This window comes from Flavobacterium sp. 38-13, from assembly GCF_001899155.1.
GTDB classification, from domain to species: Bacteria; Bacteroidota; Bacteroidia; order Flavobacteriales; family Flavobacteriaceae; genus Flavobacterium; species Flavobacterium lindanitolerans.
Genome location: NZ_MKVG01000007.1, coordinates 57,672 through 115,342, shown reverse-complemented (window position 1 = coordinate 115,342; position 57,671 = coordinate 57,672). Strand labels below are relative to the sequence as shown.

General features: G+C 38.2%; 53 protein-coding genes and 1 tRNA gene (2 of these 54 cut by a window edge). 14 read left to right on the top strand and 40 right to left on the bottom strand.

Annotation, left to right across the window (positions count from 1 at the left end; all coding sequences use genetic code 11):
• From tamL to BGO88_RS03340, 7 genes are all read right to left on the bottom strand, one after another.
• Positions 1–1,476 carry the 5' portion of a translocation and assembly module lipoprotein TamL gene (gene tamL / locus BGO88_RS03370; protein ID WP_286705972.1) on the bottom strand. The gene continues 834 nt to the left of window position 1, outside the view, so the window shows 1,476 of its 2,310 coding nt (coding positions 1–1,476); it begins with the start codon at positions 1,474–1,476; its stop codon lies off the left edge, out of view.
• Positions 1,466–6,547: a translocation/assembly module TamB domain-containing protein gene (locus BGO88_RS03365; RefSeq protein ID WP_286705971.1), complete on the bottom strand. Its 5,082-nt coding sequence runs from the start codon at positions 6,545–6,547 to the stop codon at positions 1,466–1,468. Before BGO88_RS03365 ends, tamL begins: the two co-directional genes overlap by 11 nt.
• Positions 6,548–6,674: 127 nt before the next feature.
• A complete protein-coding gene (gene ligD / locus BGO88_RS03360; RefSeq protein WP_286705970.1) occupies positions 6,675–9,284 on the bottom strand; it encodes a DNA ligase D in 2,610 nt (869 codons plus the stop codon).
• Positions 9,285–9,326: 42 nt separating this feature from the next.
• Entirely contained in the window at positions 9,327–10,118 is a 792-nt protein-coding gene (gene ku, locus BGO88_RS03355; protein WP_056071085.1) for a non-homologous end joining protein Ku, read from the bottom strand.
• A gap of 130 nt (positions 10,119–10,248) precedes the next feature.
• Complete coding sequence (locus BGO88_RS03350; protein WP_286705969.1) at positions 10,249–10,551, bottom strand: hypothetical protein; 303 nt, start codon at positions 10,549–10,551, stop codon at positions 10,249–10,251.
• Between the two features lie 15 nt (positions 10,552–10,566).
• Positions 10,567–11,202 (bottom strand): YciE/YciF ferroxidase family protein, encoded by a 636-nt coding sequence (locus tag BGO88_RS03345; protein ID WP_286705968.1) that lies wholly within the window; start codon positions 11,200–11,202, stop codon positions 10,567–10,569.
• Positions 11,203–11,370: 168 nt separating this feature from the next.
• A complete protein-coding gene (locus BGO88_RS03340) occupies positions 11,371–11,889 on the bottom strand; it encodes a lipocalin family protein (RefSeq protein WP_286705967.1) in 519 nt (172 codons plus the stop codon).
• A 299-nt stretch (positions 11,890–12,188) separates the two neighbouring features.
• On the opposite strand from BGO88_RS03340, the gene BGO88_RS03335 reads away from it, so the two are divergent.
• Together BGO88_RS03335 and BGO88_RS03330 are read left to right on the top strand one after the other, a co-directional pair.
• On the top strand, positions 12,189–12,863 hold the full coding sequence (locus BGO88_RS03335) for an SRPBCC family protein (protein ID WP_286705966.1): 675 nt from the start codon (positions 12,189–12,191) through the stop codon (positions 12,861–12,863).
• A gap of 297 nt (positions 12,864–13,160) precedes the next feature.
• A complete protein-coding gene (locus BGO88_RS03330; protein ID WP_101471898.1) occupies positions 13,161–13,604 on the top strand; it encodes a hypothetical protein in 444 nt (147 codons plus the stop codon).
• Between the two features lie 738 nt (positions 13,605–14,342).
• On the opposite strand, the gene BGO88_RS03325 is transcribed toward BGO88_RS03330, so the two are convergent.
• The 4 genes from BGO88_RS03325 to BGO88_RS03310 are packed head-to-tail and all read right to left on the bottom strand — an operon-like array spanning position 14,343 to position 16,125.
• The gene (locus BGO88_RS03325) at positions 14,343–14,747 is read right to left on the bottom strand and encodes a VOC family protein (protein WP_286705965.1); all 405 of its coding nucleotides are present in this window, start codon (positions 14,745–14,747) and stop codon (positions 14,343–14,345) included.
• Positions 14,748–14,758: 11 nt separating this feature from the next.
• Positions 14,759–15,178 (bottom strand): VOC family protein, encoded by a 420-nt coding sequence (locus tag BGO88_RS03320; RefSeq protein WP_056071103.1) that lies wholly within the window; start codon positions 15,176–15,178, stop codon positions 14,759–14,761.
• Positions 15,179–15,219: 41 nt separating this feature from the next.
• The gene (locus tag BGO88_RS03315; protein WP_286705964.1) at positions 15,220–15,603 is read right to left on the bottom strand and encodes a VOC family protein; all 384 of its coding nucleotides are present in this window, start codon (positions 15,601–15,603) and stop codon (positions 15,220–15,222) included.
• An 18-nt stretch (positions 15,604–15,621) separates the two neighbouring features.
• Positions 15,622–16,125, bottom strand: a complete 504-nt coding sequence (locus BGO88_RS03310; protein WP_286705963.1) for a DinB family protein — start codon at positions 16,123–16,125, stop codon at positions 15,622–15,624.
• Between the two features lie 160 nt (positions 16,126–16,285).
• Here BGO88_RS03310 and BGO88_RS03305 point away from each other — a divergent pair, with 160 nt between their 5' ends.
• The gene (locus BGO88_RS03305) at positions 16,286–17,248 is read left to right on the top strand and encodes a GlxA family transcriptional regulator (RefSeq protein WP_286705962.1); all 963 of its coding nucleotides are present in this window, start codon (positions 16,286–16,288) and stop codon (positions 17,246–17,248) included.
• On the opposite strand, the gene BGO88_RS03300 is transcribed toward BGO88_RS03305, so the two are convergent.
• Positions 17,249–19,246, bottom strand: coding sequence for an ATP-binding protein (locus BGO88_RS03300; protein ID WP_286705961.1), 1,998 nt, complete (start codon positions 19,244–19,246; stop codon positions 17,249–17,251).
• A gap of 141 nt (positions 19,247–19,387) precedes the next feature.
• Here BGO88_RS03300 and BGO88_RS03295 point away from each other — a divergent pair, with 141 nt between their 5' ends.
• On the top strand, positions 19,388–20,290 hold the full coding sequence (locus BGO88_RS03295) for a magnesium transporter CorA family protein (RefSeq protein WP_286705960.1): 903 nt from the start codon (positions 19,388–19,390) through the stop codon (positions 20,288–20,290).
• A gap of 47 nt (positions 20,291–20,337) precedes the next feature.
• Here the strand turns inward: BGO88_RS03295 and BGO88_RS03290 are convergent, their stop codons facing one another.
• The 10 genes from BGO88_RS03290 to BGO88_RS03245 all read right to left on the bottom strand — a co-directional run bounded on the left by BGO88_RS03290 (position 20,338) and on the right by BGO88_RS03245 (position 30,004).
• Positions 20,338–20,529 carry a hypothetical protein gene (locus BGO88_RS03290; RefSeq protein ID WP_056071122.1) on the bottom strand — a complete coding sequence of 64 codons (192 nt, stop codon included), beginning with the start codon at positions 20,527–20,529 and terminating at the stop codon, positions 20,338–20,340.
• An 89-nt stretch (positions 20,530–20,618) separates the two neighbouring features.
• Positions 20,619–21,647 carry a serine hydrolase domain-containing protein gene (locus tag BGO88_RS03285; protein WP_286705959.1) on the bottom strand — a complete coding sequence of 343 codons (1,029 nt, stop codon included), beginning with the start codon at positions 21,645–21,647 and terminating at the stop codon, positions 20,619–20,621.
• Positions 21,648–21,805: 158 nt separating this feature from the next.
• Entirely contained in the window at positions 21,806–22,765 is a 960-nt protein-coding gene (locus BGO88_RS03280) for a DUF6624 domain-containing protein (protein ID WP_286705958.1), read from the bottom strand.
• A 113-nt stretch (positions 22,766–22,878) separates the two neighbouring features.
• Positions 22,879–23,532, bottom strand: a complete 654-nt coding sequence (locus BGO88_RS03275; protein ID WP_286705957.1) for a DUF6624 domain-containing protein — start codon at positions 23,530–23,532, stop codon at positions 22,879–22,881.
• 76 nt (positions 23,533–23,608) lie between these two features.
• Positions 23,609–25,441 (bottom strand): DUF8693 domain-containing protein, encoded by a 1,833-nt coding sequence (locus tag BGO88_RS03270; protein ID WP_286705956.1) that lies wholly within the window; start codon positions 25,439–25,441, stop codon positions 23,609–23,611.
• Positions 25,442–25,457: 16 nt separating this feature from the next.
• On the bottom strand, positions 25,458–26,975 hold the full coding sequence (locus tag BGO88_RS03265) for a phage tail-like protein (RefSeq protein ID WP_286705955.1): 1,518 nt from the start codon (positions 26,973–26,975) through the stop codon (positions 25,458–25,460).
• A gap of 226 nt (positions 26,976–27,201) precedes the next feature.
• Positions 27,202–28,302 (bottom strand): DNA alkylation repair protein, encoded by a 1,101-nt coding sequence (locus BGO88_RS03260; protein WP_056071135.1) that lies wholly within the window; start codon positions 28,300–28,302, stop codon positions 27,202–27,204.
• A 14-nt stretch (positions 28,303–28,316) separates the two neighbouring features.
• Complete coding sequence (locus BGO88_RS03255) at positions 28,317–28,841, bottom strand: anthrone oxygenase family protein (RefSeq protein WP_286705954.1); 525 nt, start codon at positions 28,839–28,841, stop codon at positions 28,317–28,319.
• An 11-nt stretch (positions 28,842–28,852) separates the two neighbouring features.
• Positions 28,853–29,146, bottom strand: a complete 294-nt coding sequence (locus tag BGO88_RS03250) for a c-type cytochrome (RefSeq protein WP_286705953.1) — start codon at positions 29,144–29,146, stop codon at positions 28,853–28,855.
• Positions 29,147–29,191: 45 nt separating this feature from the next.
• Positions 29,192–30,004 (bottom strand): response regulator transcription factor, encoded by an 813-nt coding sequence (locus tag BGO88_RS03245; RefSeq protein WP_286705952.1) that lies wholly within the window; start codon positions 30,002–30,004, stop codon positions 29,192–29,194.
• A 221-nt stretch (positions 30,005–30,225) separates the two neighbouring features.
• Between BGO88_RS03245 and BGO88_RS03240 the strand changes: the two genes are divergently transcribed.
• Positions 30,226–31,863, top strand: coding sequence for an NADP-dependent glyceraldehyde-3-phosphate dehydrogenase (locus tag BGO88_RS03240; RefSeq protein WP_286705951.1), 1,638 nt, complete (start codon positions 30,226–30,228; stop codon positions 31,861–31,863).
• A 108-nt stretch (positions 31,864–31,971) separates the two neighbouring features.
• On the opposite strand, the gene BGO88_RS03235 is transcribed toward BGO88_RS03240, so the two are convergent.
• Complete coding sequence (locus tag BGO88_RS03235; protein WP_056071146.1) at positions 31,972–33,000, bottom strand: cytochrome d ubiquinol oxidase subunit II; 1,029 nt, start codon at positions 32,998–33,000, stop codon at positions 31,972–31,974.
• A 5-nt stretch (positions 33,001–33,005) separates the two neighbouring features.
• Positions 33,006–34,307, bottom strand: a complete 1,302-nt coding sequence (locus tag BGO88_RS03230) for a cytochrome ubiquinol oxidase subunit I (protein WP_286705950.1) — start codon at positions 34,305–34,307, stop codon at positions 33,006–33,008.
• A gap of 322 nt (positions 34,308–34,629) precedes the next feature.
• Between BGO88_RS03230 and BGO88_RS03225 the strand changes: the two genes are divergently transcribed.
• Positions 34,630–36,120, top strand: a complete 1,491-nt coding sequence (locus BGO88_RS03225; RefSeq protein ID WP_101471912.1) for an aminotransferase class V-fold PLP-dependent enzyme — start codon at positions 34,630–34,632, stop codon at positions 36,118–36,120.
• Here BGO88_RS03225 and BGO88_RS03220 read toward each other — a convergent pair.
• Positions 36,113–36,994, bottom strand: a complete 882-nt coding sequence (locus tag BGO88_RS03220; protein WP_101471913.1) for a lysophospholipid acyltransferase family protein — start codon at positions 36,992–36,994, stop codon at positions 36,113–36,115. The genes BGO88_RS03225 and BGO88_RS03220 overlap by 8 nt on opposite strands.
• Before the next feature lie 105 nt (positions 36,995–37,099).
• On the opposite strand from BGO88_RS03220, the gene BGO88_RS03215 reads away from it, so the two are divergent.
• Together BGO88_RS03215 and BGO88_RS03210 are read left to right on the top strand one after the other, a co-directional pair.
• Positions 37,100–37,723, top strand: coding sequence for a rhomboid family intramembrane serine protease (locus BGO88_RS03215; RefSeq protein ID WP_286705949.1), 624 nt, complete (start codon positions 37,100–37,102; stop codon positions 37,721–37,723).
• 203 nt (positions 37,724–37,926) lie between these two features.
• A complete protein-coding gene (locus BGO88_RS03210; RefSeq protein WP_056071473.1) occupies positions 37,927–38,613 on the top strand; it encodes an SIMPL domain-containing protein in 687 nt (228 codons plus the stop codon).
• Between the two features lie 81 nt (positions 38,614–38,694).
• On the opposite strand, the gene BGO88_RS03205 is transcribed toward BGO88_RS03210, so the two are convergent.
• From BGO88_RS03205 to BGO88_RS03175, 7 genes are all read right to left on the bottom strand, one after another.
• Positions 38,695–39,321 (bottom strand): DUF6705 family protein, encoded by a 627-nt coding sequence (locus BGO88_RS03205; RefSeq protein ID WP_056071160.1) that lies wholly within the window; start codon positions 39,319–39,321, stop codon positions 38,695–38,697.
• 6 nt (positions 39,322–39,327) lie between these two features.
• The gene (locus BGO88_RS03200) at positions 39,328–39,696 is read right to left on the bottom strand and encodes a hypothetical protein (RefSeq protein ID WP_286705948.1); all 369 of its coding nucleotides are present in this window, start codon (positions 39,694–39,696) and stop codon (positions 39,328–39,330) included.
• A 32-nt stretch (positions 39,697–39,728) separates the two neighbouring features.
• Complete coding sequence (locus tag BGO88_RS03195; protein WP_286705947.1) at positions 39,729–40,835, bottom strand: hypothetical protein; 1,107 nt, start codon at positions 40,833–40,835, stop codon at positions 39,729–39,731.
• 368 nt (positions 40,836–41,203) lie between these two features.
• Positions 41,204–41,284, bottom strand: a tRNA-Tyr gene (locus BGO88_RS03190).
• 154 nt (positions 41,285–41,438) lie between these two features.
• Positions 41,439–42,587, bottom strand: a complete 1,149-nt coding sequence (locus BGO88_RS03185; RefSeq protein ID WP_277016022.1) for a TlpA disulfide reductase family protein — start codon at positions 42,585–42,587, stop codon at positions 41,439–41,441.
• Between the two features lie 82 nt (positions 42,588–42,669).
• Entirely contained in the window at positions 42,670–44,082 is a 1,413-nt protein-coding gene (locus BGO88_RS03180) for an MBL fold metallo-hydrolase (protein ID WP_286705946.1), read from the bottom strand.
• Between the two features lie 20 nt (positions 44,083–44,102).
• Complete coding sequence (locus tag BGO88_RS03175) at positions 44,103–44,888, bottom strand: sulfite exporter TauE/SafE family protein (protein WP_286705945.1); 786 nt, start codon at positions 44,886–44,888, stop codon at positions 44,103–44,105.
• A 169-nt stretch (positions 44,889–45,057) separates the two neighbouring features.
• Here BGO88_RS03175 and BGO88_RS03170 point away from each other — a divergent pair, with 169 nt between their 5' ends.
• Entirely contained in the window at positions 45,058–47,025 is a 1,968-nt protein-coding gene (locus BGO88_RS03170; protein WP_286705944.1) for an endonuclease, read from the top strand.
• Between the two features lie 41 nt (positions 47,026–47,066).
• On the opposite strand, the gene BGO88_RS03165 is transcribed toward BGO88_RS03170, so the two are convergent.
• The 6 genes from BGO88_RS03165 to BGO88_RS03140 all read right to left on the bottom strand — a co-directional run bounded on the left by BGO88_RS03165 (position 47,067) and on the right by BGO88_RS03140 (position 52,602).
• Positions 47,067–47,456, bottom strand: a complete 390-nt coding sequence (locus BGO88_RS03165; RefSeq protein WP_101471920.1) for a response regulator — start codon at positions 47,454–47,456, stop codon at positions 47,067–47,069.
• Positions 47,453–50,290, bottom strand: a complete 2,838-nt coding sequence (locus BGO88_RS03160) for a PAS domain S-box protein (RefSeq protein WP_286705943.1) — start codon at positions 50,288–50,290, stop codon at positions 47,453–47,455. Before BGO88_RS03160 ends, BGO88_RS03165 begins: the two co-directional genes overlap by 4 nt.
• Before the next feature lie 145 nt (positions 50,291–50,435).
• Positions 50,436–50,819, bottom strand: coding sequence for a DUF3037 domain-containing protein (locus BGO88_RS03155; protein WP_101471922.1), 384 nt, complete (start codon positions 50,817–50,819; stop codon positions 50,436–50,438).
• Complete coding sequence (locus BGO88_RS03150) at positions 50,797–51,591, bottom strand: HipA family kinase (RefSeq protein ID WP_286705942.1); 795 nt, start codon at positions 51,589–51,591, stop codon at positions 50,797–50,799. The genes BGO88_RS03155 and BGO88_RS03150 overlap by 23 nt, the downstream gene beginning before the upstream one ends.
• A 97-nt stretch (positions 51,592–51,688) precedes the next feature.
• A complete protein-coding gene (locus BGO88_RS03145) occupies positions 51,689–52,057 on the bottom strand; it encodes a DoxX family protein (RefSeq protein WP_286705941.1) in 369 nt (122 codons plus the stop codon).
• 23 nt (positions 52,058–52,080) lie between these two features.
• A complete protein-coding gene (locus BGO88_RS03140) occupies positions 52,081–52,602 on the bottom strand; it encodes a DinB family protein (RefSeq protein ID WP_286705940.1) in 522 nt (173 codons plus the stop codon).
• Positions 52,603–52,749: 147 nt separating this feature from the next.
• On the opposite strand from BGO88_RS03140, the gene BGO88_RS03135 reads away from it, so the two are divergent.
• From BGO88_RS03135 to BGO88_RS03125, 3 genes are read left to right on the top strand one after another with little or no spacing between them, the layout of a single operon-like run.
• The gene (locus BGO88_RS03135; RefSeq protein ID WP_286705939.1) at positions 52,750–52,914 is read left to right on the top strand and encodes a hypothetical protein; all 165 of its coding nucleotides are present in this window, start codon (positions 52,750–52,752) and stop codon (positions 52,912–52,914) included.
• Positions 52,904–53,122: a hypothetical protein gene (locus BGO88_RS03130; protein ID WP_286705938.1), complete on the top strand. Its 219-nt coding sequence runs from the start codon at positions 52,904–52,906 to the stop codon at positions 53,120–53,122. Before BGO88_RS03135 ends, BGO88_RS03130 begins: the two co-directional genes overlap by 11 nt.
• Positions 53,112–53,495 (top strand): YchJ family protein, encoded by a 384-nt coding sequence (locus BGO88_RS03125; RefSeq protein WP_286705937.1) that lies wholly within the window; start codon positions 53,112–53,114, stop codon positions 53,493–53,495. The genes BGO88_RS03130 and BGO88_RS03125 overlap by 11 nt, the downstream gene beginning before the upstream one ends.
• Before the next feature lie 301 nt (positions 53,496–53,796).
• Here BGO88_RS03125 and BGO88_RS03120 read toward each other — a convergent pair whose 3' ends face one another.
• Positions 53,797–54,225: a hypothetical protein gene (locus BGO88_RS03120; protein WP_286705936.1), complete on the bottom strand. Its 429-nt coding sequence runs from the start codon at positions 54,223–54,225 to the stop codon at positions 53,797–53,799.
• A gap of 165 nt (positions 54,226–54,390) precedes the next feature.
• On the opposite strand from BGO88_RS03120, the gene BGO88_RS03115 reads away from it, so the two are divergent.
• Together BGO88_RS03115 and BGO88_RS03110 are read left to right on the top strand one after the other, a co-directional pair.
• On the top strand, positions 54,391–56,394 hold the full coding sequence (locus BGO88_RS03115) for a sensor histidine kinase (RefSeq protein WP_286705935.1): 2,004 nt from the start codon (positions 54,391–54,393) through the stop codon (positions 56,392–56,394).
• A 6-nt stretch (positions 56,395–56,400) separates the two neighbouring features.
• On the top strand, positions 56,401–57,036 hold the full coding sequence (locus tag BGO88_RS03110; protein ID WP_286705934.1) for a response regulator transcription factor: 636 nt from the start codon (positions 56,401–56,403) through the stop codon (positions 57,034–57,036).
• An 85-nt stretch (positions 57,037–57,121) separates the two neighbouring features.
• Here the strand turns inward: BGO88_RS03110 and BGO88_RS03105 are convergent, their stop codons facing one another.
• Positions 57,122–57,671, bottom strand: the 3' portion of a protein-coding gene (locus BGO88_RS03105) for a ligand-gated ion channel (RefSeq protein ID WP_286705933.1). The gene runs 467 nt beyond the window's last position; 550 of the gene's 1,017 nt are visible here — the last part of the coding sequence; the start codon falls outside the window, past its right edge; it ends in the stop codon at positions 57,122–57,124.

The window sequence follows — 57,671 nt, the reverse complement described above, 5'->3', positions numbered from 1 at the left end:
TGAAACATTACCGGAACTTACATAGGTAACTTCCGTAAGATTCAGCTGGTGTTCCTTTCGGGCATTTTCTTTCCATAAATAACCAAAAGAACCTTTAAAAGTATTTAGAGTATAAAGACGTTGGCGTTCCTGATGTTCATAGCCTATTAATGCCCTGGTTTTGGGTACAAATCCGCTACCGGATTCGAATTTGAAAGGCGCAATAAAACGCGGCCATATCAGGCTGGTTTCACCTCCAAAACGGAAAACATTATAGCCTTTATTCTGGCCGGAAACCTGTACTTCCATACCGCCAAAAGCAGTAATCGTGAGTAGTTCGGCTCCTTTGAAAGTATTTCTGTTGAGCCAGTTGACGTTGAGTTCTGTTCCGGTGTAGTTGGCAGAGTTTGTCTTACCCAGTACTTCTACACGAATGGATTTTTTAGGAAGTGGCGTGAGATAATAATAGGCATCCAGTGCATCATCAATAGAATCTGAAACACGGAATTCATTTTTTACAAACTTGAAGGTTCCCAGATTGACCAGACGATTGAGCGAAAGGTTATGGTCTGTCCTGTTGTAGACATCGCCTTTTTTGAAATATAAAGTCCTGTCATAAATACGCGGATTAAATGTTTTTGTCGTGTCAATAATGGTAAGGTCCTTGTATTTTTCAGCATACGACTTATCTTCGGAAATACTGTCTGCTGTCAGGGAATAATTCGGATAAATATAGGTTTCATTAATCTTGTAAATTTTTTTGGAACGTTCCGGCGTTTCATTTTTTACCTTAACAATTAAATCTACTTCCTGTTTTCCTACCGTACTATCGACCTGTACCAAAATAAAATCAGGACTGAAATAATAGTAGCCTTTTTCTTTTAGGCGGGTATCGATACGTTCTCTTTCATCTTTAATATTGTCAAGACTATAAGCATCGCCTACTTTTAACCTGCTTCGACGCTGTAATCGGGCAATATTTTTTGATAGTTCTGAAGAATCGGAAGGAAACGTAACGCTTTTGATTTTGTACTGCTTTCCAGGGCGTACGGTATATTCTGCCGTGACTTTTCTATTACGGCTTGTTCCGGTTGAATCGGATTCTGTTCTTACTTTAAAATAGCCTTTGTTTTCGGCATAATTTTGAAGTATGCTTTCGTTGTATTCCAAATCGACCTGACTAAAAAGCACAGGCGGTTCTCCTACCTTATTGCGGAGCCAATACCTAAAACCTTTGTCTTTTTTAGGCTCGCCGGCAATGTTATAGAAATAAAGTTTAGGGCGTAGCCCTAAGAATTTTTTATTAGGCAACGGGCGTAACAGTGGCTCCAGTTCTTTTTCCAGATTTTTTCTTTCTTTTCGGGATAGGAGTGAGTCTTCTACTTTTACCTTACCGCCTACATAGAGTGCTTCGCCTTCTTCAAGATATTTCAGATTGCTACAGCCATACAAGAAAAGTAAGGTAAAAAAGAGCGTATATTTCAGGCTAGTTTTCATTGTCGGTTTCATTTTCTTCTTTTTCTTTGGCTAATCTTTCTTTTTCTTTTTGTTTTTCCCGCAGTTCTTTTTCTCGTTTTCGGGTTTCTTTAATCATTCTTTTTTCTTCTTCGGTTCTGTGGAAAAGTTCCCGGAATTTATTGTAGTCCATTGTAATGATAAAAGCTACTCCGGTTTCAACCACTTGTCCCTGTAAGGCAACCTGGTATTGGTTTTTTCTGTACGCACGAACCATATAGCGTCCGTCTTTGGTCAATTGGTAATCGGCAGAAACGTCTCCTGCAATGTTTGTAGTTTCTTCATTGGCTTGTTGAGGACCTTCAATGCCAAAGCTGCTTCCTACGGTTACTTTTAGCCGGTCATTCAGCAATCGTTTTGACAGGCCTACATTAAGGTCGGTTCTGTCTTCTCTTGAACCTGTTGTATAGTCTTCTCTGGATTGCAGGTCAAAGTCAAGTTCTACGCCCTGAATCAGGTCGCTGGCGAGATTATTCAGTTGCTGTGACAGGATTTTGCTCACACTTTGTCTGGCAATTGCTCCAGCGCTTGTTCCTCCCGCATCACTGGCAAAAGGATTTTCACCAATAAAACGGCCTAACAGCAAGAGTGCAAAAACCTGTTTGTTAAGTTCGCCCGGCTCCTGGCGAAGCTGTGCCAGTTTTGTTTTTGACGCAGAAATGATTTCAGTAGCTACGCCATAATTTCCATCCGGAAGTACGATATCAAAAGTAATTTCCGGTTTCAGTAATTCGCCATTCATTTTCAATAACGTCTGGAACGGAATTTTTTGTTTGTAGGTGTTCCGAACGGCTGGTGCGGCATTGCCCAGCTGATTGTCCAGCAAATCAATAGGAGCGGTTTCTATTTCATAAACGGCAGTAATGTTGACATCTGCCGAAGTAGGTTCTCCCGTCCAAAGTATATAACTGCCTTCCTTGATATCGAATTTTCTTTTAATGAGGTTATAGTTCATTTGATAAGCACCTTCGTTGAATTCATATCTTCCGGTGAGCGTTGTTTTTCCGGATTCATCTATACCGCCGGTGAGCTGGGCTTCGCCTTTCAGGTTTAAGTAGTCTCCGTTTCCTTTGTCGATAATCATTGTCAGCTCAGCTTCTTTTACGATTTCGATGTTTACGGAAACGTCCATACCTTTAAATTGGGTTTGTGTCAGTGCCTCGGTAGGAGCCGTAAAACGCTTGTCAATTTGTACTTCGTCCTGGTCGATAAATTCTACAATTCCCTCACGATCGGCCAAAGATGGGTCGGATTGGGGCAGTACGATTGTAAGGTCCGTGTCTTTGTTTATTTTGAGCGTACCGTCAACTACGGGTTTGTTCAGGTCTCCTTTTACGCTAAGATTTGTATCGAGTACCAAAACGCCATAATAAAGGTCATTGTCTTTTTCTTTCGAGTTGAGTGCCTTGAAATTGTCTGCCTTGATTTTTAGGTCAAAACCGAAATCACTGTAATTGGTTGTAAGTACGCGTCCGTTAACCGTCAAAAGATTGTCTTCGGCATCAGATATTGAAAAATTATTGAAGCCAATTCCGGTATTGGTAAACGAAATCTTATCGTTTATGGATTTGAATTTGGAAGCAAGCTGTTTTACTTTGAATCCAACTTCATTAAACTGCAATTCCCCAATAACACTTGGTTGTTTTGTGCTTCCGGTGATTTTGAAATTTCCTGTCAGGAATCCGGTACTTTCTGTAAGATTGCCCATTGTAAATCCCTGGATGGCTTTCATGTTGAGTTTTTCGATATCCAGTGTCATATCGAAAGTACTGTTGTCTGTTTTGTAAATTCCATCAAGGTTTACCTGATTGCCATCTCCGGTAATAGCGACATGGGCATCGAGTGTATTGGCTGTTTCATTATCTACCTTAATGCTGATATTTCCTATAGTGTCTTTTTTGAAACTGAAATCTTCAATATTCAGGTCGGCAGTGAAAGTGGCATTTCCGGTCAGGTTTTTAAGCAATACGTTTCCGTCAATTTTTCCACCTGCCAGAAGCGTGTCTTTTTGGATAGCACTGGTAATGGTTTCAATTTTGAAATCGTTGAAAGTCACGTCTACCGGTGCATTTGGCTTTTCGGATTGGGATTGGAGTTTTATGGAGCTTCCATCATTGCTTAATTCGAAATTATCCGCATAGATACCCTTGTCTCCAAAACGTATAATGTTGTCTCTTTCAATATCCCAAGGCTCATAGTTTAATACCAGACCATCAGGTTCCAGGGAAATTTGCGTATAACCTTCGGCAGACATCAGGTTTCCGGCTATCAGATAGTGGTCTTCATCTTTTTTATCTCTGACGAGCAACGTATAGTTGATTTTGTTGTTTTTTACTTCACCGGAGAGGCTGGTATAAGGCAGATTAATCTGTGAGTTTTTGATGTCGTCAATAACCAGGCTGTATACTAATGCACTATCTGCGGTTTCGATATCCAATTCACCATTTGTGATAGTATTCGCACCGTATATAATTTTTGGAATTTTTCCGTTTACAGTAATACTGTCGCCTTCGCTATTGTATCTTCCGGTGATTTGAATAGGAGAGATACTGGTGAGTTCCGGTACAAGCTTTAGCAGAATAGGGTCATCTTTGATTCCTACTTTAAGGTCAAATTGTTGAGGTTTGGTTGCCTGTTTTTTTCCTTTTGGGTTGGTATCGTAATATTTGGCAATTGAATTGGTTAATGCTGTCGGAACCTGGTCAATTTGGAATTTCCCGCTAAGTGAAGCATCAATAAATTGCGATTTTAATGTGATGGTATCACTTTCTGCAGTAGATATGGCCGCTATTTTTATAGAATCCAGGGCATAGGTTTCTTTCGCATCTGCAACCAGTACGTTATGAATGTCGATTCTTCCGTTTAGGAAGGCAGGGTCAGAGCTGGTGATATCCGCATATACATTACCACGAATTTTTAGAGGACCGGCATGCAGGTTGAGTTTTTCCAAATCGGCAATATCGGTATTGAGTTTTAGTTTAACAGCCGGATATTTGTCCTTAAAGTTTCCTTCCGCATCCAAAACGAATGTCAGGTTGGCATCATCCATTCCGGCCTTGACGTTAAATTGTCCGTTTTGTATGGCACCTTTTAATTTCAGGTCACGATAAACATATCTATTAAATTCTGCTTTTACCAGCCTGCCGTCAACAGTTGCATTTGCTGTTTTAGGATTCAGTCCTGTTCCGTTGACTTTCGCCCTAAGGCTTATTTTTCCGAGTGAGTCGTTTTTGAGCAGCTTGCCAATATCAAAATTGTCGATTGTGGCATCGGCATTGTATTTTTCATGGTTTTTTCTTCTCTGGTCGAATGTGGCCTTTATTTTGGCTTTTCCGAAACTGCTTGCCAGGGCCATGTCTGTATTAAAATTAGAGACAGAGCCTTTGAAAAACCCGTTCAATGACAGTTGTGCCGGAAGTTGGATATTGGAGGGAATTGTGCCTTCCGGAACAAAGGTATTGATGTCTTTTGAAGAGGTTTTGAGTTCGCGGATTTTTAAATCGAAGTAGGTTTTTTCTACATCAGGAAGTCCTGTAATTCTGCCACTGGCTGCGACGACTGTTGTTCCAATACCGCTGATTTCAAGGTTAGGAATGGTGATGTCGCTAACTTTTCCGTAGACTTCACTATTAATATACATTACCGCATTCGGATTGGTTTTAAATGGGTTTGTATTTTCAAGAGTAGGGACAAACAGCAATATGTCTTTAAAACCAACACGGCTGTCTTTAAGCGAGGCCTTGATTCCGAGGTTGCCTAAATTGTCTGCAATGGTAGCAATGTTGTCGTAGGTAATGTTGATTTCGTCTTTGATTTCAGTTTGAGGCGTTTTCAGATATAATTTTTTGAGCGTGGCTCTTTTTGTACCATAGAAAAAATCGGTTCGAAAGGATTCGATAGCCACACCACTGTGGTCATTCATACTAAATGACTGTATATTTCCTGAAATAGTATCGGCGCTGTAATAGAGTTTTTCACCCTGAAGCTCTACATTGTCAAGATTGAGGTGCTTGTAATCAATTCCCTTTTTAGCCCTTACTGCATTTTCATCGTCAAAACGGAACGCAATATTTTTTAGAGAGGTCGTCTCTAATTTTACTTTCCAGTTTGGTGCGGTTGCTTTTAAAGAATCGGGTGTCTGGACCGCAATTTTTTTGTCGAGTTTGCCAAATGTGAGCCCGCCTTTTATACCATCAATTTCGAAATTTTTAAGGTCAATGTATTGCTTTTTGAGGTCTATCGTATTAAATTCAACAAGTAATTTTTTCAGATTTATACCTGTATTCAGGCGGGTTCCTGCATTATCAAAGCCAATATTGATGTTGGCAAGGTTGATTTCTCCCAGCTTCAGATTGAGTTCGGGATTTCGCACGGCTTCATCCGCAACCTCAACTGTATTTTGTGCAACTTCTTCTACAATTTCGCCTTGTTTCAGCATTAATTTAAAGCCATCCAGATTGATTTTCGGCACTTCAAAATCCATTTTTTCAAGGTCGAATTTTGTGATTTTCGTATCAAAATGCTGCAGGTAGGCGGTCAGGTCGTTTTTTGAAATCTGATCGTCAAAGCGAACCCTGATTTTATCAAGGTTTATTTTTTTTATAGAAAACTGCATCGGTTCCGAATCTTCTTTTTTGGGTTCTTCGGAAGCAAAGGCTTTGATGATATAGTCAAAATTGAATACGGAATCTTTGTCTCTTTTTATAGTTGTTGTGATTCCTTGCAGGTCAATAGAATTGATTTCTACCTTGTTTCGCAATAATTTAAACAGGTTGATGTCTACTTTCAGCTTTTCGCCAGCCAAAAGCGTATCGCATTCCCGGCTTTCAAAATAAATACCTTCGACAATTACTTTTTTAGGAAACCCAATCTCGATTCGTTTAATTTCAACGGGCGTCTTAATTTTTTCTTCAAGATAGGAAACGGCTTTGTCTTTAATAAGGTTTTGGAAATAAGGAATTTGTATTAAAATTATAATTAGTAGAAGTAGACCGAGAATTCCTCCCAGGGTCCAACCAATAATTTTGAGTCCTTTTTTGACGTACTTATTCAAGCGTATTTTGTTTTTATTCACTCTAAATTTAAGAATTTAAAAGTTTACTTTTATTAAATACTTCCCAAAATGACAGAAAAAAACTAACAAATTTAGTTTTGAACTTGATGTAATTTTGAGTGACTTTTTAAATCTTATCCAAAATTAATTTTAAATCAATACTTTCCTTAAAAAAGTTCTTCCACAAATCACCTTTTTCTTTCAGACGTACTGGAACCGTTTTGATATTAAAATTACTGAAATCCAATTTTGAATCGATTTCTTCCCATTCTAAAGGAGTACTTACTGTTGCATTTTCTCTGGGACGTAACGAATAGATACTGGCCATAGTTTTTCCTTTTCCGTTTTGCAGGTAGTCAAGATAGACTTTTCCTTTTCTTTTGGAAGGACTTCTTTCGAGACTCACAATATCCGGAAGTTTTTTGAGTACCATCTGGCTGACAATATGTGAAAAAGTGCGTGTCTGGTTATAAGTGTATTTTGGGAGTATGGGGATAAAAACATGCAGTCCTTTTCCGCCGGAGGTTTTTAAATAGGCAGGCACTTGCAGTGAATCCAATATTTCTTTTAAGGTTAGTGCTGTTTTGATGATTTTTTCCATACCGGCTTCGTTTGGGTCCAGATCAAAAATAATATAATCCGGATTGTTGAGCGTACCCACACGGCTGCTCCACGGATTGATTTCAATACAACCCCAATTGGCCAAAAAGAGCAAGGTGTCTTTGTCCTGGCAGAGCAGGTAGGTTATGATTTCATCGGTTGATTTTGATTTCAGCTTTCTGGTTTTAATCCAATCCGGAACCTGTCCTTCTACATTTTTCTGAAAAAAACCGTCTTTGGTAATTCCGTTTGGAGTTCGTCTTAAAGATTCCGGACGGTCTTTAAGATAGGGAAGTATGTATTCTGCCACCGTATCGTAATAAGCTATGACATCACCTTTGGTATATTTTTCTTTGGGCCAGAATATTTTATCGAGATTAGAAAATTCAGTCTTGCTTTCGGGAATATCCATAGTTTTGGTCTTTTCGGGTTTATCAGTTTTTGCTGCTTTTGATTGTAGTTCTTTTACAGCTTCTTTTGTTGGTGTTTCTTTTTCTCTGCTCACTTCATGCGCTTTTTTATCTTCCCTTAATCCCAGAAAAACGGGATGGCGCATACTGCCGGAATCTGTCCATTCCGTAAATTTTAATTGGGCTACCAGTTCAGGAGTGACCCAATGTGTTGCGGGAAATTTTGGCGCAGTTTTGAAAGGACTCGTTTTCCGCTCCATTTTATCAAGTTTTGAGCGAAGTTCTTTTAAAGTGGCATCATCGAAACCGGTTCCAACCTTACCTGAATATATAAATTCATTACCATTGAAATAACCGCAGAGTAGTGCACCCAATCCGTTTCGGCTTCCCTGCGGTTCTGTAAAACCGCCAATTACCATTTCCTGTTGTTTGATGGTTTTGATTTTGAGCCAATCTTTGGTTCGTTGGTTCTGATGGTATTTTGAAGTAATTTTTTTGGCAATGATTCCTTCTCCTCCTAATTTTTGTATGGCTTCAAAGGTTTCCTTTCCCCGACCTACGGTGTGGGATGAAAATACAATAGTGTCTGATTTCGGCAGGATGGCTTTTAGGATTTTTTTTCGCAGTTGGAGTTCAAGTTGCCTCAAGTCATAGCCGTTGAAGTAAAGTAAGTCAAAGACATAAAATTTTAATTTGCCTTTTTCAGGATTTTCGTCAAAATGCTGCAACCATTGGAAATGACTTTTTCCCTTGGTGTCTTCTACAACGACTTCACCATCTAATATTACATCGTCTTTTATGTTCTTCAAGGTTTTGGCAACGGCTACGTATTTTGTATTAAAAGAAATACCGTTTCTGGAAATGAGATTGACCTTGTTTTTTTGGATTTGTGCCAAGGCACGATAGCCGTCAAACTTATTTTCGAAAAGCCAGTTTTCATTATCAAAAGGTTCTTCGGCAAGCGTGGCAAGTTGTGGTCGCCAATCTTTTGGGAAAGATTTTATTTTTTCTGCATCGACGAGGTCTTCGGCAGAAAAGTCGGCTTCATTTCGGATTAACGTTTGCCTGGGTTTTTTCTTTTCCGGGTCTTTTTTTTCTTCTTTTTCTATTTCGGTTTTTGAAAGTTTTTTGCCTTTTTCAGAACTGTATACGGCTCCGTTTTTTTCTATTCCTTTAAAATCCAATCCTGAAATGGCTGAGTTTTCGTCGAACTTCACATTTGTTCCCGAAAATTCGTCTTTTGATTTCATTAATAGCCAGAGGTTATCTTTGCCTTTCATTTCGACCAAATGCCAGGCGCCGGATAATTTTTTACCTTCGATTACGATTTTGATAGCACCATCTGCCAGTTGTTTCTTCATTATTTTATTATCCTGACTAATGGTTTTTTCTGGATTTTCCGGACGATAGGTTCCATAATCCCATACCATTACGGTGCCACCGCCATATTCTCCTTTTGGAATAGTTCCTTCAAAGTCAAAATAATCCATGGGATGGTCTTCGGTTTGAACTGCCAGACGTTTGTCTGATGGATTGGCAGAAGGACCTTTTGGCACGGCCCAGCTAACCAGAACGCCATCAATTTCTAATCGGAAATCATAGTGCAGGCGAGAGGCAGCGTGTTTTTGAATGACGAATGACAATTTGCCTTTGGAAGTTTTTTTGATTCCTTTAGGTTCCCGGGTTTTGGAAAAGTCTCGTTTCTTATTATATTTTTCAAGTCCCATGATTTTATTCTTTTAAGCCAAATAGGAATGATTAAGCGGTAATTAATTCTTTATTGCTTCGAGGCTTGCTTTTAATTGTTCCAATAAATCGTCGGCAGCTTCTTTTTTGGCTTTCGGTTTGGTTTCAGTTTCAGTTTCTTTTTTTGCCGGCTTCCCTTTCTCTTTGGTTTTTTTCCTGATGATTTTCAGAAGCTCGTCTTTATAGGTGTCTTTATATTTTTCAGGTTCAAATTTGTCAGTAAGCTGGTCTATAATGTTTATTGCCATATCAAGTTCTTTTTTGGAGATTTTGACATCATCTGGAATTTTGGCTTCGGAAGGATTTCTGAGGTCCTGGTCAAAACGGATTTGGATTAGCAGGATAGCATTGTCTTCAATTTTGAGGATGCCTAAATGTTCCGTGTTTCTGAGTACAAATTTCGCCAGTCCAACTTTCCCCGACTTTTTTAATGCTTCGCGCAATAAGACATATGTTTTTTTGGCTTCTTTTGCCGGTTCAACTATGTAAGGTTTTTCGAGATATTGTGCCGGGATTTCCTCTTCCATCACAAATTCAAAAACGTCTATTGTCTGTGTCTTTTCAGGCATTGCTTTAGCAAAATCGGATTGATCAAGTACAATATAATCTCCGTTTTCTTTTTTGTAACCTTTGGCAATATCTTCCCAGGGAACTTCTTTTCCGTCTTTTTTACATACCCGGACAAATTCGATAGCACAGTGGTCTTTTTTTCGAATCATATCCAAATCAATTCTATGCGTGACCGAACCGCTGAAGAGTCGTACAGGTATATTAATCAGGCCAAAACTGATACCTCCTTTCCAGATTGCTTTCATAGTATTTCTTTTTATGCGTACTTAAATTTATCAATTTATGGTAAGAAACGGAATTGCTTTAACATGCTTTTCACGTCCTGTCTGAAATAAGAACGGAGGCAAAAGCCTCCGTCATCCTTAGGAATTATGGTTATGGGTTGGTGTCGGTTCCGGTGCGTTTCTGATTCCGTTTTGTCTCTTGCGGATCGTCATCATATTCTTCATCATCGGTTAAAGAATCGTCATCGTCCTCAAAGCCATCATCGAGAAAGTCATCATTATCTTCATCTTCATCGTCAAAATCCCTGTCTTTGTCGTGTGGATTATTATTATCCCTGTTCAGTTTCGGATTATCGATATCTCTTTTATCATTTTCTGCTTTGAGGATATTTGAATCCGGACTGTTCTGATCAGGATTTACATCTTCTTCCAGATTGTCATATACTGGTTTCATACTGTCTTTTTTAGGTTATTCTTCGTTTTCGTCAATGTCATCGGCGGCATCAAAGTTGATGGTGTTGTTAGCATCCTGAGTAAGCATAACATCTGCTTCTTTTTCTTCATTTAATGTCATTTCCAAAAGCTTTGCCGCTTCGTCTTCTCCTAAGATTTTAGCAAAAGTGCAGAGTGTTCCGTAGCTGGCGATTTCATAATGTTCTATTTTTTGGGCAGCGGCTATGATACCGGCATCACGTACGGCACCCGGTTCTGTTTCTTCTAATATGCTTTCTCCTTCTTTGATAAGTCCTTCCATGGCATCGCATTTTTTTGCCGTGGCTTTTTTTCCTATGCTTTCAAATACCTGCTCTAGTCTTGTTATTTGCTCCAGGGTTACTTCGTGATGGTCTTCGATTGTTGTTTTTAAATTTTCTGCTGTGGCATTTTTGGCCATTTTAGGAAGTGCTTTAGATAGTGCTTTTTCTGCCCATAAAATATCTTTTAGCTGGTCAATGAACAATTCTCTTAAACCTTCGGCAGCATTGGATTTTGGTTTTACAGTTCGCGAACGCGAATTTGAAGCTGTTTTTGATTGAGAGTTTTTATCATTGGTTTTTGTTGCGGTAGTTCTGCTTTTTTGTGTTGCAGAGGAATTGGAATTTTTCATAACAGTTTGGTTTTTAAGTTGATTTATTTCAAAGTTCTAACTTGAAAGCGCTTTTTTACTTATATAATTGGATAAAATTTTTATATGTTTGGATAGGTTACAAAAGCGGGAATTGGACATAAAAAAAACTGCTTCGTTTAGAGAAGCAGTTTTTGTAAATGTTATTGGTTATTGTTTGGTAAATACCGTCGTAACGCTACCAACCCTATTGTATGCTACACCTTCCGAATTTCTGTCAGGATAGGTTGTTAAGGTTGTTGCTTGGGTTAGCGTTCTGCCGTTGTTAGACCTTACAAAGTTTAAGGTTACTTCTGTGCCATTTTCCTGTTCGTAAGTAGCGGTTATGACGCTATTGGTAGCAGTCCATGTACCACTTACCGTATTATCTGCACAAACCGCAACACCTGTACTGGTATCAATCAGGATATAATCCATATCATAGGTGAAAGTATTGTCTGAATTGAAGTCGATTCTTCTTCCATCATAACAACTGCTTTCATCCATTTGATTGGTGGATGCTGTTCCGTCTTGATTGAAATCCGTTGCTGCTCCGGTATTGAATTCTGTCAGGTCATATCTTCCTGCGATACTTCCTATGTTGTTGTTGTTTGATGAATCGTCATCACTTGAACAAGCCCCAAAACTGATGGCCAAAATGGCCATAGCTAAAATTTTTACTTTTTTCATAACACTGTTTTTTAGGTTAGTTATTTGTACTAGTTTACTAGCTGTTTTTACAAATTTCAATAGTAAGACGTGTTAATTCTTTATATTATTTTCAACGATGTTTATATAATTCTTTTTAAATGTTAAAAAAAGTTAAAATTTTAAAGAATAATTAGCAATAATTCAAAACCTTTATGATATATGATTCTGGTTTAGGAGTTAAAAAGTATACTGACGTTAAAACTTGGTTAATGCTGATAAGCAGTAAAATAGATTTGAATTTTTAGTTCTACATTTAATAGAAATTAAATTGTTTGGATATGAAAGCACAAGAATTAATTTCCCGATTATCTGATCTGGAGGTCAATGTTGGGAATACAGAAAGGCTACTTTCTGTTTTATCCGGTTCGGTATTGCTTTATGATGCCCTGGTTAAAAAGCCCAAAAACCTGCCAGGCGCATTGTTAGCCGGATTTATGATTTTTAGGGGAACCAGTGGTCATTGTTTTGGATATGCGTTGCTAAAAGACAAACCCAAGGTCGAAAAATCTAAAAATATACTGATTAAGACCCAGATAATTATTGATAAGCCGGTTTCAGCAATATATGATTTTTGGCGCAATTTTGAAAATCTGCCTTTGTTTATGAAACATCTGGAAAGTGTTGATGTTCTTGATGATGAAACTTCGGAATGGAGGATGAAAATACCGGGAAATCTTGGAACCATACCATGGAAAGCAGCTATTATCAAAGATGAAAAAGATAAAGAAATTCGTTGGCGTTCCTTTTCAGATGCTTTGATTCACAATATAGGAAGTGTACAGTTTTTTGATAACGGTGATGGAAGAACAAGATTATATGTTATAATTGCTTATTATCTTCCTTTTGGTACTATAGGAGAAACAATTGGTAAAGTATTGGCCCCAATTTTAGAGAATACTATTGAAGAAGATATTAAAAGATGCAAGCTGCATTTTGAGAGCGGATTAGCATAGATATAAAAATCCCCATCGTTAGATGGGGATTTCAAACAAATAATAAACCTCAAAAATAAATACAAACTCAAGAGATCTTGAAATTGAAATTTTAATTGTGATTTTTATTATCGGTTTTTATTATAATTCTTCAATTTTACAGTATCAAAGTTACGACCACATATTTCAAAGTGGTTATATAATTGTGATTAATTTTTATATCATTTGAAAAGCATAAAAAGGGTATAATTTTTTCTGTAAATTATATAAAACCAAAATCGATTTTAATTGTAATCTTTAATTAAAATCAATTTAGGTATGGAACTTGTGAAAATTTGCCTTGCAGCTTTGGCGGGAACCTATGTTATGACGGTTTTTAGCGGTTATGTATCCAATCGGTTTCAGCATATTTTTAAAGAACCGGTAGTTTTGAGCCTGGTTTTATCAAAACTGGCTCACAACAAATCCCTGAATCATATATCGACATGGGAGCAAGGTGTCCGTTATCTTGCAGGATTGTTTGTAGTGTTGTGCTATCATTATATCTGGACGCACACGGATATTGATCCAACCTGGTTCTGCGGTCTTATTTTTGGCATTATTACCGGACTGGGAGCCATTTTTTACTGGTTTTTTCTTTTCCGTGTTTCTTCTGTTTCAAAAGCGCGTTTTCAGGATTATTATCTTCCGTTGGTAGCTGCTTATATTTTGTTTGCCATGACGGTGATTGTAGTATATCGTGTTTTTGCTCTTTTTGAATAAAACGGTAAAAAACTCTCGTTATCCATAAAGTACTTTTACATATGTAAGGATATAAACTAAGCAACTCAGAAACCTTAGTATTTTAATATCTTTTTTAGAACGCGGATTTAACGGATTACAGAAATTACCGCGAATTTGTGAAACTTACCGCTTTAGAATCTTAATATCTTAGCGTCTTTTTTAGAACGCGGATTAACACGGATTACAGAAATTAGCGCGGATTTGTGAAACTTGCCGCTTTAGAATCTTAATATCTTAGCGCCTTTTTTAGAACGCGGATTAATACGGATTACAGAAATTAGCGCGGATTTGTGAAACTTACCAATTTAGAATCTTAATATCTTAGCATCTTTTTTAGAACGCGGATTAACACGGATTACAGAAATTAGCGCGGATTTGTGAAACTTACCAATTTAGAATCTTAAATCTTAGCATCTTTTTTAGAACGCGGATTAATACGGATTACAGAAATTAGCGCGGATTTGTGAAACTTACCGCTTTAGAATCTTAATATCTTAGCGCCTTTTTTAGAACGCGGATTTAACGGATTAGAAGAAATTACCGCGAATTTGTGAAACTTACCAATTTAGAATCTTAATATCTTAGCGTCTTTTTTAGAACGCGGATTAATACGAGTTAGAGAAAGTAGTGCAGATTTGAGAAGTTTACAACCTTAGCATCTTAGAACCTCAGCAACTTAGCATCTTAAATAAAAAAACACGGCCAAAGCCGTGTTTTTTATTGTGGCATTGCGCTTATATCCATATAGGCAATTTCCCAGAGATGTCCGTCCAGGTCCTGAAACCCGTGTCCGTACATCCAGCCATGATCCTGTTTGTCAACCGGTGTTGTAGCACCGGCAGCGACGGCTTTTTTCACCATTTCGTCTACGGCATCACGGCTCTCTGCCGAAAGGCAAATGATACTCTCCGTATATTTGCGGGTATCACAAAGCTCATTTTTGGTAAAGTTCAGGAACAAAGGTTCGACTACCAACATCACGAAAATAGTATCGCTAATAATCATGCATGTTGCATTTTCATCTGTGAACTGAGGATTGAAAGTGTAACCTAGTTTTCTGAAAAATTCAATAGAGCGGTTAAGGTTCTTTACGGGAAGGTTTACAAAAATTTGTGTTGCCATAGTCTTTATTATTATTTTTCATATTCATAATTGAGCATCCACTGAATACCAAACTTATCAGTAAACATACCATATAAGGCACCCCAGAACATATTATCTAAAGGCATTTTGACATCGCCTCCTGCGGAAAGCTTTTCGAATAGATCTCTGGTTTGCTGTTCTGAATCGGTATTGACTGAAATGGACACACTGGTTCCGTTTTTTACCTGTTCCATTGTTTCCGGAACATCAGTTCCCATCAGCATATTTCCGCCAATTGGCAAAGCAATATGCATGATTTTATTTTTGTCTGTAGCGGGCATTTCCTCGCATCCCGGAGTATCCCCGAATCGCATCACGACTGCAAATTCGCCGCCAAAAGCAGCTTTGTAAAAATTAAAGGCTTCTTCTGTATTGCCATTAAAATTCAGATAAGTGTTGATTGTTGCCATTTTGATTTTGATTAATTGTTCGTATTTAAATTGTTTTTTTATTATTCTTCCTGAAGTACAGAGAGAATGTTTCCTGCCGGGTCTTTGAACCAGGCAATAAGCGGGCCTCCACCTCTAAAAATCCCTTTTTTGTCGGTTTTTATGTTTCCGCTATATTGCTCGAAAACTATGCCTCGTTTCGTGAGTTCATCTACTGCCTGTTCAATATCTTTGACGGGAAAGTTGAGGATAGTGAAAGTAGCCGGTTCATGATTTTCTTTGGTATAGATAATTATTGGGTTTCCTCCGGCGGGTTTTAAGGTCAGCATTCCTTCCATTTCTGCATCTTCTTCTATATCAAGACCCAGTATTTCTCCGTAGAATTTTTTAGCTTTTTTGCTGTCATCTACAGAAAATCCACTAAATGCTTTACTGTTGTTTAACATGATTCTGTATTTTTAGATTTACATATCGTCATATCGTAAGGCTTCATAGCCTAATAGTCGTCTCCATAAGGCTATCTGACCAATGCAGTTGGCTTCACGGTAAATGATAAAAGTTATCAGTTCATAATAAGTAAGTGACATGCCAGGCATCATCTCAAATTTTTCATCCAGTTTTTGATCCGTTATCTTAGCCAGAAGATCTTTTAATACGGGGCTGATTTTTTTCCAATCGTCTATAAATTGCGATAGCGATGGATATTTGAGGCCATCCTGTATGCCTTTTCCATCCTGAAACAATTCGGATGCTTTCTGTTTTTCGGAATACCCCAGAAGGTTTGCAATTTCGTAGCGTTGCTGGACTAAACTTCCGGTGAGCCATGCTATATGGTTTGCTTTGGTGTCTAATCTTTTGTGGGCATCTTCATCAGAAATTTTTTCCAGTGCCCGTTCAAAATAGAGCGTCTGCATATCGTATAAGACAAGCAGGGAAAACATTCTGTTGCTTGTGGTTGTGATTTTCATATCGTTAATATTTAGTATTAAAAATTGAATTAAATTTTGTCTTTTATATTGTTTGATAAAATTAATTCAAAAAAAATGCTTAAACGGAGTGGTTTAAAGTCATTATAAGGGGGGATTTAAGACAAAAAATTTTATATTTGTTTCTCCTAAAAAATTAGCTATGAAATTAGGTATTTTGCTTACACAAGAACATAGGCTTCTAAGCGTTGCAGCTATGCTTGACGTATTTGAGACCGTGAATAAATTTTATGCAGAGGAAGGACAGGCTCCTTTTTTTGACATCGCTCTTTTGCACATGGATGAGGTATCGCAGACTTATTCAGAATATAATCTGATGCGACCTGATTCCGAAAAAAAATATGATATTTTACTTATCCCGGCTTTTAAGCATGATATTGTGCCAAAAGCGGTTTCACTCAATATGAAGTGGATACAATGGCTGCAACAGCAATATGAAAAGGGTGCTTCAGTTGCAAGTTTTTGTACGGGAGCTTTTCTTTTAGCTTCTACCGGTTTGCTTGACAACAAACCTGCAACCACCCATATTAACGCCGAATATGCTTTTGCACAAGCTTTTCCTGCCGTAAATTTAAAAGTAGATGCGGTGGTTACAGAAGAACAAAGAGTCTACACGAGTGGAGGTGCTACCAATAGTTTCCATTTGATGTTGCGTCTTATTGAGAATTTTTGCAGCCGAAAAATGGCAGTAAAAACGGCAAAGGTGTTTTCTGTCGATTTGGATAGAAATCAGCAGACTTATTTTGGTACGTTTGCTCCGGCAGAAGATCATGGTGATGATTTGGTTAAGCAGACGCAGGAAGTTATTAAGAAGAATTTCAGGGAAGCTAATACTATAGAAGAGATTATAACGGATGTTCCGGCAAGCAGACGAAATCTGGTAAGGCGTTTTAAGCAGGTAACCGGAATTACTCCTATAGAATATTTGCAGAAAACAAGGATTGAAGCGGCCAAACAGATGCTGGAACATTCGAGACAAAGCGTAATGGAAGTGATGTTTGAGTCGGGTTATAACGACTTGAAATCATTCCGAAGCCTGTTCAAAAAAAATGTTGGAATGACACCGACAGCCTACAGGGAAAAATTCAATAATCTTGTTGCCTGATTATACAACAGGAAGATATATTGAAAATATAGAACCTACACCGGGTATGCCCTGGGCACGTATAAAGCCGTCATGTTTCTGCACTATTTTTTTGCAGATGGCAAGGCCTATTCCTGTGCCTTCATAGTCTGACTTGCCATGAAGCCTTTTGAATAATTCGAAGATTTGCTGTTCGTATTCCTGTGGAAATCCAATTCCGTTATCGGCAATATCCAGTTTCCAGAATTGTTTTCCGACGAGTTCTTCCGAAGTGACAAGCTCGGCATTTATTTTTATAACCGGAGGAACATCTGGTTTGCTGTATTTTAGCCCATTTGAAATCAGGTTGGTGAGCAGTTGCTGAAATTGAATCGGAATAACAGAAAGTGTAGGCAGTTTTCCAACTTCAACGCGGGCATTCTTTTTTTCAAGAATGTCTGTCATATTATTTTTAATGTCGTCAATTGCTGCATTGAGGTCTGTAGGTACAAAATGAATTTCTGAAGCATCCATACTGGAATAGTTGAGTAAGGATTCAATCAGGTTCTGCATACGGTTGGCTGCATTTGTAATACTCTGGAAATAGGCCAGGGAAGAGTCGCTAAAATTTGCCTTTTCTTTAAAAAGTATACGGCTGGCGAAGAGTTGTATTTTGCGGAGCGGTTCCTGAAGGTCATGAGAGGAAATATAGGCAAATGAGGCAAGCTCGACATTTTGCCTTTCCAATTCCTTGTTTTTCATCTCTAAAAGTTTTTCATTTTGCAAGCGCTCAAATTCTATTTCGCTTCTTTTTGCAGCAATTCTAAGCAAGGATTCTATGTAGGCAATATCGTGTATTTCACTTTGGTGCAGTACAGAAATAAGCCCGATTACTTTTCCTGAAGAACCTACAAGCGGATAGGCAATATAGCCTTCTACATTCAAATCCGAAAGCGTTTTGCTTTCCGGGAAAAGTTTTTGGCTGTCACGCGGATGACAGGCATAATGACCTTTAATGACTTCATCACAAGGGCCGTCTTTTATCGGGTATTTGAAATTATCCGCAATTTCTCCAAAAGCTATCACCGAAATACTTTTTATAATTTCTTCTCCCAATTCGTTTAGTTGTACCTCGCCCAAAAGGACATAGTCCATCTTTGTTTTTGTGGCTATTTCAAGTAATAGGGAACTAAAAAATTCTTCGCCATTTCCATACGAATAGAAACTTTCAGAAAATTCCTTAAGTAATTGCTGTTCGAGTTCTTTGTTTTTGTTTAGAAGTAATGCATTGATGGCCTCAATTTCTAAGGCGGCTGTTTTTTCAGGGGTTATATTTTTTGAAGTTACTGCAACTGCGTTGCCGGCCTTTTCAATTGTAGCATTTAGCCATATGGTTTTGTTGTTATGGCTCGCTGCAATTTCATAACTGTCAGGTAGTCCGGTTTCTATACACTTAACCATTTTTTCGAAAATTCCATTTTTAAAAATCCCGGGGTATACTTCCCGACAGGTTTTCCCGATGACGTCCTTGGGTTCAAGTCCAAAATTTCTAGGAACTTCAGGATTTGTATAGGTAATTCTGAAGTCATTAATGATGCCATGGTTATTGTACATCGCCTCATAGCTTGCAATACCGTAATTTGTTGAATTTAGCACTGACTGCAGAAAGGACTGCAACTGTTCTGTTTCTTTATTGGTATTAAAAGCCAGAAGCAGGAATGTTTCACCGTCTGCCTTTATAGCCTCAACATTGAATGAAATTTTATTGTTTTCCGAATTTTTAGAGTTGATTTCGTATTCTTTAACTATGCCTTTTGTTTTCAACACATCCCAAAAAAGAAGTTTTAGCGGATGGGTTTCAAAAGAACTCTCTATGACCTCAAGAAAATTTCTGTTTTTAGGGGCCAATTCCGGCAGGTTGAATTTTACATGAAACGAGGCATTGGCATATAGGATAGCAAAATCTTTGTCTAACAGAACCATTGGTTCGTTTGCCAAAGCAATAATCCTTTCAATAGTTGATGTCTTTGATACGGACATAATTTTTGTGGTATTTTAGGGTACTAACAAAGTTAATGAAATCCTAAAATATTGCTGCTTAAATCGGGAAAATTTTGCTATTCTTTCAGAATATCTTGTGAAATATTGGCTTAAATTTGATAGAAATGAAATAATGATGTTATGGCTATAGAAACCTGTAATTTTTCAGATAGTGCTATTGTTTGGACTGATATTACCAATCCGACCAAAGAAGAACTTGAGAAAGTGAGTAAAACATATAATTTAAGCTCCTATACGTTGATTGATAGTCTGGATCCGGACCACCTTCCCAAATATGAAGAGCATAACAAGACACATTTTTTTATTGTCAGAATTCTGCAACATTCCCATGAGCATGAGCAAACGGTGAGGGAACTAAGCAGTAAAATAGCTGTTTTTTACAATTCGGATTTTATTATTACCATTCACAGGACCGCGCAGCCCATCATGCAGGAAATACGCAAAAATTGTATAAGGAATGGAAAACTGGAAACAACAGGAGGAATGGCCATAAAGATTATTTGGGAAATGCTGCATTCTTATGAGCTTCCGGCTATAAAACTTTCGGATAAGATTGATTATTATGAATCGAAAGTTTTTCTGAAAAAAAATATTCCGGCAGATATGATTGAAGGAATGTATTATCTGAAAAGAAAAGCAGGGCTTTGTAAAAAATTATTGCTACTTACCAACGAAGTTGTCAATTCGGTTAAGGTGGAGGAGAAAGATTTACCAGCCTTACAGGATGTTCGGGACCTCCATTTAAAATTACTAACCCTGTACGGCCAGGTTCAGGATGATGCCAACAATTTGCTGAATATCTACTTGTCGCTGTCAGCCAGAAAAACTAATGATGTGATGAAGATTCTCACCATATTTTCGGTCTTTTTTATGCCACTGACTTTTATCGCCGGTATTTATGGGATGAATTTCAAGTTCATGCCCGAGTTGGATGAGAAATGGGGCTATCCGCTTGCTTTGCTGGCTATGGTAATTGTATCGGTCATTATTTTTATCTGGTTTAGAAGAAAGAAGTGGCTATAAAAAAAGGCGGAAGTACTACTTCCGCCCCTAACTAAACTCAAATTTGTTTATGGTATTCCCATGGTTTCATTGTTTTCAGCCTTTGGCTGCCGGACTTCTTTTAGGCCTGGATTAGTTACTGGATTATTCTTATCATCCTTAAAGTTGGCATCTTTATCCAACTTTTGGACTGGGATTTCTGAAACGTGAATGTATTTTTCGCCAGTTGTATCCTTTCGATTTTTTTCCCGATTTTCCATGGCGTTATGTTTTTTATCAAAGTTAGCAGCTGTAGATGTTTTATGTGTTATATCATTCTTGTAAAAGGTTATGTAATTGAAACATGCGATTAAAGTTCTTTTTCAATTGCTTCCATAAATTCCTGTAAAGGAAAAGCGTCGCCCTGGTTTGTTAGTACGATTACAACGGTTTTTTCGTGGAGATTTCTCCAAATACAGGCTCTATAACCATTTAATCCACCGGTGTGGCTTACGATTTTCTGACCATTTTCTTCTTTTATATTCCAGCCAAAACCATAATTAGAAATGCTTCCATCATTTAGCGTTGCGGTTTTATAGGCATTTTCCATTTCTTTTCTGCTAAGCAGCTTTTGGCCATAAAGTGCCTGTTCCCACATAAACAAATCTTTTGTCGTTGAGAAAATACTCCCATCGCCAGTAGTTAAAATTGAATAATCGTCGGGTTCTTTGTTTTTGTTGTAACCAATGGCTCTGTTTGCAATTGTGGGTTTTGTAGTATCGTAGACAATAGTCCGATTTAAATTTAAAGGCTTGAAAATGGCTTCCTTGCAAAAACCGGCATATGATTTACCGCTTATTTTTTCAATAATTGCGGCTAAAATAATGTAGCCGGTATTACTGTACTCGAATTTTTCACCAGGCGAAAAGTTCAGGCTGTTTTTTGTAGCAAGCCATTGCATAACCTGCTCATTCGTAAGATTTTTTACATTAGGCATTTCCTTTTCATAATCTGGAATTCCTGAGGTATGATTGAGTAATTGACATATTGTAATTTTTTGTGTAAATGCCGGCATATTGGACACATATAGCGAAATTGGATCGTCATATGCTAATTTTTTCTGCTCTTTCAATTGCATGATCGCCAAAGCTGTAAATGGCTTGGCAAGCGAAGCGATATAAAAAGCAGTATTACTGTTTAAAGGCTCTTTTGTCTTGAAATTCCTATAGCCTAAAACAGTGTCGTAAAGAATCTTTCCATTTCTGGCAACTAAAAGCGCACCATTGAAAGCTCCTTTTTTATTATAGCTGCTTACTATTTCTTTAATGTTGTTTTCAGATGTATTTTTACACGATATGAATACAATTACTGAGAGAACCAGAAGAAAGAAATGTTTCATGTTTATTTATTTTCTGTCAGGACCAATTTTTTATTGATTGCGACCTGGTCAATAGGGCAGTGTTAGATAATCCCATTAAAATTTATTCTGAAATAGAAAATACAGAGAAACAATCCCAAAAGTCAGAATAGATGTCCGGAATGTCTGCTCATAGTATGTTAGTTCGTTTTTTTCTTTTGTTTTTCTATTTCGGAAAGCATTAGTTTATACTCTTCTACATTCCAGACTATGTCCCAGGTCTTTACATATTCAGAAATTGGTCCCAGTCCAACCTCTTCTCTTCGGTGGTCCACATTGTCAGGATCTTCCAGTGGCAGTACATAGTTTTTTGTGGTTTTACTGTCGTATCCAATCTGACTGCCGTAAATCTGTTTTTTTCCTTCTCCTAAAGCAACCCTGTCTTCCAAAAGAGCAAGCGCGCTACTTTGGGCGTTTTTATTTTTGACTGCTTCCCGCATCATAGGAAGGTATTTTTGCTGTGTTTCTAAATCTGAATGCTGTATTACAAGAAACAATGTCATATTTGCCTGAACGCCTACTTTATTCGGACCAACCCAGCCTCTTTTGTCCAAAATGTCTTTTACTTTAATAAGGTTAATGCTGTCTTTATATCCCATAATTTTAGCTATACTGTCAGCCTGTTTGCTTTGGTTGCCAAATTCTTTTAGTGCGGTCATATAATGTTGGCGTATTGTTTGGTCATCATTATAAATAGCAATCAATTCTGCCTGAAGCGGCTTATCTATGCCTACTGTTCCTTTATCTATTTCTTGCTGTATTGCAGCTATAAGTTTATCCCATTTTTTATCGGTATGAAGCGTTTTCAGATCGGTATCTGATTTCATGTGCTGTAAGTTGGTCCAGCCATTTTTGAGAGCCTGATTCAGCCATTCAAAAGCCAAATCCTTTTTACCCGAAAGTGCAGCTGAGCAGGCTGCATTGTAATAATCATTACTGTTTTTCTGTTCAATTGTAAAGGCCTCCTTATACTTAGAGGTTGAGTTTGCATAATTTTTAATGTTGTAGAGTTGTTCGGCTTGGGCAATTGTGGAACGGTAATCTTGTCCAAAAGTATAGAAACAGGTTAATAGCAAAAGCAGGAATAATTTTGATTTCATTAGTTTGATGATTGATGATTGTTAATACAAACGAAGTTAAGAAAAAAATAGGGCAGATGATTAAAGAAAAGTACTTTAGAGGCAGTTTGCTCTGCAAGTAGGTCTAATGACTGCTATTTCTTTTTAAAGAAAGTTTTTTCAAGTTCGGGCAGTTCTTTTTTGTATTGCTCGACATTCCATTCCAGCCCAATTTCCAACAGATAATCGGCTAGTGCTGGAAGTTCTACTGCAGCCCTGCGTTTGTCTACATTATCCGGATCTTCGAGCGGAGCTACAAAACTGACATTGGTTTCCATATTCCAGCTAACCTGGCTGCCGTAAATCTGTTTTTTTCCTTGTTTTAAAGCGACACGGTCTTCGAGTAATGCCAGCGATGCGGCTTTTGCATTTCCTTGTTTTACGGCGATTCTCATTACGGGAAGGTATTTTAGCTGTGCCGGTAAATCAGCATGCTGTATCACCATAAACAGTGTAGTATTGGCCTGGCTGCCAATTTTGTCAGCCCCAAGCCAACCGTATTTGCTGAGTATTTTTTCAACCTGAATCAGATTCAGTGAGTCGGTAGTTTTCATGTTTTTGAAAAGTTCCTTTGCCTCTTTTGAGTTGTTTCCAAAACGGCTGATTGTTTCGTCAATCTGGTTGCGGTATTTCTGGTCTGATTCATCAATGGATAACAATTGTTGCGTAATGTCTTTGTAGACGATGTCTTGTCCAAATGTGGTAAGCGGGCAAGTGATGAAGAAGACCGCTAATAATTTTAATTTCATAATTTTTGATGATGATTTATTGAGTTCTAAACTATGAAAAAAATGTATTAAAAAAAGAAAAGCCTTTAAAAAAGGCTTATTCTTTATGATTGTTGATGATTATTTTCTGGCTGAATTTCTGGTTGTCTGAGGTCACCAGATCGATTATATAGACTCCTTTGCTTAATCCGCTTGTTGAAAACGAGTATTTGTCATTAATTCCGAGATTGTTTTTCTTGAAAATACTTTTGCCTGTAATGTCAAATAAGACGACAGAACGGATGTCTGCTAAATTTGGATTTTGCAGTATAAGGGTTTGATTTGTATTGTTTTGTGTGATGCCAAAATTGCTTTTGGTAACTTCACCTACACCTAAAACAGAATTAACAAAAGTAACGAAGAACCGGTCGTTATAAATTCCGGTTGGCAGGTTTACCTGATAACTGCTGTTTTTTATGTCGTGATAAGAACCATCAGCCGCGTCATAGATATAAATCATCTGATCCGGATCAAAACTGGTTACTTCCGGTACATAAAATTTGATTGATGCATTGTTGGTTGCTTTTACTCCTACAGGAATTCTTTTACCCACATCAAAGCTTGTTCCCTGAATTACATATTTATTATTGTCAAGAAAGAAATAAGCGTCATTGGGCAATTCGTCCGGAGCGATGCTTAAAGCATCAATACCAATGTCGACACCGTCTGTGGCCTCGGGAAGAAATACCAGAGCAATTTGTCGGGTAAATTCGTTATTCAGGATAATGTTGAGTTTGAACTGTGCCTCAGTAATTGTTGTTTCACTTTCCGTTGCATTTGTCTCACCTGAATTTGTTGTTTCGTTACTGTTTTTTGAAATCTTCGGTTTGTTCGGTCGCTCAAACTGTGACAGCGGTCCGCTTTCTTTATAATAGGAACGATGTGAATTTTTTAGGGTTACAGTACCGTTAGAAGCTCCCTTAATCATAAATCCTTGCCCAACAGGAGCATATTTTCTTTCGATGACCAAACCGGAAGATGTTCCAACACCATTCAGTGAGCCATCAGAGTTATAGGAATTAAAAGTAGCGGGTACATATACTCCGTTTGAACCAAGACTGATAGGGGAATAAGCACCATAACCGCCTTTGTAGAGTCCTACGTTGTGTGAATTGACAGTTTTGTCCTGTTCCCAGTAATAGGCAATTCCTGTGGCGGCATTGTTTGTTGCGTCCAGAAGAAATGCATTTACGTTTAGGGCTGACGGATAAGGATTTCCGGTGAGTGTCAGGTTATTTGTTGCAACAGTTACCGATATATTTCCGTCATTCGGTTTGCCCCTGAAATCGTAACGTTGCGCGCCGGTTCCTCCCGGATTGTTTTGTATGCCATTAGCTTCGACTATAATCGGGTCGCTACCCGAAGTTCCTTTCATGGAGAATCCTTCGCCGGGAGCAAGGGTAGAAGCGCCACCAACATATATCCATTGCGAATAGGAAATGGAAGACAGGAATTTATAAATCCATCGGGACGATATAGCTAATGGATTGGCCGTACCGTTAGAATTACTTGATGGAAGTATTGTTGCCGGAGTACTGGCCGTTGAAGTTGTTGGCCTGTGAATCATTGAAATTCCGAAATTTTCATTTCCTGTAGCAGCCGATGCATTGCCTACGGGTGAGCACCAATAGTTATAGTCGAAATTATCTGAAGTTCCTTCCTGAAAAACAGAAACTTTGCCTAGTCCTTTGTTTGCAGATGCTGTTGTTGTTCCTTGCAATAACTGCGATTCGTTTCTCAGATAGATATTCCCATTGTTTTGCAGATTAATGTCTTGTTTTACATACAGAACCTGGTCTTTAGCATACATATAACTGTTTGTACTGACATAGAGCTGTGCCTGAACTGCAGATGATAACAGTAACGGTAATAAGTATAGAAGCTTTTTCATGATTATTAGATTTGGGTTATTTAACACTCATGTTGAATGATCGAACCAGAAAGCTTTGTGCTGTGGTACCGGTACCCTGGTTGAGTCTTCTTATCCATAATTCTACAGAATCGCCTGTGTTAAGATAGACAGAGCCTTGTACGGGAAAAGACTGTATATAACCTGCGTTGGTATCGATTATGGTTTCTGTAGCTACTTGCGGATCGGTTCCACCGGCGGCCGGTATTCTCATGATAAAAAACGCATATTCAGTATTGCTTACACCGGAGACATTTCCAAAAGATATGGAACAGTTCACCTGAAATACCCTTCCTTTCTTGCCGGAGTAGGTAATCCGGTTGGTTTGAGCTGAGGTTGTCCTGTAAAGATTAGAACTAAGTCCCGCAGCAATAGTGAGTTTAACATTGGTAGCAAGTGTTCCTACCGGAGTCTGGCTTTGGGCTGTTCCGGTTCGGTCAAGATAAACGGTTCCACTGGATTGAGAATCACCTTCATTGGGAATCCCCGTGCATCGTACCGACCAACTGTTGTTGAAATTAAAACCGGTATAGCTCCCCACCGTGTAAGGATTAATGTATTTTCCCGTTGTAAGTGTTCCGGTAAAAACTACGGTTTCCATTACGGCATCGCCGGTGATGGTTGGGTTGGCAGAAACATCAAGCCCTATTTTTGTTCCGGTTACTTCACTAAAACCGCCTTGTTTGGTAACCAGCCCGAAAGTGCCCTGCAAGGTTTCATAGGTTCCGGAGTTATTTGAAAACCACCCGGCATTGCTTATTAATAAACGGCTGATGTCTTTATAGATAATACCGGTAGTATTGTTGACATATTGTACGATACTGGTAAATACCAGTGCAAAGTTTTCCAGCTTTCCTACATTTGCGGATGAACTTATGATACAATCTCTTACAATCATACTTTGAGTTTGTGTACCACCTCCTATGGAGCCCGTTCCGGTAATATTAAATACATTTCCGGCTGTAGCCTGCAGCGTCAGCACGCGCATTGAACCGCCTGTTGTTCCTGTAAAGAGGTCGCCTGTTGCCTTAACCAGCTTGTCTTCTGATGAATCTGCACCTGCAATATAGGCATTATTGAGTTCTATAGGAAGGTCCACATTAATTGTTCCGTTAATTTCATATAAGGTTGCAGCGTCCAGCAGGTATTTTGTATTTGAACCCGCTGTTTTTTCAGCCGCGAGTACAGTAGCCAGAACGTCTGTCGACCTGATGAGTTTGTATTTCAACCTTCCGTCTTTGCCATTGTTGATTTTTATCCAGGAAGTTGTTGGAGTGTCGTAGAAATAAAACGATGCCAACGTAGTGTCATAAACAATCATTCCGTTGGCAGGAGTTGTAATTGCTGTCCTTTGGGCGGTTGTCATTCTTGGAGTTACGAATCCCTGTGTGGTAGATTCTACATGAAGTGCGGCTGTTGGTTCTGGCGTGGTAGTGCCAATCCCAATTTGCGAATATCCGGTCATGCTTAGCAATAGCAAAAGCACCATCGGAATGGTTTTAGTAATTGTCGTCATAGCAATATGATTTGAGGTATCTCAAATTTAAATAAAAATTATTGAATATTTATTATTAAATAAATAATTAACAGATGAATATTGCTTTTTATGCTGATTTTACTGATAAAATAATAATTCACATTTAGTGAATTTATTTGTAATATATAATCTTTTAATGCGAAAAATTATACAAATAAAAAAGACCCTTGTAAGGGTCTTTTCAGAAAGTATACTAAGATTGTTTTTAGTCAAGAAGATGAAATAGTTCCGGATTGCTTTCTTCTCCGTTTACAATGATGGAAAGCTTGTGCAGGCCCGGATAAAATTTACGTGTTGTAATAGGTTTGAATGATTGCTTTCTTTTGATGGTTTCTTTTTGTCCGGCAAAATAAGTCCTTTCGCTTATCTTAAAAACTTTTTTAGATAACTGTCCGTTTGCTTTGTTGTAATAAACGGCATATTCCAGACGGATGTGTTTTGGTTCCTTATTGGTATTGTTAACTGTAAATTCAAACTCAAGACTTTGGGGTAACTTTATTTGTGGCGTGTTAATATGAAAACCGGAAGTCTCCAAACCTTTGCTGTCAAGTCCGTAATGGCTTAGTATTTCGGGATGTCCCTGCTTGAGTAATGTCCGGCTGCCGTGTTTAATAATAGCATCGGTTTCTTTGCTGTGTCCTTTCCATTGCCGGGCAATAGACAATATGATATGCGGATGGTCTTTGGCAATATCATTAAGGTTGTTAGCGACACTGCGACGAACATATTCTGACGGGTCGTTTTTCAGGTTTTCTAAAATTGGCAATATAGCTGTCGGGTCTTTTTTTAATTCCGGTAATGCCATAGCCCACGGTAGCCTTGGACGGCTTCCTTCGCTCGCCAATCTTCTTACCTTATGACTTTTGTGTAATGACCATTTTTCCATCTGTTCAATCATCTGGTTGCCATATCTGACAATAAATGGCCTTACGGCAAATTCGCAGGATATAAATTGTGTTACAAACTCGATTGATTTTACGGCGTTACTATAATCATCCAGGCCATAGGTTTCAATATAATCCGGAAAAAAGATATAGGCAAGACTGTCTTCTCCATGTTGGTTTTCGCGGAGAAGATGGATTGTCTTTTCTAAAATGCCGGAAGCTGCTCCAAAATCATCGGGCATAAAATTGCGCAGTACTTTTGTCGTATGGCGCATTCTGTCTTTCAATTCTTTTTGAGAAAATGAATCGTCAAAGATTTGAGCAACGAAAGTTTTCTTTTCAAAAGAAGGAACAGTTTGTTGTAAAATATTGGCTAGCCGGTCGTAAAAAACAGGTGAGTAAATGTCTTTGAGGGCACTCATGCAAACGGATTATTTTATGGTGTGATTAATTCTATAGCCTTTGAAGGTAACGTGATACTTATGATTGCCAAAAGTAAAGAAATTACAGAAGCAACGGTACGGATGCTGTGAAGATTATTCCAGGGAATTTCAAAATTTTTACGGGCCCTGCTGATTTCTTCAAGTGTTGCGGTTTTTAAGGGGAAAGCATCGAGTGCTTCATTCAAGGGCACATTTCCAAAAATGGTGACGCCAAAAGTACCGCAGGCATAAAGTACAAAAGCGCCAAGCAAAAGCAGGAATTTTGGTGAATCCCATGTAGTAAAATTGAAGAAAAGGCTCACGGGGAAAAACAGTAATGTTCCCATAAAGCTCAAAAAGAACAAAGGGTTTATTATGGCCCTGTTGATGGACTGCATTGCTGCAAGATAACCGGAATCATCCAGTTGTTTTAGTCCGGGATTTACAGAGCAGGAGTAGCTGTAAAATAACCCTGCTGTCAGGGCCAGCATCAGGGTTGAAATAATGAGTGTCAGTGTTGCCATAGTTGTTTTTTTCATGATTAGTGGTTTTATTTTCGTAATGATTTTATATAGGTTGCCACAGATTCAATTTCTGTTTGCGATAGTCTCTTTTCCCAACGGGGCATGCCTCTCCTGCCTTTAGAGATTACCGAAATAAGTTCGTTATTTTCCAAACGGCTTAGTTGCAGATTTTTTGCTCCAAAAAGCCCTTTTGTGCCATCACTTCCATGGCATCTTTGGCATTTGTGCTCAAAAATAGATTTGCCTTCGGCGCTATTGTTTTGCGCTTTAGTCTGGTGAATGTTTATTATCAGAAGGCCAATGTATAGAAATGTTTTCATGTTTTTTTCAGCAAAGTTGCCTGGAAAAACAGAAAGAAAATAGAATCAAACCGACACAATGGGCTGCGCTGCAAAATTATTTTCAAATTCTGACAGATACAGTTTCGGGGTCACGCCGGTAAATTCTTTAAAAGTGCGTGTGAAATGTGACTGGTCTGAAAAGCCATTTTCATAGGCAATGTCAGAAAGTTTGGTATAATCATATGTATGCAGCTGTGTCAGAGCGGAACGAAACCGGCAGACTCTTGCAAAAAGGCGGGGAGATATGCCAATGGAGTTTTCGAATCGTCTTTCAAATGTGCGTTCTGACAGACTGAATTTTTTATGCAAATCGGTCAGGATAACCTCACCGTTGTAACGGATAATGGTTTCTGTGGCCTGCTGCAATATGAGGTCGGAATTGTCTTTTGAAGCAATCGTTAGAAGAAAATCGGAAATAAGCCTGATTTGATTTTCGACAGAAGCGGCTTCGGATAATTTTTCCAGCAAAACGGGCGTTTCCTTTGGCTGTAGCAATGATATATCCAGGCAGGTATCTGTAATTTCGCTCGCATTGATTCTAAAAAGAGAACCAAATACATGCGGTTTTAGGTAAAAGATAATTTTGGTAAATTGTCCGAAAGAAAAAAGATTAATTGGTTTTATGGTCTGTCCGTAAAGATAAAAGCTGGAAAGCTTTTCGTTACAGGAATCCGTAAAAAAGCCATGATTGGATTGGCTGAATAGAATACCCGGACACCCGTCTGCAAAAAAACGCAGGTAACTTTCAGACTGCAGAGAAGCGCCCGAGGTAATTACCTCAATATGTTTTACAAATGCCGATAGCTGTAATGTTGGCGCTATGGAATTAAAATTCATCGCGTTTCTGTCTGTAGTTCATACAAATATACTAAATGTGTTTTGGAGAAAATAAAAAGTGAGGCTGTATTAGCATACAGAATTATGCCTTTGTTGATTGCAACTGAGAATTTCTATAGGATTATAACAAATTATAATATAAGCCTAAACTTTCTTCTCGTTAAATCTGATTATATTTACGTAAAGTAAAACGTATCATTAATTCCTTTAAATTAGAATTTATGGATAATAATAAAATACCTTTTGAGGAATCTCTGGAGAGGCTGTTTGTTGAAGAAAGTGCTATTCCGGAACAGTTCCGAATCGGGGAAATCCACCAAAAAGAATACCTGAGCAATGGTGAAATGAAAAAATGGAGCGGAGAAGTCCATGAAGTCTATTCGCCAGTTTATATAAAAACAGCCAGCGGGTTGCAGCCAAAACTGATAGGAAGCTATCCGGTTGGAACCCCAAAAGAAGCGCAGGCATCGCTTGATGCCGCTGTAGAGGCTTATAATGATGGGAGAGGAGAGTGGCCAACCATGAGCGTATCTGAAAGAATACATCATGTGGAGCAGTTTACGGGCAGGATGATTGCTAAAAAGGAAATGGTAGTCAGGCTCATTATGTGGGAAATTGGAAAATCCTATGCTGATTCTGTAAAAGAGTTTGACAGGACGGTGGAGTATATTTATGCCACAATCGATTCGCTAAAGAACCTGGACAGGGATTCTTCACGCTTTGAAATTGCCGAAGGTATAGCCGCACAGATTCGTCGTTCGCCACTTGGAGTAGTACTTTGTATGGGACCATTTAATTATCCGTTAAATGAAACTTTTACAACATTGATTCCTGCACTGATAATGGGAAATACGATTCTCTTTAAACCACCCAAATTTGGAACCCTGCTGCATTATCCTTTGCAGGAAGCTTTTCAGGAAAGTTTTCCAAAAGGTGTCATCAATGTCATTTATGGCAGAGGCAGTGATATTATTCCGGGATTAATGCATTCAGGGAAAATTAATGTACTGACGCTCATAGGTTCCAGCAAAGTAGCCAATGAGTTGAAAAAGCAGCACCCAAAAGTAAACCGTCTTCGTGCCGTATTGGGATTGGATGCAAAAAATGCTTCAATTATTACTTCAAAAGCGGATATTGGTTTAGCTGTTAAAGAAACTATTACGGGTTCATTATCATTTAACGGACAGCGTTGCACGGCTTTGAAAATAGTATGGGTTCATCGCAGTATAGCCGACCAGTTTTTAAGTGAATTCAGCAAAGCGGTGAGCAATTTGAAATTTGGCCTCCCATGGGAAGAAGGAGTATCTTTAACACCACTACCTGAACCTTATAAAATAGAGTATTTGAATGATTGCATTAAGGATGCCGAAGAACATGGTGCCAAGGTAGTAAATGAAAACGGTGGCGTATCAAAAGCGTCCTTTTTCTATCCGGCCGTGGTTTATCCGGTAAATGAAAAGATGAAGCTTTATCACGAAGAACAATTCGGGCCTATTATTCCGGTGGTTCCTTTTGATGATGTCGAAGAAGTAATCCAATATCTGATAGATGCTCAATACGGACAGCAGGTAAGTATTTTTAGTAGGGATGCTTCTGAAGTAGGGGCACTTATCGATCCGTTAGTCAATCAGGTAAGCCGTGTCAATATCAACAGCCAGTCGCAACGTGGACCCGATATTTTTCCTTTTACGGGAAGAAAAGACAGTGCAGAGGGAACTTTGTCTATTCCGGATGCCATCCGTTCTTTTTCCATCCGTTCGTTAGTGGCTTTTAAAATGAATGATGCCAATAAGGAACTCATTAATGAGATTGTAAATTCGGATAAATCTAATTTCCTAAGTACTAAATTTATATTTTAGTTGATAGTCAAAAGTCAAAAGTCAAAAGTCGATAGTCTATAGTGGAAAGTCTATAGTGGAAAGTCTATAGTCGATAGTTGAAAAGGTCTGCCTATGGGTGGGCCTTTTTTAATTTTCTTCGTTTTCAAGAATTTTAATCATCTTGAAGGATTTCAGCAAATGAAAAAGTCCGGGTAGAATTATCAGTCCACCAATGATAAGGGAAATGCCCAGAATGGTTATCGTACTTTCCGGGGCCATATCGTCCAGTAAGCTGATTTGTCCTGTTTTGGTAATGATAAGGTTAGGGAAATGGGCGCCTACGGCGGCAGAAAGAATCAGCAATACCTGAAGTCCAGCTAAAAACCGGCACCATACTATTTTTCCTTTTCGGATGCTTTTCCAAAGCGGAACCAGTAACAACCCTGATACTGCTACTGCGCCAATGGCGTAATAATTTTTGAGTACGTCGAGAACAAATTTATTTTCTTCAAAGTAGGCTACGGCAAGTGTCACAAATCCTAAAACAACCACTACCCACGTAGCTATTCCTGCTTTACGGATATACATTCTCCTTTCATATTCTGTAGCTTCTCCAATCAGGAAAGTAGCAGAAAGGAATACGCATAGCGCACTGAAGAAAAATCCGGTGAGGATAGGAAACGGCTGTAACCATGGTTTTATATAAACGGAGGCAAAATCGGCATTAGGAGTATTTTCAAGAAGAACGATATTACCGCTAATCAAAGCTCCGTATGTCATGCCCAGAAAAATTGGAGTAACAAGACATGAAAATTCAAACATGCGGTCGTATAACAACTGTGATTTGTCTTTTACGGCATCATAATGGCGGAAAACAAATGCAACACCGCGAAGTGTAATGCCTAGTAAAATTAAGGTCAGCGGAATGTGGAGGTAAATAATGATAACGTTGTAAAATCCGGGAAAAGCAATCCAAAGAATTACAATCAGGATGATAATCCAGATATGGTTGGCTTCCCAGACGGGACCCATAACGCTATAAACCCTTTTCTTGATAGAGACCTGGTGGTCTTTTGATGAAAAAAGTTCCAATATTCCGGCACCAAAATCAGCGCCACCCAGCAAGGCATAAAGGAATAATGAAAACAATGTAAAGAATAAGACAACGTATAGCATAATCTTTAATTTTCAGAGTTATTGAGTACTTTAATCTGACGTATCATCAGCCAGGTTACCGCAACGGAAAGGACGGCATATAGGATTACATAAAGGTAAAAGCTGTAAATCATTCCCGGCATTGGCGTAACCGCATCTTTGGTGCGCATTACATTATGGATAATCCAGGGTTGTCTCCCTACTTCCGTAACAATCCATCCGGCTTCCAGGGCCAGAAAACCGACAGGCGCCAGACAGGCAAAAAACAGCCAGTACTTTTTGGAGGCTTGCCATTTTTTCTTTTTAAGGCTTATAAAATAAAGCAGTCCCGAAAACATGAGCAGTGTTCCAAGGCCTACCATAACCTGAAAAGCGTAATGGGTGATAGCAACCGGGGGATGGTCTTCTTTTGGGAAGTCGTTCAGGCCTTTAACCTCGGCATTAAAATCACCAAAAGACAAGAATGAAAGTGCTTTCGGGATTTCAAGTTTATAACTAACCGTTTGAGTTTCTTCGTCTACAATCCCGCCAATATAGAGCGGTGCTCCTTTTTCGGTTTCATAATGGGCTTCCATAGCCGCCAGCTTTACCGGCTGTCTTTGGGCAATGTCTTTGGCAGAAAGGTCTCCGCTCAAAGGTTGTAACAGTGCCGCGACAGCTCCAAAAACGATGGCTATTTTGAAAGCCTCAAGGTGGAGTGCTACGTTTCTGTTTTTATAAATCTGCCAGGCATGGATTCCCGCTACCGCAAAAGAAGTAGCGACAAAGGCGGCCAATGTCATGTGTAAGGCCTGCGTAAACCATGCCGGATTAAGAAAAGCTTTTAAAGGGTCAATATTGAGAAATTGACCGTTTACATAATCAAAACCGGAAGGAGCATTCATCCAGCTGTTGGCTGACACCACCAATATTCCGGAAGCAACCCCGGAAAGCCCCACAATGATTCCTGTTAGCAAATGGAATTTTTCCGGCAGTTTGTTCCAGCCATACAGATAAAATCCCAGAGCCAGTGCTTCTACAAAAAAAGCGGCCCCTTCGAGTGAGAAAGGCATTCCGATTATTGGCCCGGCGTGTTTCATGAATTCGGGCCATAATAATCCCAATTCAAACGATAAGGCCGTGCCCGAAACGGCACCCGTCACAAAGAAGATAGCGACGCCTTTTTGCCAGGATTTTGTCAGTTTGAGAAAAACAGGTTTTCTTGTCCTTAGCCATTTGTAATGTGAAAGTACCATAAAGAAAGGCATTACCATTCCAATACAGGCAAAGACAATATGGAAAATGAGGGTAAATGCCATCTGCATTCTTGCAGCATCTAAATTATCCATAAGAGTTTCAATTTAGCCTAACAAAGATAGTTCAGAAAAGGCAGAAAGCCTTGTTTTTTCTGACTTAAATTGATTAAAAATGAAGATTTTGGCTGTAAAATATAAAGTGAAATAAAACCGTTTCTTTAACAAAAAGATAGCTTTAGGATTGAAGCCGGAAGAAAAAAATACTTTGTATCAAAAATATCATAAAAGAGCCAATTTTATGGAAGGATTTAGCGTTTTTGTTAATAGTGAAAAATAACAATTTTTGATATTTCTGTTTTTTGATTTGATTTGGAATCGGCAAAAAATAGTATCTTTGGAGCAAATAAATAGCATAATGACCACAACTGAAATGTCTACCGAACTTGAACAGTATTTCCAGCAATTCCGAAATAATATTATTGGGATTGATCAGGAATTTATTTCTCCTTTTGGGAAAAAGAAAATCATTTATACGGATTGGACAGCGAGTGGCCGCCTTTATCGCCCGATAGAGGAAAAGCTTATGAATGATTTTGGCCCGTTTGTAGCCAATACGCATACGGAAACTACGGTTTCCGGAACGGCAATGACCATGGCCTATCACGAAGCACGACATATTATTAAAAAGCACGTTAATGCCAACGAAGATGATATACTGATTGCAGACGGAACAGGTATGACGGGTGTGATTAATAAATTCCAAAGAATCCTGGGTTTGAAAATTCCGGAAAACCTTCGCGAATTTACTGCCATTCCGGACGAAAAACGACCTGTTGTTTTTGTTTCGCATATGGAGCACCACTCCAATCAGACTTCATGGCTGGAAACTATTGCTAAAGTAGAAGTGATTCCGGCCTGTGAAAAAGGATTACTTTGTATGGATAGTTTTAAGGCGCTTTTGGAGAAATACAAAGACCATACGCTAAAGATTGCTTCCATAACTTCCTGCTCAAATGTTACAGGTATCAGAACGCCGTATTATGAAGTGGCAAAACTGATGCATCAGAACAATGGTGTCTGTTTTGTAGATTTTGCCTGTTCGGCTCCGTATGTTGATATTAATATGCATCCGGAAGATAAGGAAGCCTATTTGGATGCTATCTTCTTTTCTCCGCATAAATTTCTGGGCGGACCTGGTACTTCAGGAATTTTAATTTTTAACAAAAAGCTGTATAAAAACATGATTCCGGACCATCCGGGTGGTGGAACTGTATCGTGGACAAACCCGTGGGGTGAACATAAATATCTTGATAATATAGAGGAACGTGAAGATGGTGGTACTCCTGGTTTTCTTCAGGCCATCAAAACTGCTTTGGCTATACAGCTCAAGGAAAAGATGGGTGTGAAGAACATACTAAAAAGAGAACACGAAATAATCGATTATGTTTTTTCTGAACTGGGTGCTATTCCCAATATCACTATTTTGGCAGACCAGCATAAAGACAGATTGGGCGTGATTTCCTTTTATATTGACGGTTTGCATTTCAATCTGGGAGTAAAACTGCTGAATGATAAATTCGGAATACAGACCCGGGGAGGTTGCAGTTGTGCCGGGACCTACGGGCATTATTTACTGCATGTTGATGAAGAAACTTCGCACGACCTGACAAATTCTATTACAGCAGGTGACCTGATTAGAAAACCGGGATGGATTCGAATGTCAATTCATCCTACCACTACCAATGCAGAGATTCAGTTTGTCTGTGAAAGTATCAAAGCCGTAGCCCAAAACCACGAGGAGTGGGGTAGCGAATATGAATACCATAAAAACTCCAACGAGTTTACCCATAAAAATGCTTCAAACCCTGAAAAAGAGTTGGTGAAACAGTGGTTTAGCGCTATTTAGGAGATTTGTCGCGGAATTTCCAGCGTTTGTGGGTCCACAGATAATATTCCGGAGCTTTTAAGATTTGCTGTTCTACCATGCGAAGAAACATATCAGATATCTGGTAGTTTGGAATTTCTTTCGGATGGTCCACCATTTCGGCAAAAGTGGCTTCATAATAACCGCGTTTGGTTTTGACTACATCCACAAAAATTACATTCAGGTCCATTCGTTTGGCAATCATTTCGGCTCCTGTATGCATAGGTACCCTTACACCAAAAAAATCTCCCCAATGAAAAGCTTTGGATGCTTTTGGAGATTGGTCGCTGGCAAAGCCATAGACGCCTTTTATGCCATTTTTTTGATTTTCATGGATAACATTGATGGTTTCTTTCGTATCGATAAGATGTGCATGGAATTTGGCGCGGATGTTTCTTACCAGTTTGTCAAAATATTTGTTGCGAATTGTTTTATAGATGGCATAGCCTTTAAAAGTAATTTTTCGATTCATTGAAATCAGCCATTCATAACTTCCGTAATGAGAACAGAACAGGGCTATGCTTTTTCCTCTTTTTTCCATTTCAAGATATACTTCGAGGTTGGTAAACTTGAAACGCTTTTCAATTTCCGAATCCGAAATGGTCATTGTTTTTATCATTTCGACAAAATTATCGCAGAAATGATGGTAGAATTTTTTTTCAACGATGCGTTTTTCCTGTTTGGAAAGATGGGGAAGGGCAATATCGAGATTCTCCCTAACTGTCTTTTTTCTATAACCGATAATATAATAAACCAGAATATAAACACAATCAGAGAAAAAATAAAGTACTCTAAAAGGCAATATTGACATCAGCCACAAGAACGGATAAAGAATAATAAAAAGTAGTAACTGCATTCGAGGAATATTTTATGCAAATATAAGGCTAATGCTGTTAAATAGTATAGTGCTTTTACAATTGATAAGGAAAGGGTTTGTATTTTTACGCTCAAATTACTTCTTATGAATATTTTTCTTATCGTTATTATTGCCCTGAATTTGATTGTTAGTTTTAAAGGATTCAACGATTTGTCTTTTTTCAGAAAATACGAATTCCATGTAGGCAGCATTCGTGCCGGTGAACAGATTCGTATGTTTTCTTCAGGATTTCTTCATGTAGATATTGCGCATCTGGCATTTAATATGCTGACGCTTTATTTGTTTGCTCCTTATGTAATTGCAGGATTGGGTTCGCTTACTTTCCTTATGATTTATGCCGGAAGTCTTATTTTAGGTAATCTGTTGACTATGGCTTTACATAAAAATGATTATAGCTACAGGGCAGTGGGAGCGTCAGGAGCGGTAATAGGAGTGGTTTATGCTGCTATTCTGGTACAGCCCGCGTTAGAAATTTATTTTATGCCGGGTTATATTTTTGGAATTATCTATCTTTTATATTCGATTTACGGAATGAAATCCAAAAGTGATAATATTGGCCATACGGCACATTTTGGAGGAGCTATTGGCGGTTATATTATTACTCTGTCACGAGCGCCTGTTATTATTTCCGAAAACACTTTTACGGTAATCATACTTGCTGTTCCTATTGTCATACTTTTTATCATGGCTAAGACAGGAAAATTGTAATTTTTCAAAAAATGTTTTTTACAGCGGCCTGTAATTTTATAAGGCTTAGCTTTCAGTATTTTAGTGTTAAAAATAATTAGTTATTTATTTAAAAAACCTGTATTTTTATACTGGTTTTGCAAAAAACATGACCAAAAAAAGAAGGCAATTCTGATATTGGCACGTAATTTGGAAATACTCAAAAAAAAATAAATACAAACACTATGAAAAAAACAATTTTTATCCTGATGACCATTTTCGCAACAGCCGCACAGGCGCAAGAAATTAAGCAAGTTCCACAGATTAACGTTTCTGGGGAAGGAAAAATTAAAGTAACACCAGACTATGCTATCATTTCGATTGGTGTTGAAAACACTGGGGCTGATGCAGCAGAAGTCAAAAAGAAAAATGATGCAACAGTTGATGCAGTAATCAAATACTTAAAAGGCTTTAAATTGCCTGCATCAGACTACCAGACAAAACAGGTGTACCTGCACAAAAGCTACGATTATAACAAAAAGAAAAACACTTTTGTAGCATCACAACAGATTACGGTGACACTTAAGGACCTGTCTAAGTATGATACTTTAATGATGGGATTGGTTGATACCGGAATCAACAACATTAATGGAGTAGAATTCAAGTCTACAAAAGTAGCACAGCTTGAATCTGAAGCCAGAAGAGCAGCTGTAGCCGATGCAAAAACTAAAGCGATGGATTATGCCTCTGCATTAAACCAGAAAGTAGGTAAGGCTATCATGGTTTCTGACAACTCTCAAACACACTATCCGGTTCCGGTAATGTATGCAATGAAAGCAGAAGCTGCCGGTGATGCAATGTCAAGAGAAACTTTGGCAATTGGAGAAATTGAAATTACGGCCAACGTAACAATAAGCTTCTCTTTGGAATAATAGCTCAAAAAATTAATAAAAAAGCCTGGGGATTTCCCCGGGCTTTTTTTCTTGGTGTAAGATGTTATTTAATCTCATAATTTACAGTAATTTAGTCAATACCATATCTTCAGGAATAACAAAATCAGAATCGTCCGGTTCTACGCCGTTACTACAGGGTCTGGTATGAAAATAACGAGTATCAGTAGTTCGTTTCCAATAGAGTTTTTCGGGATTACTGTTATTGTATATAATATCTAAACTTCCAAGTTTTCTTCTTCGATGACAATTGTTAGTAGAAGGTTCTGTGTAATAAAAACCAATAGTGTAATTTACAACAAAGTTGCTTTGTATCTGACTTGGTTTTGTATTTATAAGCCCTTGTTCCCTTGGATAGCTGTTTGTACCGTAATTGTCATAAATAACCCTGCCATTTTTTTTGTATAAGAATTTTGTGAAAAGTTTGTCCCCAAATACATTGTAATGCTCATTTTCCATTACCTTTTCTTTAAAGAATGTAATTTTGAAGTAATTTGTTCCGTCATCATAAATCCAGGTTCCTATAAGGTTTTGGAGTTTGTTATTGGTATCTTTATAGTAACTGTTTGGATAATCCATGTAATTATTTCGCAGACGTTCTTCAATAGGTCTTACAATTTCTTGCCCTTTCATTGAGAATGTAATTAATAGCAGTGCTATTATTACAATTGTATTTTTTAATTTTTTCATACCATATCAATTATATTTCGTGTGTATAGCCCATTTATAATTTCCGTCTGCATCCAGAGTTGCAGAGAAAAGGGTCAGGCCTGTTGTATGTTCTTTTAGAAAGTCAATCAGGTAATCCGATAATAGTTTATCATATTCTATATTGGGTAAAATACAGTTACAATCCCGCACTGCTTTTATTCTCACATCTTCATAATACTTTAAATTGAAATTATCTTTAAAATTTTCATCTGACATCTTATTCGCAAAATTTTTAGCTTTTCGTGGATTAGTTACCCTAAGCGCAAAAATGCCTAAATCTGAAACCAGTATTGAGGTTATGTTCTCAGCATCAGGAGCCTCATGCTCTTTCTTTCGTTTGTAATAATAACCCATTCCATCAGTATCTTCAGATGAAAAGACAGGCTCTAAACCAGGGGAATGTGCATGTGTATTCTTACTATAGAATGCTCATATACGGGACCGAAATCTATTCCTGCATATTGAGGTCTTTCGACTTCTACACGATATTCTGCAGATTCATCGTTGTAATCTTCTATAAAAAATTCTGCTCCCAGTTCCATTCGAGCGGTTCTTACGGCTCTATGAAGTTCTTCAATTTTATCCTTAACTTCTGTTCTGTTTGTAATTCTGTTTAATTCCTTAATATGGTTTCGCATATTATTTCTGTCGGGTAGTACAGGCGTAGTTATTAGGTTATTGTCACCTTCAGTTATACTTCCTGTGCCTGTATCTTCTCTGCCCGGGCTTCCATCACCGCCGCCACCGCTGCCCGGACCAACACTAACGCCTCCCGTATTTCCGTTTCCAGTGGTTGGGCCGTGGCCAATGCCACCACTGGAAAGACAGCCTTTATTGATAAAAAGGACGGTATATTCTTCCTTTGTCCAGTTTGAAACACATCTGCCATCATTATCTCCTTTGTCTGTGATCCTGTTTCCGTTTTTGTCATCGCAGTAATTTTTTGTTATTATTGCTACTCTAACGCAGTTACTACCATTGCCTCCAATATTGAATTTTGATTGGGTTTTGATTTCCAGTAATGTCGTTGGTACCAGATCCTTTGGTTGTATACCAGAGGCAAGCAATTCTCTTTCTTTATCGGAAAGTAAGTATTCCGCAACATATGCTGTGTATTCCTTTCCATCAGAAACGAGTATTAAATTTTCGATCCTGCTACTTCCGGGCTCATTTATGATTCGAAAAGTAATGGTATGAAACTCACCTTTGCTAATGCGTATGGCATTTTCGGTATCGACATTATAACCGTAATTTTTTATATTGACTGACCTTGCCCGTAGCGCACCACTTTCTTCAGATTGCAAATCAGTTAGTTTTTGCAGAACAGCGTTGTTTTTGCTTAAATCTGAAAAGCTGAGGTTTTCCAGTTTCAGTTCAGGATTGCCCTTTGGTTTATTCTTTTCGAGCGGGTCAGTTTCACATGCAGAGGCAAATAATAGCATACAAATTATTGCGACTCTGGAAATAGCCTGTTTTTTTCTTCTCGGCTTCATATGGCTTATAATTTAGATTTTGGCGTATCTCTTTAAGAAAAAACATATGTGGGAGTAGATAAGCAGGTTGCCCTGACAAAAAGAGTTTTTTACGAAAATAGTAGTTTTTTAATTGATTGTCAAATAGTTGTGTTTTTTAATCGGTATTAAACGATTACAAATGTTTAATTAGTAATTGTTTAGAGATGATTTTTAGAGCTATCTTAGCTAAAGCGGGATTACTATAGATTGTGGCAATATGAAAGGATGGAGGTTCTGAAATAGTAATCCAATTTATTTTGGGTCTTATTTCTGCCAAATAATTTATGTGTTTGGGACATAAAACAAAAAAACCTGTAAATCTAAATTTACAGGTTTTGTGTTTGTTGTGGGGGGAGCAGGATTCGAACCTGCGAAGGTTTCCCAACGGATTTACAGTCCGTCCTCGTTGGCCGCTTGAGTATCCCCCCGCCTTGCTTATTGCGGTTGCAAATATAGCACTGTTTTTAGTTTATGCAAGTCTTTTTTGTAGATATTTTACAACAAAATTTTAATGTATTGGTAATGAATAAAATAAAAAAATCTCCACAAGGGAGATTTTTATGATTTGTTTCGGAATATGAATTAAGCGCCTAAAAGTTCTTTTACTTTTGCTCTCAATTCTTCTCCACGAAGGTCTTTTGCTACAATTTTTCCTGAAGCATCAAGGATGAAAGTTGCAGGAATTGAAGTAATGTTGTATTTCTTAGCAATAGGGTCTTGCCAGAATTTCAGGTTTGAAACGTGTGTCCAGGTCAATTTATCAGCCTCTATAGCTTTTTTCCAGCTTTCTGCTTCACCTTCTCTGTCAAGAGATACTCCAATGATGTTTAATCCTTTATCGTGGAATTCATTGTATAATGCCACAACGTTTGGATTTTCCTGACGGCAAGGTCCACACCATGAAGCCCAAAAATCAATGATGGTTACTTTTCCTAAAGATTCTTTAAGGGAAACTGTTTTCCCTTCCGGGTTTTTAGCTGAGAAATCAGGTGCTTTTTTACCAATTTCAACTGCCAGACGGTTCTCTAATTTTTCCTTGATTGCTTTTCCCGGCTTCGTGTTTTTTAATTCAGAAGTAAGGCCATCGTATATTTTCTGGATTCTTGCAAAATCAGGCTCAGGTGTATTGAAAAGGCTTTGCGTAATCAGTGCACTGATGAATGATTTTGGATTTTTCTCAGAATAAGAATAATACTTCTCGATAAGCGGCTCCTGAATTTTTCCGTATTCTTTCATCAACTGGTTGATTACTGCAGTATCTTTTGCTTGTTGTGCAGCCGTCATTTTTTCCATATTCATCTGTTGGAAAGCCATAGCTTTTTTCTGAATATCTTTCTGGATAGCCTGAGTATCTGTCTTGAACTTCGTTAATTCTTCGTTGTTATACGTTCCGGTAACTTTTGATTTTCCAAGCGTATCTTTGTCAACAGCAATATTGATTTTACCATTTTCAAGAACGAAATCAATTTCTCCTTGTTTTGTTTCTATTCTTAAAGAGTGGATAGATGGTTCTGTAGCGGTACCTTTAAGTTCAAATTTTCCATTTTCAACTTTTACGGTATCAACAGGAATCATTTTTCCCATGATTTCTTCATCCTGTTTTTGAAGAATTACGGTTTTTCCATTTTCGACACCGGTTACTGTACCTGTAATGATATATTCGCCATCACCTGATTTGTTACAGGAAACCATGAATGCCGTAACAGAAAGCAATAAAAGGATTTTTTTCATTTTTAATTTCATTTTTGAATTTAGTTAGCAAAAGTATTTAAAATTATAATCGGATTATGGCAAACTGCCTAAATTTTAAGAATTATTTATTGGTTGAAGGACAGACAAATGCGGTCAGTGGAAGGCCTGTTTTTCTAATACCGGCTATTCCTTTTTCCACATTAATCATGTTGTGGTAGCCTCTTGCTTTTAGTATGGATGCCATAATAACCGAACGATAACCTCCGGCACAGTGCAAATAGAAGTTTTCATCTTTTGGCACTTCAGCTAATTGCTCGTTGACAAAATCCAAAGGAATATTTAAGGCATTCTCAACGTGTTCTGCATTGAACTCTCCCGGTTTGCGGGCATCAACAATAATGCTTTTTTCGTTTACTTCGGATTGAAATTGTTCCGGAGAAATTGATTCAATACTGTCTGTTTCAAAGCCGGCTTCTTTCCAGGCGGCAATGCCACCTTTCAGGTATCCCAATGAATTGTCAAAACCAACTCTGGAAAGTCGGGTAATGGTTTCTTCTTCTCTTCCTTCCGGGGTGATTAGCAGCAACGGTTGTTTTACATCCCGAATCAAAGCACCAACCCACGGTGCAAATCCTCCCTGGATGCCAATGAATATAGAACCGGGGATGTGGCTTTTTACAAAATCATCTTCATGGCGAACGTCCAATATCAGCGCCTCGGACTGGTTGGCAATAGCTTCAAACTCTCTCGGAGTTAGTGGCTTGAATGATTTTTCCAATATGTTGTCAAGACTTTCATAACCCTGAATGTTCATCATTACATTTTGAGGGAAATAAGCCGGTGGAATTCCCAATCCGTCAAGAAGCTCTGCTGTAAATTCTTCACGGGTCATGTCTGCCCTTAAAGCATAATTTGTTTTTTTCTGGTTGCCTAACGTGTCTGTAGTTTCCTTGCTCATGTTTTTTCCGCAGGCACTGCCGGCTCCATGGCTTGGATAAACAATTAAATCATCAGGAAGTATCATGATTTTGTTTCGAAGCGAATCGTATAAATGAGAAGCCAGTTTTTCCTGGGTCAGGTCGCTTGACATCTTTTGTGCCAAATCCGGACGCCCCACATCACCAATAAACAGGGTGTCACCGGTAATGATGCCGTGTTGCTTTCCGTTTTCGTCCGTAAGCAGATAACAGGTACTTTCCATCGTGTGTCCCGGTGTATGGATTGCCTTTATGGTATAGGCTCCCACTTTAAATTCCTGTCCGTCTTCAGCGATGATGGCTTCAAAATTAGGTTTTGCTGTAGGACCATACACAATCTGACCACCTGATTTTTTTGCAAGGTCCAAATGGCCCGAAACGAAATCAGCATGGAAATGGGTTTCGAAAATGTATTTTATTTTAGCATTATCCTTAGTTGCACGGTCAATATAGGGCTGTACTTCACGTAAAGGGTCGAAAATAGCTGCTTCGCCGTTACTTTCCAGATAGTAGGCCGCCTGGGCAATACAGCCGGTATAAATTTGTTCTAATTTCATAATTTTTATTATTTGAGAATCTAAAATAACAGCTCTTTAGTCAGTATTAGTATTGACATGGTTAGTACAAACCACCCAAAGCCTTTTTTCAGATTTTTTTCGTTGATGAACTTATTGAGGTATATCCCTGCAAAGATACCTAAAATTGAAATAAAAGAGAAAATAAATAGGAACCTCCAATCAATAGCAATGTTGCCAATATCGCCCGTAAATCCGATAAGTGAATTAATAGCAATAATAAATATTGACGTGCCAACTGCTTTTTTCATTGGTAGCCTGGCAAGATAGACCAAAGCCGGAATTATTAAAAAGCCGCCACCGGCACCCACCAATCCTATAACAACGCCAACCATAAAAATCTGTATGATGGTTATGGCAGGATTGGGAGGAATTGCCGATTTTTCAGATTTCTTATTTTGAATCATAGAAAGTGCTGCCATCAGCATTACTATGGCAAACAAAATCATGATAAACAGATTTTTTGTGATGGCAATTTCACCAATCGAAAATAAAATTTCAGGAATTTTCGGAACGATGAGTTTTCGGGTGAGATAGATGGCAGTTAAGGAGGGAAGCGCAAATTTTAATCCGGTTTTTACATCCACGAATCCTTTTCTGTAATTCTGTATGGTTCCAAAAGCGGAAGTAGTTCCCACAATAAAAAGAGAATAGGCAGTAGCCGTAACGGGATTAATTCCTAAAAGATAAACGAGTACAGGAACTGTGAGGATAGAACCGCCTCCACCTGTCAGGCCAAGGACCAGCCCAATGACGAGCGCTCCCAAATAGCCAAAAAATGCGTCCATTACAAAAGATTGAAACTATCCCGTAAATATATCAAAAACTATTCTGTATTTCTTTACAGAACCTAAATTTTAAACTGGTTTGATTAGTAGGTATTGGTCGTATTTAGTGTTAAATAGGAGATTTCATAATATTAAATGCTTAATTTTGACTGTTTAATCCATTTTTAGCATGATAAAAAATTATTTTTCTCTTTTATTCTTACTCTTTTCGACTTGCTTTTCTTACGGGCAGGTAGTTATTAACGAACTTGATTCTGATACGCCCGGTATCGACGATAAGGAATTTGTGGAGCTCAAATCGGCAACGCCAAATTTTTCGCTTGATGGCTATGTACTTGTCTTTTTCAATGGAAATGCCGAATCTGCGAGTACAGGGAATAAAAGCTATCTCACCATTTCGCTAAATGGTCTTGTTACTGATGCCAACGGATTGGTTGTGATTGGTAGCAATGCGGTTTCTCCCGTTCCGCAAAAGATTATAGCCGATAACCAAATCCAGAATGGTGCCGATGCTGTAGCTGTTTATTTGGGTTCTGCGGCAGATTTTCCTGATGGTACTTTGGCAACAACAACTAACTTGATTGATGCTTTGGCCTATGATACCAGCGACCCTGATGCTACCCAGCTTATGGGATTATTGGGACTGACAATACAGATTAATGAAGATGAAAATGGTTTGGGAACCACCCAATCCATTCAAAGAAAACCTGACGGAACTTATGATGTTAAGGCGCCTACTCCGGGAGCTAATAACGACGGAAGCGGCATTATCTTTAACGGAATATCCATAAGCGTTCCTTCGCTGCTATATACAGAAGGGGATAGCTTTCCCATTACTTTTACAACACAGACAGCCGTAACCAGTGATTTGGCTTTTAGCTATACATTGGCTAATGGCAGTTTTAATGCTTCTGATTTTACAGCCAATACCAATGTGTTGATTCCTGCCGGTTCTTCAACTTTTACAACTACCGTTCAGCTTATTGATGATGCGATAGATGAAGGAGACGAAGTGATGAAAATCAAATTAGGAACTTTACCTGCCGGTTATGTAAGGCTTAATGACAATATTGAAGTCAGGATTATAGATAACGATTTTACAGTCTCGCCGTGGGGAACACCATTAAATCCGACACATGGAGCAGTGGCAAGTACAGCTCCTCCGGGATATTATGATTCTCTTGAAGGAAAATCAGGCGCTGCTTTGAAACAGGCTGTTCAGGACATTATTGCCAATCCGGCAGTAGTAAGGGCGCATAATTATGGCGATATTACCACTATTTTGAAAACAGCCGACCAAAATCCGCTGAACAGCAATGAGGTTTGGCTGATGTATAAAGAAGTAAGCCGTTCCAAATATTTGTTTCAGGATTCGGGAAGTGGTGTTGGAAGATGGAACCGGGAACATATTTACCCGCAATCAAGAGGCGGATTTACGAATGGAACCTCTGATACTCCGGATGGTATTAATGTATGGGAACCTTCCAATGCCAATATGTTAAACCATGGTCATGCTGACGCCCACCATTTAAGAGCAGAAGACGGCCCGGAAAACAGTTCCCGTAATAATAAAGATTTTGGACTGACAGATTATAACGGATTTGCAGGAAATGCAGGAAGCTGGAAAGGGGATGTTGCCCGTGCCGTATTTTATATGTGCGTTCGATATAACGGATTGAATGTTGTAAACGGAAATCCGCCGGATTCCACTGTTGGACAGTTGGGCGACCTTGCCACATTACTGCAATGGAATGTCAATGACCCTGCCGATGATTTTGAAATGAACAGGAACAATTATATTTATACCTGGCAGCAAAACAGGAATCCGTTTATTGATTATCCTTACCTCGCGGATTATATCTGGGGAAGCAGGGCAGGAGAGACCTTTTCTCTTTCGGCTCCGGAATTTTCAGAACTTAAGGTATCCATTTACCCCAATCCTGCAAAAAGCCATATTACAATTGCCGGTGTAAATAATCCGGCTACTATCGAACTGTTTTCAATTTCAGGGCAAAAGCTTCTGACTAAAGATTTTTCAGGAACATCAACCCTGCAAATTAATCTTGCTTCGGGATTGTATATTGCTAAAATCTTTTCTGAAGGAAAAACGGCTGTTCGTAAAATAGTAATCCAGTAAGCGGAAAAAAGTATAGGCAAAGAGCTAATGGAAACAAACCATTAGCTCTTTGCTATTTCCAGGACATTCTGAAGCGTAACCGGCTTTGTAAAATAACCCAGAATTCCGTTATAGGATTTCGACCTTTCCTTATCTGAACAGGCAATGGAAGAACTCACAATATAAACCGATACTTCTTTTGGGAAAATGGTTTTTATTTTCTGGAAGTGTTCCATAAAATTCCATCCATCCATAACAGGCATTTCGATATCCAGCATGATGATGTCCGGAAATTCCTCAGGCTGCTGTACTAATTTGGTTAATCCGTCGATAGCTTCTGCGCCATTCGGAAATGACAGGATTTTGCTTGCGGCCTCTGATTTGTGGATGATTTTTTTGGTTATCGTCTGATAAATAGGGTCATCATCGATAAGACAAATTATCTGATTCATTTAAAGTAGATTTTGAAGGTAGTTCCTATATTGGGTTCGCTTTCAACGGAAACTGTTCCGCCCATAGCATCGATTTGGTTTTTGGTAATAAAAAGTCCAATTCCTTTGGAATCCGGATTTTCGTGAAAGGTTTTGTACATTCCGAATAATTTGTCGCCATATTTTGTCAGGTCAATTCCAAGTCCATTGTCAGCAATTTCCAAAACGGTTTTATCATTTTCGATATAACTGTTCAGGATAATGACAGGATTCCGCTCCGGGTGGCAATAGCGGATAGCATTGGAGATAAAATTAAGCAGTATGCTTTCAAGATAGGCGGGATTGTATTTTACAAAGATTTCCGGCGATACGTTATTTTTTATAACGGCTTTTTTAAACGCAATCTGTTCAGAAACAATGTTGATTATCCTGTCAATATTGTCTTTGATATTCAGATTTTCAATAATCAGGTTGATATTGGTCTGTATATTAATCACTTCGTTTAGATTGAGCATGGTTTCGTTTAGCGTATTGGAAACATTTTGCAGCATTTTGACCAGTTCGTTACGTTCTTCTTCTGTTTCTGCAGTTTCAATCAGCGTGGAAATGGATTGTATGTTGCTGGTATGCGAACGAAGGTTATGGGAAACGATATAGGAAAAATTCAGCAACCTTTTATTTTGTTCCGTAACGAGTTCCAGTGAGTTGCTCAGGTCTTTTTCTGCTTCTTTACTTTTCGTAATATCAATCATGATACCTTTTAAAGAAACCGGCTTGCCGTTTTCATAAATGACATTCACAATATCCCGAATCCATAATACGGAACCGTTTTTGGCAATCATTCTGTATTCAAAGTCATATTGCTGGCTTTTTTTAGACTCAATTGCACAATAATTTACTGCCCGGGTTTTGTCGTCCGGATGGATTGTATTGGCCCAGAAATTACCATCGCTGCACCATTCTTCTCGGGTATATCCCGTAATTTCTTCGGCTTTTTGGTTGACATAGGTAAAGATATAGGTATTGTAATCACATTCCCAAACGATTCCGTCAATCGTATTAATGAGCGATTCCATTTTTTTCTGTGACTGTATGACAATTTCTTCAGAAATTTTTCGTGCCGTGATATCTTCTGTTGATATAATTATCCGTTCGAGCGTTTCTTCATAACCGGGCATGACACTCCAGCGTAGGCTGATGTCACGATATTCACCATCAGTTTTCTTGACTTTTGAATCGATAGTTAGTCGTGTTTCGCCTTGGGTGATTGCGACCAGCTGTGCCTTGAAAGAATCCATGGAGTCGTTGTTTAACACATCTCCCAACCGTTGTATCAGGTCTTCTTTCGTTTTGGGATGATGCAATGTCAGGCACTCGTTGTTGACATTGATAATTTTTACAAGGGTAATGCATTTCTGGACTACTTCGGGATTGGCATCAAAAAAAGCTTTTACTTCTTCTCTGTTTTTTCCAATGAGTCCTATTTCTTCCAGATAGTTTTTCAAATAAGAAAAATCTTCTTCCCACAAGGCAATGGGCGAATCTTCAAAAAGGCTTTTGAAACGTATTTCGCTTTTTCGGATAGCATCTTCAGCTTCCCTTTTTGATGTAATATCTTCAACAATAGAAATATGGGAACTTGGCTCTTCTCCTTCTTGCCAAAGTGGGGAATAGGCGATATTTACCCAAATAAGATTGCCGTTTTTATGGATGTATCTTTTTTCAATGGTAAGTTCTCTAATCTCACCGCTTTTAAGCCTTTCGAGCTGTTTCAGGTTTTCTTCCAGATCGTCTTTGTAGGTAATATCACGGAAGCTCATATTTCTCATTTCCTCAAACGTATAGCCCAGCATACGTGAGTATTGGTCATTTACTTCAATGAGGCATCCAGTCCTAGAGTCAACATGTGCAATGCCTACGGCAGCATGGTCAAATATAGATTTGAATTTTATTTCGTCATTGAGGATTTTATTCTTCTGGTCATGCACCAGGAGTTGTAATTCTGCAGGCTTTTTGAGCAGGCTTGTTAAAAAAAGCGAGAAGATAAAACAGAATAATACGGTTAGTACCAAAGCAGGACGTATTTCAGAAATAAGCCCATATTTGTTTTTGCTGATAAGATACACTTTCCAGTTACCGTCGGGAATTGACAAGACCTGAAAATATTTGTCGGCAAAGTTTTCTTTATTGGGAAGGAAAAATTCAGTTCTGCCCGTTTTTGGATTTTCTTTTGAAAACTGAAAATAATAACGGGAGTCCTTGATTGAATTTATTCCCGAAGATTTGAATAAGGTTTCAAGGCGCACCATAACCGCAGAAAAACCCCAGAATTTACCTTTTCTATATACAGGAAGCCGACCTATGACACCGAGTCCGCCCTGTTTTAATTTTAAAGGTCCCGCAAAATGGATTTTTCCTTTCTGTATAGTTTCAAGGGCTTCCTCCCTGACAGATTTTGTATTTAATATGTCAAAATCAATTAAGTCTGGATTATTTGGATAAGTATATTTGATTATTCCGTTAGGAACTAATTGAACGGCATCTATAGTTGGATTCGATTCAACCAGAACTTTCGCCAGCGCATCAAAATTTTCAGGCTCGCCATTATCGTTAACAATCATGGCTAAAGAAATAGTGGTGGTATAGCAGTTTTTAAGAGAATGATTCAGATTTTGCTGAACTACATGGAGGATGTTCGACATTTCCTGCTCCCTGTTTTCCTTGATAATTTCATAGCGTTGCAAAACAAGCGGACAGATTAAAACAAGTAGCGCAAGGAATACTATAAAGGTGCTTAATCTAGGCCTTGATATAAACCAGCCGGTGATTTTTGACCATTTGTTCTCTATTTTCATTCTGGGCTGGAATCTGTTTATTTCGGTGACTAAAATATAAATTAATATTTAATTTTGAAGCGATTAGCAGGAATTCTGTTAATAGAAAGACAATAAAAAAATAGCCCGGAGGCTATTTTTTTGTTACTAAGTTAATTAGCTTTTTTTATAAAACCAGTTCTGAAAACAAGCGTTCAGAAATTTCTTCCAAATTACTGCACATACCCGGATGTGGCCTTGAGGTTTGGATTACGGAACTTCTTACAGCGGTCATCCAACGGAAGCGGGAAGGCACATCGAATGCTGCAATTGGACCTCCCTCTTTTGCTCCCTGGGCAATTTTTACAAATGCCTGCAGATTTTGCTCCAGTTGGTCATAATCAAGTTCATCAGAATAGAGTTGAAGCTTGGCTTTGTCTATCTTGTAAAGAACTTTGATGTACTGCTCTTTTTTACAGAAGACAATGATTCCCGTATTGACAAATTCTTCGCGCTCAACTTTGGGCACGATACGAATTATGGCATATTCATATAAGTGTTTGTCTTGCATCTTGAGCAGCTTTTATAAAAATTTCTGAATGGGCTAAACGCGTAATCAAAAAAGAGGCGTAGGTATTTCGTATCTGTTCCGGTGTCTCTTCAGAACCTTCCCATTGTAGCCATTCTTCAGGAATCAGGTTTACAATCGAAAGAATCTTATCTTCTGTAAGGAGTGATTTGAATTCTTTATCGGTTTCTTCCAGTCGGGAAGCTTTAGGGAGCAAAACATGGTCTTTAATCAAAGCAAACGGACTTTTGGCACTGTTTTCCCAATTGTTCCAGGAATGGTGAAAATACAAACAGGCACCATGGTCAATAAGCCATAATTCTTTATGCCAGATGAGCATGTTGGTGTTCCTGAATGTGCGGTCTACATTGGTAATGAAGGCATCCAACCATACTATTTTTGAAGCCAGAGCAGGATCTGTTTCTGTCACAACCGGGTCAAAAGTAATGGCACCGGAAAGAAAATGCAAGGCAAGATTCAGTCCCTGGCTTCCCTGCAACAGGTCCTGGATTTCTTCATCACCTTCGGTTCTTCCAAAAGCCTCGTCAAGATTTGCAAATACTAATTCCGGTACGGCTAATCCCAATGCACGGGCAATTTCGCCTCCAATTAATTCGGCTATCAGTGCTTTGACGCCATGACCGGCACCTTTAAATTTCAATACATATTTAAAACCGTCGTCTGCATCGGCAAGAGCAGGAAGCGAACCTCCTTCTCTCAACGGAGCGATATATCGGGTGACGTTAACTGTCCGTAACGAAAATGGATTATCCATGAGTTTTTCTTTTACACAAAAATAGCGCATCGGAACGGATGCGCCATTTTTTTTGAAAATATATTTTAAGTTGTCCGTTAAAGAACAGTTTGTCTGCTTAATCTTGTGGATTTAGTTTGTGATAACTCACATAAGAAAGCAGTAGTATTCCTAACACAATAAGAGGAAAAACAGCCTCAAATCCAAAGCCATCTACCGCAGCATGGCTGGCAGAAGCACCAAGGAAATCGAAAGTAAATCCGGCATAGGTCCATTCCTTTAGCCGTTTTGGGGCTGCAGGAATAATAAGTACTAAGGCACCTAAAACTTTAAAGACGGTAAGGATAACGCCAAAATATTCCGGATATCCTAAGTGGCGAATGCCTTCTTTGGCCATTTCGGTCTGTGAAGTCAAAGCGGGCATTACGCCTTCAAATAAAAAAATCAGGATAGTAGTAATCCAAAAGATGATTTTGTGTTTTTTCATAGTTGTTTGATTAATGTTTGGTTTTATTTATCGATAACAGTAATAATATTTTTGATTTGATTGGTGTGCCTTTGGGCGTGGAATAGTGTAAAAAGAATCCATTCCAGACGGGTCAGATACCCAAAAACAGGCAATTCAAAACCCTTGCAGGTTTTTGACAAATCTGATGAACCAATCAACTGTAAGGTGCCATCTTTTAAGGCTTTCATTTTGTCCAGTTGCTGTTGCTTGTCATGTGTTTTTTCTGTTGGGATAATAAAACCAGGTGCATCCAGTTTGGTGCTGAAATCTAAAAATACCGATTTTATAACGGGTACTTTTTCGTCTGCAGGTCGGTTGGTTTCACCTATGTTTTCTGCAAACAGGCTTTTGAGTCCGGAATTTGCTTTCAGGATGTGTTCCATTACCTGGCCAACAGACCAGCTGTTTTCAGCAGGATTTTTATCCCACAAGTTGCTATCAATAGTCAATAGCAGTTGTTCCATGCCTTCATAAGTGGCATTGGTTTCTGCAATGAGTGCAGCAGTATCAAAGTTGTTAGTCATAGTTTCTATTGTTTATTATTTTATCCAAAATTAGCTCCGGTATTGCAATTTTATGCTGTGTGAAAAAGACAATAGGGAGGGGAAATTGCGACAAGCTGTCGTTTTTTTGAATTCGCTATCTTTGTACGGTCATAAAAACCTTTATTTATGGGAAGACGCAATGAAACAAACAGGCTGGAACATAAAAAGAAAACCGACCAGAAAAAGAAACGGGAGCAAGAGGCTGAAAAGCTTAGGAAAAATAAACTGAAAGAAATTATGAAAAAGAATAATGCTTCCAACGAAGCACAAACAGAACAAAATGAACAATAAAGCCTTTGAAGAATTAAAGAAAGACGTACAGGAAATCATTGACCTGATAGCAGGCAAACAAAACAAAGAAGCAAATAACAAGCTGGTTGAAGTAAGCGAAACTTTAGACGAACTATTAGACCATGCTGAAGAAGATGAAGAGCTTGTAGAACTAGGTCGTTATATGGTATTGTTGAACCAGCTACATCAAAAAATCAATGCCGAATAATTTAAACTGTCCATGCGGTTCGGGATTGTTATTTGCCCAATGCTGCGAACCTTTTATCAAAGGTAACAGCACTCCTCCAACGGCAGAAAAATTAATGCGGTCACGATATAGCGCTTATGTTGTTCAGGCTGCAGATTATCTTATCGCTACCACGCATAGTTCCACAAGAAGGAATCATTCAAAATCAGCTATACTGGAATGGTCCAAATCCAACCAATGGCTGAAACTGGAAGTAGTGGAAGCCACGAAAAACACAGTAGAGTTTAAAGCTTATTTTTTAGACAATCGTCTCAAAGCACAAATGCACCATGAAAAATCATTTTTCAGGAAAGAAAACGAAAGATGGTTTTACGTGGATGGTGAATTTTTTTAATAAAGTTGTATTAAGCTAGAAATATTGCGGTTCTGCGACTTTGCGTGAAATGATTGCTCGCAAAGTCGCAGAGGCGCTAAGAGATTTAAATATTGTTAATTGGCGAAAAACTTCCCGAGATCTGTTTAAGTTTTTTGCTAAAAAAGAAATGCCCTTCAAAAGTTGAAGGACATTACTAACTCTCAAAATAACCCCCTCTTATTTTAAGGTCTTAGGGTGCTTTTTTTTGAAAAAAAGTGGCTCCTGTTTATAACCCAATAATAAATTCAGGAGCCGGTGTATAAACTAGTAAAAATATGAATTATTGTTTAGTCCCTTGAAAGGTATAAGTGAGGTCTGTAGCAGATTGTTCCCTTGTCTGTACTAGTAGTGCTTTACTGCTTATAGTGTAGCTAAATGTACCTTCAGGAATATTACCATCACCAAAAATAGCTTGATTACTATTGTTGAATACTTTCATTGTTTTTGAAGTATAGTTTGAATATGGCTCCCCGCTTTTTGGAGTAATTTTTAAATGGTTGCCATCCACTTTAGTAACGATTAAAATTGCATCGAAATAAGTTGGTGCATCTCCTCCAAGTGGATCTAAAGTTCCCTTGTATGTACCAACAGCAGCGTCAATACCTCCGCCACCGCCTGGACCATTGTTACTATCGTCGCTACTGCATGATGCTAAACCAAATAGCGCAATTGCAATAATTCCTGCTGTTTTTAAAATCGACTTTCTCATTGTTTTAATTTTTTTTAGGATTTGTGTTACAAAGTTAGATGGGCAGTATCTGGCTTCCAATACCTCAAATCGGGTATATTTTTCTACCTGATTTCAGGTATTTTTTAATCAAAAATTTAAAAATTTAACAGAAGATGTTGTTTAAGTTAATATTTTTGTGAGGCTATGAAAAACAAATTATTATTCCCGTTTATCTTCTTGATTTCGCAGGCATTATACTCCCAAAGAGTTTACATGCTTGATGATGACCAGTCCTATACGGATAGTCTTGTGCAGGTTATTAAAACCACACGAATTGACAGTATTAAGTGTATTACCAGCTTCAGGCTTGCTGATTTATACAGAAGAAGCAAAAAAAATGAACTGGCAGATGAATACCTGGCCATTGCCAATAAAATTGCTCCCAGATATCCTTTTTTAAAAGATGTTGGTATTTTTTATAATTCCACTGCTTATTTAATTAAAGGAGATATCGAAAACTTAGGAAAACAATTAAATCTTGCCAATACAACGCTTAAGAAATACCAGACCAAAGAGGCGTATGCCTTGCGGGCCTATATCGTTAGAGTTCTGTCCATAATACAGCAAATTAAAAACAACGAAAAGGAGGCAATGCGAATGCTCATTGAAGAAGCCATGCCGTTAGCCAAAAAAAGCGGAGATTATGAGGCGTTAAGTGGGTTGTATAAGTCGGTTGGTATTATTTTTATGAACAATACCGAGCGGGAGAAGGCAGAAGAGTATCTCAATTCTGCAAAAGAATATATTGAAAAAGCATCTAAATCGTCTAATACCTATAAAGAGACTAAGGCAGAAATCTATATTATAGATGCTGAAAATCTATGCCATCTTGAAAACCTCACCGGGGCCAAAAAATCATTAGATAAAGCTTATGCGATAATAAAAGATTATCCAAAGTCTAACATGAACGCAAGCTATTGTTTATCTGAAGGCTATTATTTCTATAAGATGAAGCAATATGAGAATGCATTAAAAAGTTATGATAAAGGAATAGCAAACAGCATGCTTTTTAATGATATATATTCTGCAAATCGTCTGAAGCTTGTCAAATACCACCCATTAAAAGCAATGAACAGGTATGAGGACATCAAAAATATGTTGTCGGATCTCATTGAGAGCGGTTCTCTTCTTGCTGTTGACGAAAAAAGATATACTCTGGAACTGGCCCATGCCTTTGAAAAACTGGGAGATATCAAAAATGCATACAAATATAAATCAAGATATATTGTTCTTAGCGACAGCCTCAACGAACAATATTCCAAAGATAAGATAACTGCGTTGGAGGCAAAATTCAACAAAGTTGAAAACGAGCGGAAAATTGCCCAGTTAGAAGCCCAGCGGGAACGCGATAAGCTTATTGCAGAAAATAATAAGTTGTATTACGGTTTATTGGTAGTCCTATCGGTTTTATTATTGTTATTGGTTATTTTCCTTTGGATCAACTCAAAGAACCAGAAAAAAATAGCCGTACAGCATGCTAAAAATTACGCACAGAACTTAAAAAGTCTCAAGGACCAGAAAGAGATTGAGGTCATGCAGGCCATGATCAAGGGAGAAGAAGGAGAACGGAAAAGAATTGCCAGAGATCTTCATGATGGAATAGGAAGTATGCTATCCTCATTAAAAATGAGATTTATGAAAGTAAACTCAGCATCAGAAACTGTAGACCTGAACGAAATTGAAAGCATGAACACATTGCTTAACAATTCGATTACGGAATTGCGACAGATTTCCTATAACCTGATTCCGGAATCACTTCTCAAATTAGGATTGGAACATGCCCTCAATGATTTGTGCCATATGTTGCAGACAGATGAGGTACAGATTGATTTCCATGCCAACAATATCAGTAAGGATATTCCCGAAAGTATACAGATTACTATTTACAGGATAGTGCAGGAACTCCTTAACAATGCACTGAAACATTCAAAAGGTACTGATATTTTAGTAGATTGCAACCAGAACCGGTCGACGTTTTTTATTACTGTTGAAGATAACGGTATTGGATTTGACAGTAAAAATATGGATGGTTTTAACGGACAGGGATTGAAAAATTTAAAAAGCAGAGTGGAGCTGCTTAACGGGAAAATGGAAATTGATTCGTCTGCCGAAAAAGGAACAGCATTTAATATTGAACTATCTATTTAATCAGACATGACAATCACAAAGCCTTATAAAACAATAATCGTAGATGACCATCCTATAGTCAGTGAAGGTTTGCAGGTAGTTTTCTCGCAGTCAAAAGAAGTTGAAATCGTTAGAAGTTTTAAAACCGGAGCTGCATTATTGGAATATGGAGGATTGGCAAAAGTAGATGTTATTTTGCTGGACATTTTTCTGCCGGATGCCAACGGAATCGATTTGTGCCTGAAAATAAAAAAGAGCTTTCCTAAAATTATTATCCTTGCCATGAGCAGCCAGGCAGAAAGGAGCATCGTTCTTCAGATGATTAAAAACGGTGCTAACGGTTATCTGCTAAAAAGTGCTTCACTGGAAGAATTCAAAAACTGTATCCACAAAGCTGTTGAAGGCGAATTGGCCTTTAGCAATGAAGTTAGGGGAATTGTACAGAAAACCAATATCCATGATTTAAAAACAGTTCCCAGATTGACCCGAAGGGAAAAAGAAATACTATTATTATTGGCAGATGGCAAATCTACACAGGAAATCTCAGATACTTTATTTCTAAGCTATCTGACTGTTCAAACCCACAGAAGAAATTTGCTGAACAAATGCCAGGCCCGGAATCTTGCCGAGCTTTTAAAGTTTGCAAAAGAGAATGCTTTGTAATTTGCGGCTCTGCGTCTTTGCGAGCAACTATTTCACGCAAAGACGCAGAGTCGCAAAGTTTGTTGTTTTTAGCAAGTAGATTAATCTAAACAAAAATGATAATCACACATAAAATAATAAAGAGGATATACAGCAAAGGGAAAAATACCTGAAAAAAGTTATTGATTTTTACGGTTGTTCTTTTGTTTTTTGAATAGGCATAGGTAAAAATAATGGCTATCAGTGTCAGGAAAATAGAGATATATCCTGAAATGATGACAATTTCAATAAAAGTATTGTAGGGCAAAGTAGGCAGTAATGATGAGGTAAAGAAATTGAAAGTGACCATGGTAAGCATTAGTGTGAAAGAAATGTTTAGTTGATTGGCGAAATCTTTTACCCAGAAAACAAGCCAGGAAGCAACAACCAGTAAGCCTATCGGAAGAAAAACCTTCCATAAATAATATTCGATTTTGCGCTGTGCAAAAATTTCAAAATTGCAACGCGAAAACGATTCTCCTTTTTTGTTGGCACTCAGATGGTTGTACATCATTTCGTTGACATAATCTTTTTTATCCAGAATGTTCCATTCTTCCATATATGACGCGTCCAGAACCTTTGGAAAAAGCTGTGGATTAACAAATACCAGGTCTTCC

What these genes read in the sequence shown, in the direction of transcription:
- BGO88_RS03325 (WP_286705965.1), bottom strand. Translation starts at nt 14,747, where the DNA reads ATGGCAACACAAATTTTTGTAAACCTTCCCGTAAAGAACCTTAACCGC.
- BGO88_RS03170 (WP_286705944.1), top strand. Translation starts at nt 45,058, where the DNA reads ATGATAAAAAATTATTTTTCTCTTTTATTCTTACTCTTTTCGACTTGC.
- BGO88_RS03310 (WP_286705963.1), bottom strand. Translation starts at nt 16,125, where the DNA reads ATGAAAATCACAACCACAAGCAACAGAATGTTTTCCCTGCTTGTCTTA.
- BGO88_RS03130 (WP_286705938.1), top strand. Translation starts at nt 52,904, where the DNA reads ATGAACAATAAAGCCTTTGAAGAATTAAAGAAAGACGTACAGGAAATC.
- BGO88_RS03135 (WP_286705939.1), top strand. Translation starts at nt 52,750, where the DNA reads ATGGGAAGACGCAATGAAACAAACAGGCTGGAACATAAAAAGAAAACC.
- BGO88_RS03265 (WP_286705955.1), bottom strand. Translation starts at nt 26,975, where the DNA reads ATGACGACAATTACTAAAACCATTCCGATGGTGCTTTTGCTATTGCTA.
- BGO88_RS03235 (WP_056071146.1), bottom strand. Translation starts at nt 33,000, where the DNA reads ATGCTATACGTTGTCTTATTCTTTACATTGTTTTCATTATTCCTTTAT.
- BGO88_RS03260 (WP_056071135.1), bottom strand. Translation starts at nt 28,302, where the DNA reads ATGAGTGCCCTCAAAGACATTTACTCACCTGTTTTTTACGACCGGCTA.
- BGO88_RS03345 (WP_286705968.1), bottom strand. Translation starts at nt 11,202, where the DNA reads ATGAAAAATTCCAATTCCTCTGCAACACAAAAAAGCAGAACTACCGCA.
- BGO88_RS03280 (WP_286705958.1), bottom strand. Translation starts at nt 22,765, where the DNA reads ATGAAATCAAAATTATTCCTGCTTTTGCTATTAACCTGTTTCTATACT.
- BGO88_RS03295 (WP_286705960.1), top strand. Translation starts at nt 19,388, where the DNA reads ATGGCTATAGAAACCTGTAATTTTTCAGATAGTGCTATTGTTTGGACT.
- BGO88_RS03110 (WP_286705934.1), top strand. Translation starts at nt 56,401, where the DNA reads ATGACAATCACAAAGCCTTATAAAACAATAATCGTAGATGACCATCCT.
- BGO88_RS03200 (WP_286705948.1), bottom strand. Translation starts at nt 39,696, where the DNA reads ATGGGTTATTATTACAAACGAAAGAAAGAGCATGAGGCTCCTGATGCT.
- BGO88_RS03220 (WP_101471913.1), bottom strand. Translation starts at nt 36,994, where the DNA reads ATGCAGTTACTACTTTTTATTATTCTTTATCCGTTCTTGTGGCTGATG.
- BGO88_RS03350 (WP_286705969.1), bottom strand. Translation starts at nt 10,551, where the DNA reads ATGAAACCAGTATATGACAATCTGGAAGAAGATGTAAATCCTGATCAG.
- BGO88_RS03320 (WP_056071103.1), bottom strand. Translation starts at nt 15,178, where the DNA reads ATGGCAACAATCAACACTTATCTGAATTTTAATGGCAATACAGAAGAA.
- BGO88_RS03125 (WP_286705937.1), top strand. Translation starts at nt 53,112, where the DNA reads ATGCCGAATAATTTAAACTGTCCATGCGGTTCGGGATTGTTATTTGCC.
- BGO88_RS03205 (WP_056071160.1), bottom strand. Translation starts at nt 39,321, where the DNA reads ATGAAAAAATTAAAAAATACAATTGTAATAATAGCACTGCTATTAATT.
- BGO88_RS03250 (WP_286705953.1), bottom strand. Translation starts at nt 29,146, where the DNA reads ATGAAAACATTTCTATACATTGGCCTTCTGATAATAAACATTCACCAG.
- BGO88_RS03120 (WP_286705936.1), bottom strand. Translation starts at nt 54,225, where the DNA reads ATGAGAAAGTCGATTTTAAAAACAGCAGGAATTATTGCAATTGCGCTA.
- BGO88_RS03160 (WP_286705943.1), bottom strand. Translation starts at nt 50,290, where the DNA reads ATGAAAATAGAGAACAAATGGTCAAAAATCACCGGCTGGTTTATATCA.
- BGO88_RS03185 (WP_277016022.1), bottom strand. Translation starts at nt 42,587, where the DNA reads ATGAAAAAAATCCTTTTATTGCTTTCTGTTACGGCATTCATGGTTTCC.
- BGO88_RS03215 (WP_286705949.1), top strand. Translation starts at nt 37,100, where the DNA reads ATGAATATTTTTCTTATCGTTATTATTGCCCTGAATTTGATTGTTAGT.
- BGO88_RS03240 (WP_286705951.1), top strand. Translation starts at nt 30,226, where the DNA reads ATGGATAATAATAAAATACCTTTTGAGGAATCTCTGGAGAGGCTGTTT.
- BGO88_RS03155 (WP_101471922.1), bottom strand. Translation starts at nt 50,819, where the DNA reads ATGCAAGACAAACACTTATATGAATATGCCATAATTCGTATCGTGCCC.
- BGO88_RS03300 (WP_286705961.1), bottom strand. Translation starts at nt 19,246, where the DNA reads ATGTCCGTATCAAAGACATCAACTATTGAAAGGATTATTGCTTTGGCA.
- BGO88_RS03115 (WP_286705935.1), top strand. Translation starts at nt 54,391, where the DNA reads ATGAAAAACAAATTATTATTCCCGTTTATCTTCTTGATTTCGCAGGCA.
- BGO88_RS03330 (WP_101471898.1), top strand. Translation starts at nt 13,161, where the DNA reads ATGGAACTTGTGAAAATTTGCCTTGCAGCTTTGGCGGGAACCTATGTT.
- BGO88_RS03335 (WP_286705966.1), top strand. Translation starts at nt 12,189, where the DNA reads ATGAAAGCACAAGAATTAATTTCCCGATTATCTGATCTGGAGGTCAAT.
- BGO88_RS03285 (WP_286705959.1), bottom strand. Translation starts at nt 21,647, where the DNA reads ATGAAACATTTCTTTCTTCTGGTTCTCTCAGTAATTGTATTCATATCG.
- BGO88_RS03175 (WP_286705945.1), bottom strand. Translation starts at nt 44,888, where the DNA reads ATGGACGCATTTTTTGGCTATTTGGGAGCGCTCGTCATTGGGCTGGTC.
- BGO88_RS03210 (WP_056071473.1), top strand. Translation starts at nt 37,927, where the DNA reads ATGAAAAAAACAATTTTTATCCTGATGACCATTTTCGCAACAGCCGCA.
- BGO88_RS03270 (WP_286705956.1), bottom strand. Translation starts at nt 25,441, where the DNA reads ATGAAAAAGCTTCTATACTTATTACCGTTACTGTTATCATCTGCAGTT.
- BGO88_RS03180 (WP_286705946.1), bottom strand. Translation starts at nt 44,082, where the DNA reads ATGAAATTAGAACAAATTTATACCGGCTGTATTGCCCAGGCGGCCTAC.
- BGO88_RS03305 (WP_286705962.1), top strand. Translation starts at nt 16,286, where the DNA reads ATGAAATTAGGTATTTTGCTTACACAAGAACATAGGCTTCTAAGCGTT.
- BGO88_RS03225 (WP_101471912.1), top strand. Translation starts at nt 34,630, where the DNA reads ATGACCACAACTGAAATGTCTACCGAACTTGAACAGTATTTCCAGCAA.
- BGO88_RS03315 (WP_286705964.1), bottom strand. Translation starts at nt 15,603, where the DNA reads ATGTTAAACAACAGTAAAGCATTTAGTGGATTTTCTGTAGATGACAGC.
- BGO88_RS03195 (WP_286705947.1), bottom strand. Translation starts at nt 40,835, where the DNA reads ATGAAGCCGAGAAGAAAAAAACAGGCTATTTCCAGAGTCGCAATAATT.
- BGO88_RS03275 (WP_286705957.1), bottom strand. Translation starts at nt 23,532, where the DNA reads ATGAAATTAAAATTATTAGCGGTCTTCTTCATCACTTGCCCGCTTACC.
- ku (WP_056071085.1), bottom strand. Translation starts at nt 10,118, where the DNA reads ATGAAAGCAATCTGGAAAGGAGGTATCAGTTTTGGCCTGATTAATATA.
- BGO88_RS03230 (WP_286705950.1), bottom strand. Translation starts at nt 34,307, where the DNA reads ATGGATAATTTAGATGCTGCAAGAATGCAGATGGCATTTACCCTCATT.
- ligD (WP_286705970.1), bottom strand. Translation starts at nt 9,284, where the DNA reads ATGGGACTTGAAAAATATAATAAGAAACGAGACTTTTCCAAAACCCGG.
- BGO88_RS03165 (WP_101471920.1), bottom strand. Translation starts at nt 47,456, where the DNA reads ATGAATCAGATAATTTGTCTTATCGATGATGACCCTATTTATCAGACG.
- BGO88_RS03255 (WP_286705954.1), bottom strand. Translation starts at nt 28,841, where the DNA reads ATGAAAAAAACAACTATGGCAACACTGACACTCATTATTTCAACCCTG.
- BGO88_RS03245 (WP_286705952.1), bottom strand. Translation starts at nt 30,004, where the DNA reads ATGAATTTTAATTCCATAGCGCCAACATTACAGCTATCGGCATTTGTA.
- BGO88_RS03290 (WP_056071122.1), bottom strand. Translation starts at nt 20,529, where the DNA reads ATGGAAAATCGGGAAAAAAATCGAAAGGATACAACTGGCGAAAAATAC.
- BGO88_RS03340 (WP_286705967.1), bottom strand. Translation starts at nt 11,889, where the DNA reads ATGAAAAAAGTAAAAATTTTAGCTATGGCCATTTTGGCCATCAGTTTT.
- BGO88_RS03150 (WP_286705942.1), bottom strand. Translation starts at nt 51,591, where the DNA reads ATGGATAATCCATTTTCGTTACGGACAGTTAACGTCACCCGATATATC.
- BGO88_RS03145 (WP_286705941.1), bottom strand. Translation starts at nt 52,057, where the DNA reads ATGAAAAAACACAAAATCATCTTTTGGATTACTACTATCCTGATTTTT.
- BGO88_RS03140 (WP_286705940.1), bottom strand. Translation starts at nt 52,602, where the DNA reads ATGACTAACAACTTTGATACTGCTGCACTCATTGCAGAAACCAATGCC.